The 55,805-nt window shown below is 58.7% G+C and carries 53 protein-coding genes and 6 pseudogenes (2 of these 59 cut by a window edge); 35 read left to right on the top strand and 24 right to left on the bottom strand.

The window, feature by feature from the left end; translation table 11 throughout:
• Nucleotides 1-589: pseudogene (locus tag ACSQ8R_RS23735) on the bottom strand (BCCT family transporter); its annotated part reaches 205 nt to the left of the window's first position; the annotation flags it as partial.
• A gap of 597 nt (nucleotides 590-1,186) precedes the next feature.
• Here ACSQ8R_RS23735 and ACSQ8R_RS23730 point away from each other — a divergent pair.
• A complete protein-coding gene (locus ACSQ8R_RS23730; protein WP_436257260.1) occupies nucleotides 1,187-2,983 on the top strand; it encodes a glycoside hydrolase family 15 protein in 1,797 nt (598 codons plus the stop codon).
• Nucleotides 2,984-3,984: 1,001 nt separating this feature from the next.
• Entirely contained in the window at nucleotides 3,985-5,751 is a 1,767-nt protein-coding gene (locus ACSQ8R_RS23725; protein ID WP_436255826.1) for a sensor domain-containing phosphodiesterase, read from the top strand.
• A gap of 114 nt (nucleotides 5,752-5,865) precedes the next feature.
• Here ACSQ8R_RS23725 and ACSQ8R_RS23720 read toward each other — a convergent pair whose 3' ends face one another.
• Together ACSQ8R_RS23720 and ACSQ8R_RS23715 are read right to left on the bottom strand one after the other, a co-directional pair.
• Nucleotides 5,866-6,045, bottom strand: a complete 180-nt coding sequence (locus ACSQ8R_RS23720) for a hypothetical protein (RefSeq protein ID WP_436255825.1) — start codon at nucleotides 6,043-6,045, stop codon at nucleotides 5,866-5,868.
• Nucleotides 6,046-6,268: 223 nt separating this feature from the next.
• Nucleotides 6,269-7,084 (bottom strand): SDR family NAD(P)-dependent oxidoreductase, encoded by an 816-nt coding sequence (locus tag ACSQ8R_RS23715; RefSeq protein ID WP_436255824.1) that lies wholly within the window; start codon nucleotides 7,082-7,084, stop codon nucleotides 6,269-6,271.
• A gap of 102 nt (nucleotides 7,085-7,186) precedes the next feature.
• On the opposite strand from ACSQ8R_RS23715, the gene ACSQ8R_RS23710 reads away from it, so the two are divergent.
• The 5 genes from ACSQ8R_RS23710 to ACSQ8R_RS23690 all read left to right on the top strand — a co-directional run bounded on the left by ACSQ8R_RS23710 (nucleotide 7,187) and on the right by ACSQ8R_RS23690 (nucleotide 13,660).
• Nucleotides 7,187-8,116, top strand: coding sequence for a LysR family transcriptional regulator (locus ACSQ8R_RS23710; protein WP_436255823.1), 930 nt, complete (start codon nucleotides 7,187-7,189; stop codon nucleotides 8,114-8,116).
• Nucleotides 8,117-8,385: 269 nt separating this feature from the next.
• Entirely contained in the window at nucleotides 8,386-10,101 is a 1,716-nt protein-coding gene (locus ACSQ8R_RS23705; RefSeq protein WP_436255822.1) for a putative bifunctional diguanylate cyclase/phosphodiesterase, read from the top strand.
• A 653-nt stretch (nucleotides 10,102-10,754) separates the two neighbouring features.
• Nucleotides 10,755-11,009, top strand: coding sequence for a hypothetical protein (locus ACSQ8R_RS23700; protein ID WP_436255821.1), 255 nt, complete (start codon nucleotides 10,755-10,757; stop codon nucleotides 11,007-11,009).
• A gap of 316 nt (nucleotides 11,010-11,325) precedes the next feature.
• Nucleotides 11,326-12,285: a PAS domain-containing protein gene (locus ACSQ8R_RS23695; protein WP_436255820.1), complete on the top strand. Its 960-nt coding sequence runs from the start codon at nucleotides 11,326-11,328 to the stop codon at nucleotides 12,283-12,285.
• Nucleotides 12,286-12,427: 142 nt separating this feature from the next.
• Complete coding sequence (locus ACSQ8R_RS23690; RefSeq protein WP_436255819.1) at nucleotides 12,428-13,660, top strand: vWA domain-containing protein; 1,233 nt, start codon at nucleotides 12,428-12,430, stop codon at nucleotides 13,658-13,660.
• 170 nt (nucleotides 13,661-13,830) lie between these two features.
• Here ACSQ8R_RS23690 and ACSQ8R_RS23685 read toward each other — a convergent pair whose 3' ends face one another.
• Nucleotides 13,831-14,022, bottom strand: coding sequence for a hypothetical protein (locus ACSQ8R_RS23685; protein WP_436255818.1), 192 nt, complete (start codon nucleotides 14,020-14,022; stop codon nucleotides 13,831-13,833).
• Between the two features lie 210 nt (nucleotides 14,023-14,232).
• On the opposite strand from ACSQ8R_RS23685, the gene ACSQ8R_RS23680 reads away from it, so the two are divergent.
• The 6 genes from ACSQ8R_RS23680 to ACSQ8R_RS23655 all read left to right on the top strand — a co-directional run bounded on the left by ACSQ8R_RS23680 (nucleotide 14,233) and on the right by ACSQ8R_RS23655 (nucleotide 22,168).
• Nucleotides 14,233-16,173, top strand: a complete 1,941-nt coding sequence (locus ACSQ8R_RS23680) for a methyl-accepting chemotaxis protein (protein WP_436255817.1) — start codon at nucleotides 14,233-14,235, stop codon at nucleotides 16,171-16,173.
• Between the two features lie 1,780 nt (nucleotides 16,174-17,953).
• On the top strand, nucleotides 17,954-18,541 hold the full coding sequence (locus ACSQ8R_RS23675) for a cyclodeaminase/cyclohydrolase family protein (protein ID WP_436255816.1): 588 nt from the start codon (nucleotides 17,954-17,956) through the stop codon (nucleotides 18,539-18,541).
• An 843-nt stretch (nucleotides 18,542-19,384) separates the two neighbouring features.
• Nucleotides 19,385-20,110, top strand: coding sequence for a Crp/Fnr family transcriptional regulator (locus ACSQ8R_RS23670; RefSeq protein WP_436255815.1), 726 nt, complete (start codon nucleotides 19,385-19,387; stop codon nucleotides 20,108-20,110).
• Nucleotides 20,111-20,152: 42 nt separating this feature from the next.
• Nucleotides 20,153-20,278, top strand: a complete 126-nt coding sequence (locus ACSQ8R_RS23665; RefSeq protein WP_436255814.1) for a hypothetical protein — start codon at nucleotides 20,153-20,155, stop codon at nucleotides 20,276-20,278.
• 431 nt (nucleotides 20,279-20,709) lie between these two features.
• Entirely contained in the window at nucleotides 20,710-21,885 is a 1,176-nt protein-coding gene (locus ACSQ8R_RS23660; protein ID WP_436255813.1) for a zinc-dependent alcohol dehydrogenase, read from the top strand.
• Between the two features lie 34 nt (nucleotides 21,886-21,919).
• Entirely contained in the window at nucleotides 21,920-22,168 is a 249-nt protein-coding gene (locus ACSQ8R_RS23655) for a hypothetical protein (RefSeq protein WP_436255812.1), read from the top strand.
• A gap of 662 nt (nucleotides 22,169-22,830) precedes the next feature.
• On the opposite strand, the gene ACSQ8R_RS23650 is transcribed toward ACSQ8R_RS23655, so the two are convergent.
• Nucleotides 22,831-23,001, bottom strand: coding sequence for a hypothetical protein (locus tag ACSQ8R_RS23650; RefSeq protein ID WP_436255811.1), 171 nt, complete (start codon nucleotides 22,999-23,001; stop codon nucleotides 22,831-22,833).
• Nucleotides 23,002-23,406: 405 nt separating this feature from the next.
• Between ACSQ8R_RS23650 and ACSQ8R_RS23645 the strand changes: the two genes are divergently transcribed.
• Nucleotides 23,407-23,802, top strand: a complete 396-nt coding sequence (locus tag ACSQ8R_RS23645) for a response regulator (protein ID WP_436255810.1) — start codon at nucleotides 23,407-23,409, stop codon at nucleotides 23,800-23,802.
• On the opposite strand, the gene ACSQ8R_RS23640 is transcribed toward ACSQ8R_RS23645, so the two are convergent.
• On the bottom strand, nucleotides 23,799-24,569 hold the full coding sequence (locus tag ACSQ8R_RS23640; protein WP_436255809.1) for a sigma-70 family RNA polymerase sigma factor: 771 nt from the start codon (nucleotides 24,567-24,569) through the stop codon (nucleotides 23,799-23,801). The two genes, ACSQ8R_RS23645 and ACSQ8R_RS23640, sit on opposite strands and share 4 nt — an antisense overlap.
• Nucleotides 24,570-25,591: 1,022 nt before the next feature.
• Here ACSQ8R_RS23640 and ACSQ8R_RS23635 point away from each other — a divergent pair.
• From ACSQ8R_RS23635 to ACSQ8R_RS23620, 4 genes are all read left to right on the top strand, one after another.
• Nucleotides 25,592-26,170: a nutrient deprivation-induced protein gene (locus ACSQ8R_RS23635; protein WP_436255808.1), complete on the top strand. Its 579-nt coding sequence runs from the start codon at nucleotides 25,592-25,594 to the stop codon at nucleotides 26,168-26,170.
• Nucleotides 26,163-26,579: a phage holin family protein gene (locus tag ACSQ8R_RS23630; protein ID WP_436255807.1), complete on the top strand. Its 417-nt coding sequence runs from the start codon at nucleotides 26,163-26,165 to the stop codon at nucleotides 26,577-26,579. Before ACSQ8R_RS23635 ends, ACSQ8R_RS23630 begins: the two co-directional genes overlap by 8 nt.
• Nucleotides 26,579-27,562, top strand: a complete 984-nt coding sequence (locus tag ACSQ8R_RS23625) for a DUF3618 domain-containing protein (protein ID WP_436255806.1) — start codon at nucleotides 26,579-26,581, stop codon at nucleotides 27,560-27,562. The genes ACSQ8R_RS23630 and ACSQ8R_RS23625 overlap by 1 nt, the downstream gene beginning before the upstream one ends.
• A 452-nt stretch (nucleotides 27,563-28,014) precedes the next feature.
• Entirely contained in the window at nucleotides 28,015-28,161 is a 147-nt protein-coding gene (locus ACSQ8R_RS23620; RefSeq protein ID WP_436255805.1) for a hypothetical protein, read from the top strand.
• Between the two features lie 102 nt (nucleotides 28,162-28,263).
• Here ACSQ8R_RS23620 and ACSQ8R_RS23615 read toward each other — a convergent pair whose 3' ends face one another.
• Complete coding sequence (locus ACSQ8R_RS23615) at nucleotides 28,264-29,091, bottom strand: manganese catalase family protein (protein WP_436255804.1); 828 nt, start codon at nucleotides 29,089-29,091, stop codon at nucleotides 28,264-28,266.
• A 147-nt stretch (nucleotides 29,092-29,238) separates the two neighbouring features.
• On the opposite strand from ACSQ8R_RS23615, the pseudogene ACSQ8R_RS23610 reads away from it, so the two are divergent.
• From ACSQ8R_RS23610 to ACSQ8R_RS23600, 3 genes and pseudogenes are all read left to right on the top strand, one after another.
• A pseudogene (locus tag ACSQ8R_RS23610) lies at nucleotides 29,239-30,100 on the top strand (MBL fold metallo-hydrolase).
• A gap of 44 nt (nucleotides 30,101-30,144) precedes the next feature.
• Nucleotides 30,145-30,420 carry a DUF2934 domain-containing protein gene (locus ACSQ8R_RS23605; protein ID WP_436255803.1) on the top strand — a complete coding sequence of 92 codons (276 nt, stop codon included), beginning with the start codon at nucleotides 30,145-30,147 and terminating at the stop codon, nucleotides 30,418-30,420.
• A 42-nt stretch (nucleotides 30,421-30,462) separates the two neighbouring features.
• Complete coding sequence (locus ACSQ8R_RS23600) at nucleotides 30,463-31,407, top strand: alpha/beta hydrolase (protein WP_436255802.1); 945 nt, start codon at nucleotides 30,463-30,465, stop codon at nucleotides 31,405-31,407.
• A 142-nt stretch (nucleotides 31,408-31,549) separates the two neighbouring features.
• Here the strand turns inward: ACSQ8R_RS23600 and ACSQ8R_RS23595 are convergent, their stop codons facing one another.
• Nucleotides 31,550-31,801 carry a DUF4142 domain-containing protein gene (locus ACSQ8R_RS23595; RefSeq protein WP_436255801.1) on the bottom strand — a complete coding sequence of 84 codons (252 nt, stop codon included), beginning with the start codon at nucleotides 31,799-31,801 and terminating at the stop codon, nucleotides 31,550-31,552.
• 557 nt (nucleotides 31,802-32,358) lie between these two features.
• Here ACSQ8R_RS23595 and ACSQ8R_RS23590 point away from each other — a divergent pair.
• The 6 genes from ACSQ8R_RS23590 (at nucleotide 32,359) to ACSQ8R_RS23565 (ending at nucleotide 36,534) form a co-directional block, all read left to right on the top strand.
• Nucleotides 32,359-33,225, top strand: coding sequence for an SDR family oxidoreductase (locus tag ACSQ8R_RS23590; RefSeq protein WP_436255800.1), 867 nt, complete (start codon nucleotides 32,359-32,361; stop codon nucleotides 33,223-33,225).
• A 109-nt stretch (nucleotides 33,226-33,334) separates the two neighbouring features.
• A complete protein-coding gene (locus tag ACSQ8R_RS23585; RefSeq protein ID WP_436255799.1) occupies nucleotides 33,335-33,571 on the top strand; it encodes a DUF6894 family protein in 237 nt (78 codons plus the stop codon).
• An 870-nt stretch (nucleotides 33,572-34,441) separates the two neighbouring features.
• The gene (locus ACSQ8R_RS23580; RefSeq protein ID WP_436257259.1) at nucleotides 34,442-34,636 is read left to right on the top strand and encodes a hypothetical protein; all 195 of its coding nucleotides are present in this window, start codon (nucleotides 34,442-34,444) and stop codon (nucleotides 34,634-34,636) included.
• A 1-nt stretch (nucleotide 34,637) separates the two neighbouring features.
• A complete protein-coding gene (locus tag ACSQ8R_RS23575; RefSeq protein ID WP_436255798.1) occupies nucleotides 34,638-34,853 on the top strand; it encodes a hypothetical protein in 216 nt (71 codons plus the stop codon).
• A 422-nt stretch (nucleotides 34,854-35,275) separates the two neighbouring features.
• Nucleotides 35,276-35,401, top strand: a complete 126-nt coding sequence (locus ACSQ8R_RS23570) for a hypothetical protein (protein WP_436255797.1) — start codon at nucleotides 35,276-35,278, stop codon at nucleotides 35,399-35,401.
• Nucleotides 35,402-35,793: 392 nt separating this feature from the next.
• A complete protein-coding gene (locus tag ACSQ8R_RS23565; protein ID WP_436255796.1) occupies nucleotides 35,794-36,534 on the top strand; it encodes a DUF2243 domain-containing protein in 741 nt (246 codons plus the stop codon).
• Between the two features lie 196 nt (nucleotides 36,535-36,730).
• On the opposite strand, the gene ACSQ8R_RS23560 is transcribed toward ACSQ8R_RS23565, so the two are convergent.
• A complete protein-coding gene (locus ACSQ8R_RS23560) occupies nucleotides 36,731-36,898 on the bottom strand; it encodes a hypothetical protein (RefSeq protein ID WP_436255795.1) in 168 nt (55 codons plus the stop codon).
• 228 nt (nucleotides 36,899-37,126) lie between these two features.
• Between ACSQ8R_RS23560 and ACSQ8R_RS23555 the strand changes: the two genes are divergently transcribed.
• Complete coding sequence (locus ACSQ8R_RS23555; RefSeq protein WP_436255794.1) at nucleotides 37,127-37,579, top strand: hypothetical protein; 453 nt, start codon at nucleotides 37,127-37,129, stop codon at nucleotides 37,577-37,579.
• Nucleotides 37,580-37,841: 262 nt separating this feature from the next.
• On the opposite strand, the gene ACSQ8R_RS23550 is transcribed toward ACSQ8R_RS23555, so the two are convergent.
• Nucleotides 37,842-39,017 carry a TRCF domain-containing protein gene (locus ACSQ8R_RS23550; RefSeq protein WP_436255793.1) on the bottom strand — a complete coding sequence of 392 codons (1,176 nt, stop codon included), beginning with the start codon at nucleotides 39,015-39,017 and terminating at the stop codon, nucleotides 37,842-37,844.
• 71 nt (nucleotides 39,018-39,088) lie between these two features.
• Here ACSQ8R_RS23550 and ACSQ8R_RS23545 point away from each other — a divergent pair.
• Nucleotides 39,089-39,389: pseudogene (locus ACSQ8R_RS23545) on the top strand (alkylphosphonate utilization protein).
• Nucleotides 39,390-39,418: 29 nt separating this feature from the next.
• Here the strand turns inward: ACSQ8R_RS23545 and ACSQ8R_RS23540 are convergent.
• From ACSQ8R_RS23540 to ACSQ8R_RS23515, 6 genes and pseudogenes are all read right to left on the bottom strand, one after another.
• Complete coding sequence (locus ACSQ8R_RS23540; protein ID WP_436255792.1) at nucleotides 39,419-39,661, bottom strand: hypothetical protein; 243 nt, start codon at nucleotides 39,659-39,661, stop codon at nucleotides 39,419-39,421.
• Between the two features lie 4 nt (nucleotides 39,662-39,665).
• Nucleotides 39,666-40,064, bottom strand: a complete 399-nt coding sequence (locus ACSQ8R_RS23535; RefSeq protein ID WP_436255791.1) for a hypothetical protein — start codon at nucleotides 40,062-40,064, stop codon at nucleotides 39,666-39,668.
• Entirely contained in the window at nucleotides 40,061-40,405 is a 345-nt protein-coding gene (locus ACSQ8R_RS23530; protein WP_436255790.1) for a hypothetical protein, read from the bottom strand. The genes ACSQ8R_RS23535 and ACSQ8R_RS23530 overlap by 4 nt, the downstream gene beginning before the upstream one ends.
• Nucleotides 40,402-41,289, bottom strand: coding sequence for a DUF7007 domain-containing protein (locus tag ACSQ8R_RS23525; RefSeq protein ID WP_436255789.1), 888 nt, complete (start codon nucleotides 41,287-41,289; stop codon nucleotides 40,402-40,404). The genes ACSQ8R_RS23530 and ACSQ8R_RS23525 overlap by 4 nt, the downstream gene beginning before the upstream one ends.
• Nucleotides 41,286-41,759, bottom strand: coding sequence for a hypothetical protein (locus ACSQ8R_RS23520; protein WP_436255788.1), 474 nt, complete (start codon nucleotides 41,757-41,759; stop codon nucleotides 41,286-41,288). The genes ACSQ8R_RS23525 and ACSQ8R_RS23520 overlap by 4 nt, the downstream gene beginning before the upstream one ends.
• A gap of 100 nt (nucleotides 41,760-41,859) precedes the next feature.
• Nucleotides 41,860-43,646 (bottom strand): annotated as a pseudogene (locus ACSQ8R_RS23515) (ParB N-terminal domain-containing protein).
• A 336-nt stretch (nucleotides 43,647-43,982) separates the two neighbouring features.
• On the opposite strand from ACSQ8R_RS23515, the gene ACSQ8R_RS23510 reads away from it, so the two are divergent.
• On the top strand, nucleotides 43,983-44,333 hold the full coding sequence (locus ACSQ8R_RS23510) for an antitoxin Xre/MbcA/ParS toxin-binding domain-containing protein (RefSeq protein WP_147181730.1): 351 nt from the start codon (nucleotides 43,983-43,985) through the stop codon (nucleotides 44,331-44,333).
• 7 nt (nucleotides 44,334-44,340) lie between these two features.
• The gene (locus ACSQ8R_RS23505) at nucleotides 44,341-44,838 is read left to right on the top strand and encodes an RES family NAD+ phosphorylase (RefSeq protein ID WP_436255787.1); all 498 of its coding nucleotides are present in this window, start codon (nucleotides 44,341-44,343) and stop codon (nucleotides 44,836-44,838) included.
• A 72-nt stretch (nucleotides 44,839-44,910) separates the two neighbouring features.
• Here the strand turns inward: ACSQ8R_RS23505 and ACSQ8R_RS23500 are convergent.
• Nucleotides 44,911-46,321: pseudogene (locus tag ACSQ8R_RS23500) on the bottom strand (helicase-related protein); the annotation flags it as partial.
• Between the two features lie 419 nt (nucleotides 46,322-46,740).
• A complete protein-coding gene (locus tag ACSQ8R_RS23495; RefSeq protein ID WP_436255786.1) occupies nucleotides 46,741-47,034 on the bottom strand; it encodes a hypothetical protein in 294 nt (97 codons plus the stop codon).
• A gap of 174 nt (nucleotides 47,035-47,208) precedes the next feature.
• Here ACSQ8R_RS23495 and ACSQ8R_RS23490 point away from each other — a divergent pair, with 174 nt between their 5' ends.
• Nucleotides 47,209-47,673 (top strand): hypothetical protein, encoded by a 465-nt coding sequence (locus ACSQ8R_RS23490; protein ID WP_436255785.1) that lies wholly within the window; start codon nucleotides 47,209-47,211, stop codon nucleotides 47,671-47,673.
• 188 nt (nucleotides 47,674-47,861) lie between these two features.
• The gene (locus tag ACSQ8R_RS23485) at nucleotides 47,862-48,449 is read left to right on the top strand and encodes a transglutaminase-like cysteine peptidase (protein ID WP_436255784.1); all 588 of its coding nucleotides are present in this window, start codon (nucleotides 47,862-47,864) and stop codon (nucleotides 48,447-48,449) included.
• A gap of 1,013 nt (nucleotides 48,450-49,462) precedes the next feature.
• Here ACSQ8R_RS23485 and ACSQ8R_RS23480 read toward each other — a convergent pair.
• Nucleotides 49,463-49,588 (bottom strand): hypothetical protein, encoded by a 126-nt coding sequence (locus ACSQ8R_RS23480; protein ID WP_436257340.1) that lies wholly within the window; start codon nucleotides 49,586-49,588, stop codon nucleotides 49,463-49,465.
• 22 nt (nucleotides 49,589-49,610) lie between these two features.
• Here ACSQ8R_RS23480 and ACSQ8R_RS23475 point away from each other — a divergent pair.
• Nucleotides 49,611-49,829, top strand: a pseudogene (locus tag ACSQ8R_RS23475) (LLM class F420-dependent oxidoreductase); the annotation flags it as partial.
• 32 nt (nucleotides 49,830-49,861) lie between these two features.
• On the opposite strand, the gene ACSQ8R_RS23470 reads toward ACSQ8R_RS23475, so the two are convergent.
• Nucleotides 49,862-50,827 carry a LysR family transcriptional regulator gene (locus tag ACSQ8R_RS23470; RefSeq protein ID WP_436255783.1) on the bottom strand — a complete coding sequence of 322 codons (966 nt, stop codon included), beginning with the start codon at nucleotides 50,825-50,827 and terminating at the stop codon, nucleotides 49,862-49,864.
• An 82-nt stretch (nucleotides 50,828-50,909) separates the two neighbouring features.
• Here ACSQ8R_RS23470 and ACSQ8R_RS23465 point away from each other — a divergent pair, with 82 nt between their 5' ends.
• Nucleotides 50,910-51,524, top strand: coding sequence for a cupin domain-containing protein (locus ACSQ8R_RS23465; RefSeq protein ID WP_436255782.1), 615 nt, complete (start codon nucleotides 50,910-50,912; stop codon nucleotides 51,522-51,524).
• Between the two features lie 611 nt (nucleotides 51,525-52,135).
• Here the strand turns inward: ACSQ8R_RS23465 and ACSQ8R_RS23460 are convergent.
• The 4 genes from ACSQ8R_RS23460 to ACSQ8R_RS23445 all read right to left on the bottom strand — a co-directional run.
• Entirely contained in the window at nucleotides 52,136-52,954 is an 819-nt protein-coding gene (locus tag ACSQ8R_RS23460) for an IS5 family transposase (protein WP_436255781.1), read from the bottom strand.
• Nucleotides 52,955-53,460: 506 nt separating this feature from the next.
• Nucleotides 53,461-54,498, bottom strand: coding sequence for a Gfo/Idh/MocA family protein (locus tag ACSQ8R_RS23455; protein WP_436255780.1), 1,038 nt, complete (start codon nucleotides 54,496-54,498; stop codon nucleotides 53,461-53,463).
• Nucleotides 54,495-55,403, bottom strand: a complete 909-nt coding sequence (locus ACSQ8R_RS23450; RefSeq protein ID WP_436257258.1) for an MDR/zinc-dependent alcohol dehydrogenase-like family protein — start codon at nucleotides 55,401-55,403, stop codon at nucleotides 54,495-54,497. Before ACSQ8R_RS23450 ends, ACSQ8R_RS23455 begins: the two co-directional genes overlap by 4 nt.
• Before the next feature lie 116 nt (nucleotides 55,404-55,519).
• A protein-coding gene (locus ACSQ8R_RS23445) for a UDP-glucose dehydrogenase family protein (RefSeq protein WP_436255779.1) crosses the window boundary here: on the bottom strand, nucleotides 55,520-55,805 show its 3' end. The gene runs 1,100 nt beyond the window's last position; only the last 286 of its 1,386 coding nucleotides appear in the window; its start codon lies off the right edge, out of view; it ends in the stop codon at nucleotides 55,520-55,522.

Genomic DNA, 55,805 nt, shown 5'->3' with positions numbered 1-55,805 from the left:
AGTTCAAGCCTGCATTGATCTGCAAAACCCCGAAGCCAAGGGAAGTCGCGATGCCGAAGAGCGTGCCGCAGATGGCGAAGATATCAACCAGGTGCCCGATCGGGCCGTTGATACGCTCCTTCAAAATGGGATAGAGACCCGAGCGGATGGTCAGCGGCAGGTTGTAGCGGTAGCCGAAATAGGCGAGCGACAGTCCGACGACGGAATAGATGGCCCAGGCGTGGATGCCCCAGTGAAAGAAGGTCACGCTCATCGCTTCCCGTTTTGCCGCGATCGAGAGGGGGGCGGCGGTTGGCGGGGCGGCGAAATGCGTCATCGGCTCGCCGACAGCGAAGTACATCAGCCCGATGCCCATGCCAGCAGCAAAGAGCATCGCGATCCAGGAGAGATAGGGGAACTCCGGCTGGCTATCATCCGGCCCGAGTTTCAGCTCGCCATATCGGCCAAAGGCAAGAATGAGGATGCCGAACAAGAAGACCCCAACAGCGAGCAGGTAGAACCAGCCGAAGGACGAGAGAATCCAGGACTGTAACGCGCCGAAAATCGCCTCGGCCTGCGCCGGAACAACGGCTCCGACAGCTACAAACATCAGGATGATCGCGACAGATCCGAAGAAGACGGGCGGATTGATTGTGAACTTGAAGATCAGCTTCCTTCCATCTTCCGGTCGTTGGGGACAGCTAGTCCGCTCCAGATCGGAACCTATTCTGCCTGTTGCCGGTCTCCAAGGGAGAGGAGGATGCAATCATGAATGATCAATATTCAGCGGAAGAACTCGCTGAGGAATACCAGATAAGCCACCACCAAGCCGTGAGGTATATCACGCGACTTGGTGCAAGATGAGATGAACTGGACAGTTTCCTTGCATCGTCCTCTGGAACACCCGTCCATCGAAAAGACGAAGTCGATCCGCCAGCAGTGGTGACTTTTGGATAGATGCGCCGCATTTGTCTTCATTGAGCCAAAGGTTTCAATGCGACCTCAGCCTCCTGCATCAGATCCATGGGCATGACCGGGATGATCCCAAGAACGGCAAGGTCGTTTACACGATAATGCGAGGTGGGTAGGATTCGGGTTGACTGACATCCTCCCTGCCTTAAATGCCCGATCGAGACGCTGCTGCATTTTATCCGCATCTGGTCTTTCCGAATTGATGGCATCGTCGTTCAAAAAGCGCGGTAGGATTTTGGCAGCACGGATCGAAGATTATGCGTTGATTGGGGACTGTGAAACGGCAGCTCTGGTCTCAAAAATGGGGTCGATCGATTGGCTATGCCTTCCCCGCTTCGATGCGCCGGCCTGTTTCGCGTCGCTTCTTGGAACGGAAGAAAACGGCCTATGGTCGATCGCCCCGAGCCAACCGGTTACCGGGGTAGGCCGCGCTTATATTGAAGACACGCTGGTGCTGGAAACGGAATTCTCTGTCGGAACCGGCAAGGCAGCAGTGATCGATTTCATGCCACCGCGCGACGGAACCAGCAATATTGTGCGCATCATCGAAGGCCGGAGCGGCAGCGTCGAGTTTGAGGTCGACCTCGTCATCCGCTTCGACTACGGCCGCAGCGTTCCGTGGGTCAGCCATGTCGCAACTGGCAGGCTGACCGCTGTCGCCGGGCCTCATCGCCTGACACTGGAGAGTCCAGTTGAACTGAAGGGGGAGGACTTTCACAGCAAAGCGACTGTCACTGTCTCGGAAGGGCAACGTCTGGCGTTCACTCTCACCCATAGCGCCTCTCACGAGCCGGTGCCTGTCGCTCGAGATCCGGAAGCGGCGCTGCAGCAGACGGTATTCTTCTGGCAAGATTTTGTCGGCCGCTGCCCACCGGTCAACAGCTACAGTGCGATCGTCAAGAGATCGCTGATCACTCTGAAAGCCATGACCTACATGCCGACCGGCGGCATTGTTGCCGCAGTAACCACCTCTCTGCCGGAAAAGATCGGCGGGCCGCGCAACTGGGACTATCGCTACTGTTGGCTGCGCGACGCCACGATGACGCTGATGGCCTTCATGAACCTTGGCTATTTCGACGAGGCGACGGCCTGGCGGGAATGGTTGATGCGGGCGATTGCCGGAACGCCGGAGCAGATGCAGATCATGTACGGCGTTGGCGGCGAACGCTCTCTCCCCGAATTCGAACTGGACTGGCTGGGAGGCTACGAAGGATCGCTGCCGGTGCGGATCGGTAATGCGGCGGCGGACCAGTTCCAGCTAGATGTCTATGGAGAGGTCGCCGATGCGCTGGCACAGGCGCGCAAGCATGGCTTGCCCGCCCATCCGCGCACCGATTCGATGGCCAGGGTTCTTCTGCCGTTTCTGGAAAAATCCTGGCGTGAGCCGGATGAAGGGATCTGGGAGGTCCGCGGTGGACGTGACCATTTCACCCATTCCAAGGTGATGGCGTGGGTGGCGTTCGACCGCACGGCGAGGCTTGCCGAAGATTCGGACGACACGGGTGCGGCCCTCCGATGGCGCGCAGTCGCTGATGAGATCCATGCCGATGTCTGCCGGAAGGCTTATAACGAGGAACTCGGCAGCTTCGTTCAGAGCTATGGCTCAAAGGTGCTGGATGCCAGCCTTCTTCAGCTCCCTCTTGTCGGCTTCCTGCCGCCGGACGACCGCCGCGTCATCTCGACTGTGGAGGCGATTGAGCGACGCCTGATGCGAGACGGCCTGCTGTTGCGCTACGAGACCGAAGTCATCGACGACGGCTTACCCTCAGGCGAAGGTGCCTTTCTTATCTGCAGCTTCTGGCTCTGTGACGCCTTGGTTCTGCTGGGACGGCACGCGGATGCAAAGCGGCTTTATGACAGATTATGCGACCTTTGCAACGACGTCGGACTGCTTTCGGAAGAATATGACCCGGTGGCGGGACGGATGCTTGGCAACTTTCCACAGGCCTTCAGCCATCTGGGGCTCATCGCGACGGCGCTCAATCTTGCCCGGCTGGAAGGCCCGGCGGGAGAGCGTTCCGATAAAAATTAGAGCTGATTTCGTCGCCCCTATCAGAACCCCGGCAAAGACAAGAACCACCCAGGAGACGATGCCGCTGTTCAAGCGTCCGCGGAGCCCCGGCAAGGGCAAGCACCCAAACGCTGATGTCGACCGGGCTTAATACACCCGCCCCCGTGCAATCGGAGCGCTGGAGGTGGAACAGGTGGCGTCGGGGCTCGTTGTATCTTCGAAGTCGGCGATTCAAGTGCCCTTGATGAGTTGGCTTCTCGTTGAGAGGGAAGGTCCGCTTCGGCGGGCCTTTCTTTTGGAACGATGGCAGGTGGAGGCTGGTTACAGCGGTTTTCCTGATGGAGACCCCACAAGTGTTATTTCCATATCCGCAAAAATGGCGCCCTTGAGGAAGATCCAGAAGAACTGAGTTCGCTATCCTCAACGAAGCTCAAGAGAGGCGTTGCGGCGGAACTCCGCCCGCTGGTAGGTGGACACCGGAATCTGGCGTTCAGGACACTGGGGCTTCCCGCGTTGCCGCCAATCCGGCACTCTCGCGCAAGGCCCGGAGCAGATCGTGCGGCTTGAAAGCCGGAACCCGAACTTGAATCGTCCGGCGGAGGCTCACGCCGAAGTGCCTTTGGCCTCGAAACGATCGATAGTCTTCGGCAAACACTTTTTCGTTCCGGGAACCGATCGAATACTGAAGCGCGTTCCGCTTTCCAACGTCCGTAGATTGGCTTCCTGGACCTTTGACAAATGCAGGAAGACGTCGGCGCGCGTCGGCCGCGCACCTCTGCGGCTTGCAGATGTTGTATTCAATCAGATCTCGGCGTCAATGGTTCCCTCGCGGTGACGCTAAACCTAAGTAATTATACTTATACGCGAGGTCAAGGCCCCGAAATTGAGACGAATGAGCCCGGGCGATTGATGCAATCTCAAATAATTTCCGATCTAATACTCTTATAACAGACTGTTTAACTTGGCCGTAATACGATAGCGCTAAGATCGGTATAACAACTGCCGGGCCAACGCTAATCATTATGACCTACGAAGAAATGCGCCTTGATGCGCTCACCAGCCTCAATCTTCTCAATACGCCGGCGAGCGAGAGCTTCGATCGCATCACGCGAATGGCCAGCCAGATCTTTCAGCTTCCCATTGCCGCCATCTCGCTTACCGATAGCGATCGACAGTGGTTCAAGTCGAAGGTCGGCGTTGAACACAACGCCATTCCAAGAAAGAAAGCGCCTTGCGGGCAGGTGGCAGACTCTTCCGAGTTTGTCGTTATCGAAGATTTTGCGCTCGATAGCCGTTACTGTGACAGCCTGCTCGGTGTAAGCGGCATACGCTTTTACGCAGGAGCCCCTCTGACCACGAGGGAGGGTTACTGCTTAGGTGCGCTATGCGTTCTGGGTACAGAGCCGAGAAAGATCACTGAGGCTGAAAGTGCCGCTCTTCAGGATCTCGCATCGATGGTAATGTCGCAAATTGAGCTGCAACACGCATTCGGTCGAATTGACCCAATCAGCGGGCTACCGAACCGTATCCAGTTCAGCGATGATCTGGCGGATCTGGCACGAGATACACCCGACGAGGAAAGGGTTGCAGTTGTACTTGATCTTGCGCAGCCGCATCAGATGGAACGACTATCGGCGGTTATGGGAGCAGCCGCTTGCGAGCAAGTCGTACAGGATGCTGCGCGTTCGCTGAGGGCCTTCCTGGGGAGAGACCTCCAAATTTATCATGTGTCCTCGGCGCAGTTCGCTTTCCTGGCCCCGCCCGGTCTCGGCGCGGCCGCCTATAGGAGCCCTCTCCTGAAGCTACTCGAAACGGAGCTTGTCGGAGCCGAGATCAAGTATGCAGTAACCCCAGTGTGCGCGATGACGGTGTTCAAACCAAAGGTGACGTCGCCAACCGACTGCCTGAGGGCGCTGTCAAGCGCGGCGCGGGAGACGCGGGCGGTCGAAGAAACTGTCGGTGTGTTTTCCGATCGTCATGATGTGGACTACCGCAGGAAGTTTCGTCTCCTGAACGATTTTGCGGCGGCTTTGAATGACAGGGAGCAACTTCGCGTCGTCCTGCAGCCGCGGGTCGATCTGGCATCCGGTGAGATCATCTCTGCCGAAGTGCTCCTCCGCTGGCGGCATCCTGAGCTCGGCGAGATATCGCCAGGGGAGTTTGTACCGGTCATTGAAAATTGCGCTCTTGCGTGGCCAATGACGAAATGGGTCCTCGCGACAGCCTGCAGCCAGCTTGGAAAGTGGCACCGGCAGGGCATCGTCCTGAAGCTGTCCGTCAACTTTGCTGCGAGCAACTTGAAGGAAGATATCGTCGGCGAGGTGCTGAATTGCCTTATTGCCAACGACCTCCCGCCCGAGGCCCTTGAGATCGAGTTGACTGAAACGTCAATGATGCAGAACAGCGTGCAGGTCCTCTCAAAGCTTGATCAATTGGTCGACAATGGCATCAGCCTGGCGATCGACGACTTCGGGACCGGCTATAGCAGCCTCTCCTATCTTCAGCGCCTTCCTGTCAGCGTAGTCAAGATCGACCGGTCCTTTATAATGGCTCTGAGCGAAGGCTCACGCGAGCAAAAGCTGGTGCATTCGATGATCAGGCTGTCCCATGAAATGGGATATCGCGTCGTTGCAGAAGGTATTGAAGTCCCTGAGGTCGCCGACCTGCTGCGCGTCATGGGATGCAACGAGGGGCAAGGCTATTTGTTCGCGCGACCGCTAGAGGTCGCCGCAGTAGAAGGGATTTTGGCCACCGGTCGGATCCCAGTATACTTGACCTCTGCTGCCTGATCGCGAAATGCTGGAATGATGCCCTGAAGGCCGCGGCGGTCGAACCGGATGGTAATCGCCAAGTGAGGTGGATTCCGCTGATCAAAAAAAAGGGTCAAGATCTCCTTGTTCTCTCTATCGAATGCCGAGAGCCGCCGCGCAGGCGCAGGCCGACCACACGCCTGTGATAATGACCAGCAGCCACGAATATAAAAACGGACCAAGATCGTAGCCTCCACCGCCGATTGATGGTCCGGATACCGTGTCGATCTGTGCGCCGATCAGTATGATTACCGGCATGGCGAGTGCCGACATCAGCAATAGCCCTGGTCTGGTGCGAGCCTGTTTATGTGAGGTCGGTGTCCTCGACCCGTCGGCTTAATAGCTGATCTAGCTACTTATCTTGGCTAACTTCAGATATGTGAGCGCAAGAGGGGGCGGAGACTATGTCTCACGGCCCAGGATTTTTCTTCGACAGCGGAGGGAGGAGAACCACGTCGATAAGTTGAGAGTACCAGACTATGGTTAACGAACCGTTTCAGACGTGCTCAACGGACTGCGCGATCTCTTGCCGCAATTGATCGACCTTCGTGGCGGCCCACTGGCGGGCATCGTCGCCGAAGATGAGCCGCGATGGCGTCTTGGCCTGGGAGACAAGCCCCACGATCTGCGCCGCGAGCAGCTTGGGATCGCCCGGCTGGTTGCCATTGGCAGCATCCACGAACGCGCGATACTGCGCGGACGCCTCGGCATAGTCCGGAATGTCGATGCTGCCGAAGCTCGCCGACTTGCCGTCCATAAAATCGGTACGCAGCATTCCCGGCTCGACCAGGAGAGAGCGGATGCCGAACGGCGCCAGCTCCTGCGCAAGGCCTTCCATCCATCCCTCAACGGCAAACTTCGACGCCGAGTAGACCGACCCACCGCCGCTGGAGACCAGCCCGCTCACCGATGAAATGGTGACAAGGAGGCCTGAACGACGCTCCCGCATGTGAGGAGCGACCGCGCGCGCGACGTTCATCGTGCCGAACAGGTTAACCTCGAACTGACGCCGCACTGCGGCGTCGGTGAAGGTCTCAAAGAAACCGAGTTCGGCGTAGCCTGCATTGTTGACGAGCACGTCGATCGCACCGAACCGTTTACAGGTCTTGGCGGCTACCGAGTGCGCGGCTTCTGCGTCGGTGATATCGAGCGCAATGGCGTGCAGGCGGTCGTGTTCGCTCCCGAAGGCATCGATCACCGCATCAGCGGAACGCGCCGTTGCCACAACCGTCTCGCCTGCATCGAGCGCCGCGCGCGCGATCTCTCGCCCAAGTCCCCGGCTCGCGCCCGTCACCAACCAAACCTTGCCCATCGCCTGCTCCTCATTCTTCCATTGTTGCCCTCTATGTAGCCATGCTAATTGATTGCGATAATGGCCTAATGAGTAATAGGCCCCATTAGCGGGGATCATGAATTGCGCCCGGATCAGTTCAGCGACCTCGCCGTCTTCGCGGCAATCGCCTCACACCGCAGCTTCACCCGTGCCGCAAAGCGGCTTGGAGTCACACAGTCGGCCCTGAGCCAGACGATGAAGCGGCTGGAAGGCCAGCTTGGGTTTGGCCTGCTTACCCGCACGACGCGCAGTGTCGCTCCGACGGCTGCAGGTGAGCGGCTGCTTGCCACCCTTTCGCCAGCACTGGCAGGGTTGGACAACGAGATCGAAGCGCTGTCTCACGCACCTGGAGCAGCGATCGGCACTATCCGGATCACCACGGGCAAGCACGCCGCCGACACGGTGCTCTGGCCGATGCTCCCGTCCTTCATGCGTCGCTACCCCGGCATTGAGGTGGAGGTGTGCGTAGAGGACGGCATGACCGACGTTGTGGCGGATCGCTACGATGCAGGCATCCGGCTCGGCGAGCGGTTGGAGAAGGACATGATCGCGATCGCGATAGGGCCTCCGGTTCGCGTCGCAGTGGTTGCCGCCGCAGGCTATCTGAAGGATCATCCGGCGCCGATTGAGCCTGCCGACCTCACGGAGCATCGCTGTGTCGCCTATCGTGACGCGCATGGCAACCTGTCTCCCTGGTCGTTCGAGCGCGGCGGGCATGCGATGACGGTCACTCCACGCCGTGGACCTGTATTTAACGATGCCGACCTGCTGGTGGCCGCCGCGCTTGAGGGTTTCGGCGTCCTCTACATCCTGGAGGACCTGGTGGCCGCGCCGATTGCAGACGGCCGCCTCATCCGTCTGCTGGAGCCGTGGTGCGAGCCATTTGCCGGCTACCACCTCTATTACCCAGATCGGAAGGGTACGACTGCTTTCGAATTGTTCAAGGAAGCGCTCAGAGAGAGCAGGCGGTCTCGAAGAATCGACCCCTCTCCGCCATCAAAGTCGTCATAGAGACAATGACGCGAGGCCATCAGTGTGCGTTTTTCCCGAATGGCAGCTTAAGACACTCGCGCGCTCTGAAAGGGCTGAGATAACTGAGGTGGTAAGACGGACTGACATAGCAGAAATCGAGTGAGGAGAAGAAGTCCCGCGTAAAAATGCAAGCCTTAAGTCTAATTTCACTGTTATTGCGGAGACTTACATTAGATACAGTCTATGGTTGGCAGATATTGTCACACCTAGTGAGATGAACGGACCGGGCCTTGCCGACGGACAAACCGATGAAAGTCAAAAGTGACCGGACCCTTGCATTGATAGCAGCCAAGTTTGCCGAGGCGACCCGGCTGTCGTTGATTTCCATCGACAATCGCGGCAACATCGAGTTCATCAACCCCGCCGCCTGCCTACTCTTTGGCTACACCCAGGCCGAAATGATCGGCCAGCCAATCACAATCATAATTCCGGAGCGAATGCGCGGCGCTCACACGGCCGGCCTTCAGAAGGCCGCCGAGGGGAACGCTCCCCATCTTGGCGGCAGGCCGGTCGAGGTCTTTGCACTCAAAAAGAATGGGGCAGAATTTCCGATTGAGATAACACTTTCAACTTGGCAAGGCCCTCGCGGGTTTTGCGCAGGTGCCGTGATTACCGATATCTCCGAGCGACGGAAACGGGAGGGACGGCTTCTGCGGATGGCGAGCCAGGACACGTTGACCGGGCTGCTCAACCGCCGCCAGTTCACGAGCCTTTTGTCCGACGCAATGACGGCTGGTCGACCTTTGTCGATCCTCCTCCTTGATCTGGACGGATTCAAGGAAGTCAACGACACGCACGGCCACGTGGTCGGCGACACGCTCCTTCAGGCCATCGGCGTGCGACTACCTTACATGCTAGCGGAGAGCGCCCACGTCGCCCGTATTGGCGGGGATGAATTCGCCATCCTGCTGAATGATACGGATGACCCGCTCAAGGCCCACGCTCAGGGCCAGGCAATCCAGGAGGGATTTCAAAAACCCTTCGAACTCGGAGGCCAGGTGCTGGAGGTCGGGACGAGTATTGGTATCGCGCTCGCTCCCGCACACGGACAAGAAGCAGATGAGCTTATCGCAAGCGCGGATTTCGCGCTGTACCGCGCAAAAGCCGATGGTGGCCATGGGATTCGCCTCTACGATCCCAGTATGCGCAGCGAGACTTCAGCCCGTCGGGCGCTCCGCGATGAGCTTCTCCAAGCTTTGCGCCAAGGAGAACTCGAGCTCTTCTTCCAGCCGCAGGTCCATCTCATTACCGGGAGGACCATCGGAGTCGAAGGCCTGCTTCGCTGGCATCACCCGCGCCGGGGCCTTTTGTCGCCCGCGGCCTTCCTGCCGGCACTGGATCAAAGCGCGCTTGCCTTGGAAATCGGCTGGTGGACGCTGGACGAGGCGACAAAGCGGGCCAGCGAATTGCAGCGGTCCGGCCACGATATCAGAGTGGGGGTCAACCTCTTCCCTGGTCAATTGCGGGCGCCGAACTTGATTCACAAGGTCGCCAATGCGCTGCAGCGGCATTCACTTCGGCCCGATCTTCTCGAACTTGAAGTGACGGAGACGATTGCTCTTGCCGATAATGATCGGTCGTATGAGGCCATGAAAGCTGTGCGTAAGATTGGCGTCGGAATTGCCTTTGATGACTTCGGGACTGGATACGCCTCGCTCAGCTCGCTCCAACGCTATCCCATCACAACATTGAAGATCGACCGCGGTTTCTTAGGCAACATCGACAGCCGCACCAGCGACGCGGCGATCACCAGAGCCCTGATTGGACTCGGGCATGATATGGGCCTGGAGACGATCGCGGAAGGGATCGAGACGAAGGAACAGGAAAAGTCCCTGATTGCGCTCGGATGTCCATGCGGACAGGGGTACCTGTATGGCAAGCCAATGCCATTCCCCAGTTTAGTTGAACAACTAGAGACAGAACGTTCGGCAATGTCCGGAGATCACGCAGTGTTGGCAGGATAGAAGCGGGTTTGCATACCGTCGCACTGCGCTCGCGTGCCGCTGCGGACCTTTCACCGAACTGCTAACGCGAGCCGTCTTTTTAAATTGGGCTCTACCTGTAGGCGAAGCCGCTGGTGCTCAGTCCGCTTCGATAGCTCGTGTTTGGGGAACCTCAGTTTCGCGCGGTCGAGCCGACCGCCAGGTTCGGTTGACGATGAACTACCCCTACTTGAATAGAATGCCATCTGTCGATTTGGCCGGGCACATACTAATGTGGACCGATGGATGATGCAAAACGAATCCTTGGATATTCCCTCATCGGCGGCGGTGAAGCTGGCGACATTATTCGACGAATGGACTGGGGAGCAACGCTTCTGGGACCTCTCCCTGACTGGCCAGTAGAGCTGAAGGCGAACGTCCAGACCATTTTGACGTCTCCGGTTCCCCATGGTGGTGCTCTGGGTCCTGAGGGCGTCCTTATCTACAACGACGTCTATGCGGAAATGTGGGGACCGCGCCACCCAGCTACTTTCGGTGGAACGCTACTCGAGGTCTAGCCCGAAGCCGCCGACTTTAACGCAATAGTGATTGCAGCCGGATTGAGTGGTGAATCGCTGAGCTTCCATTCCCAGGAGCTGGAGCTCTGGAGACATGACAGGGCTGAGCGGGTTTGGATGGACCTGGAGTACCTACCAATACGAGACGGCACCGGCGAGCCGATCGGCTCCTTGGCAATAGTCTTCGATATCACCCAGCGCGTGCTCGCCGCGCGCCGGCTTGCACAAAGTGAGGAACTATATCGGTTCCTCGACGATCTTGGTCAGGCTGTCGCCAGCCTGTATGATGCCGATGAAGTTCTCGCCGTGACGACGCGCATCGCCGCTGCACATCTGCGGCTTTCAAACTGCGCTTATGCCGATGGATCCTGATCAGGACGGCTCCACCGGCTGCGGCAGTTCCGACATTGCGCGCGGTGGACGACGTCGAATACCGGACGATCGGCAAGGAAGATGAGATTGTCCGCTGCGTCGCAGCCAAGGGGCGTGACGTATTTGAGGGCGACCGCTGTCTACGGGTCATCGGAACCGATCGACATTACCGAACGCAATAAGACCGAGCTCGCCTTACGCGACCTGAACGAGACGTTGGAAGCTCGGTAGCGGAGGGGCTCGCGGAACGCAAACTCCTGGCCGATGTCGTCGAAAACACGACAGCGATCATCTTTGTGGCAGATCGAAACTTCCGTTGGCTTGCTATGAACAAGGCGGCAAGCAAAGCTTTCGGACACGTCTACGGCGTACGCCCACTTGTCGGAGCGTCTATGCTGGATGTGCTCAATCATCTCCCGAGCATCGCGAGCATGTGCGGCGCACCTGGTCTCGCGCACTTGAGGGCGAAGAGTTCACGCTGCTGGAGGAATTCGGAGACGACTATTTCTCGACACGCTGGTTCGAACTCAATTTCAACGTGCTGAGAGGCGCTACGGGCCGTCAGATCGGCGCTTACCAGATCGTGTACGACGTCACCGAGCGCTTGGCCGAGCAGCGACGCCTAGCGGATGCCGAGGAACAGCTTCGACAAGCGCAGAAGGTCAAGGCGTTCGGTCAGCTGACTGGCGGTATCGCTGATGATTTCAATAACTTGCTGGCGCCCATCATTGGCTCTCTCGACATGTTGGTGCGTAGACAGATAGGAAACGACCGAGAGCGCAAGCTGATTGTCGACGCGTTACAGTCGGTCGACCGCGCCCGGACTCTTGTACAGCGGCTTCTGGCGTTCGCTCGGCGACAGCCGCTGCAGCCGACCGCGATCGACGTCAAGACGCTCGTAGCTGGCATGGGCGAATTGATCCGCAGTACGACAGGCCCACAGATCCAGGATGTCATGGAAGCTCCTGACGATCTGCCGGCTGCCCGTGCCGACCACAATCAGGTCGAAATGGCACTCCTTAACCTCAGCGTGAATGCGAGGAATCGGATGCCTATGGGTGGCACAATGCGGATCAGTGCGAGTTCTCGGGAAATCTTTGCCGGTGAACAGGGCAATCTGAAGCCCGGCCGCTACGTGACAATCTCGGTCGAGGGAACCGGCGAGGGCATGAGCAAGGAAACTATGGCGCGCGTTCACCGCGGTCTACGACGTGCAGATAATAATCCCCCTGTCATTCCCTGCGTCTTTGCCTGGCTTACCCCACCAAGGCTGTAGATGGACTGCAGCCGAGAGCACCGCCCCGTTTCGGCGCGGATCAGCCAGGTTCGCTAACATTGTAACAATTGCTTTAGGTCTTCATACACCCGCCAGAAGTATACTGAAAATATTCAAAAGGTTTAACCTGCGGGAGCCAATGATGAGGCAAGCACTTCTTGCGCGGTTCGCGAAGGACCGAGCCGGTAATTTCGGTATCATGGCGGCTGCAATCCTTCCCGTCCTGCTGGCGGTCGGCGGCGTCGCGGTCGATCTGACCAACGTGATGGAACAGAAGAACAAGCTGCAGGCGCTTGCCGACGGTGCCACACTCGCCGCTGCGGCCACCATGGCCGACAAGGGTACAATGACTGCTGCGGAAGCTCAGACGCTCGCAAAGAGCTTTGTACTTGGCCCCATGAAAGCGGACATCCGCAACTCTGGCCTCCCGACTGCCGAACAGGATGCAGCAATCGCCAAGCTTGAGCAGGATACCTCGGCGCTCGCAATCATATCGACGACCTCGAACACCGCCGCCAGCTATGAAGTCAGCATGAGGTCCGGCTATGATGTACCTCTGAGCGGATTGACGGCGCTGCTCGGCTTCACGACCATGCGTGTGGCCGTCGAAAGCAAGTCCGCCAGCGGCCGCGAAGGCAATGCGCTTTCCATGTATCTGGCGCTGGATGAGTCCGGCTCGATGGCTTGGGACACAACGACAGTCGATGCAGTCAACCCGACCAAGCAGGAAACCTACGACTGCAGCAACAACTGGAAGCCGAAAACCTGCACCAGGACCGTGACGAACTATTTGTCCAAGATGCTGTCGCTGAAGACCGCGGCCGCTGTGATGTTCGCAGAGCTCAAGAAAGCCGATCCCAACAGCGAACTCATCCGCGTCGGCGCCGACAGCTACGACGACAAGACCAAGGCCGAGCAGTCGATCCAATGGGGCACCGGCTCCGTCCAGACCTATGTCAACAACCTGCCTGCGGTTCCGGATGGCGGGACCGACGCCAGCGGCGCGATGACCAATGCCTACAACGCGCTGAAGGCCGCCAACACCACTGAAAAGACGGCGCACGACAGCAAGAAGAACACGACTTTCGAGCGTTTTATCGTGCTGATGACCGATGGCGAGATGACCGGCAACAGTTCGAGTTGGAACCAGACGCTCGATACCAAGGTGCGCACTCAGTGCCAGACGGCCAAGACCGACGGCATCAAGATCTACACGATTGCCTTCATGGCTCCGGCAAACGGCAAGAGCCTGCTCGAATACTGCTCAAGCGGCGCCGGGTATTACTACGAGCCGAACAATATGACGGCGCTTGTCGAGAGCTTCGGCGAGATCGCCCGTAAGGCAGCCAGGACCGGTACCCGCCTGACCAACTGACCTGCGACAGGCTGTCTAGCCTGGACAATCCAAGGAGGGCTGGAACCCCGTAGCCGTTGACGGCTACGGGGTTTTCATATTCAGCAGGAGCTTCCGCGGGCTCGGCGCCTCTCTTATTTCCGGTCGAACGTGGCTTCGCCGCCGCGACACGTCAACCTGCACTTCGCCATTTAGTTGTTCCGCATGCACAGCGACCCGGTGCAATTGACGTTCCGACCGAGAACCTCCAATGCGTTCCGACCACAGTCGTTGACCGATGTTGCTGGATCGAGCCAGGCAGCCTGGGCATCGCGTTCGAGGATGGCGAACTGCCGGTCCTGATAGGGCGCGGTATCGAGTCCGGGTTCCGTCGTCACCATCATGAACGCTTCGCCAACATCAGGCATGTCGCGCGGAAGGATCGAGCTCCTCGGTCTTTCCGCCGATGATAGCGGCCGACAGACTTCTCACTTCACGTATAGGTGTGAGTTATAAGCATGGAGAAATTGGTTTGAATCTTAATTTTGTTGTTTACCGCTTGCTAATATTGATCTTTGCAGGGCACTGGTGCCGCGATGAGATCGGGAGGTCAGATGAACAATATTTCGATTATTGGAAAGTTCTTTGCAATTATGGCTCTATTTGGAGTGTTTGCACTCGGCGCTGCCGGCTACGCTGGGATGCAGATAAAAGCGATTGATGCGAGCTACGGCAAATTGCTCGGCGGCGAGGCCGCAGCTTCCACATATATCGCCCGGGCAAACCGGGCTATGCAGAATTCGCGAGCGGCAATCGGTGACCTTCTCATGATGCGCTCCGCAGAGCAGAATGCGGCTGCAACTAGAGAATTAGAGGCCGCCACGAGATCCTTCGTTCAGTTCATGGACCAAGCGGCCGAAAGGATGCCAGCAAATGCCCAAATCCCTTCGTTGAAGGCCGAGGGATTAAAGATCCTTACAGAGAGTTGTGCACGCTCGGTAAAGCTCGCTAATACGGCGACGGCCACTGAGGAGGTTCTAGCATCGCAGTTGGTCTTTCTAAACGAATGCCAGCCGCAGTTCGTGATCATGTCGCCGAAGATGACCCAAGCCGTTACCGACATGGATAACCTGCGCGATGTTCGATCCGACGTTCTGACTGACAAGTCGAATTCGACTGCCCTGATCACCATTTTTGGCATGATCGTGGGCATGATCGTTGTCCTTTCGGTCGGGTTCGCCTCGATCCGTAAGTGGCTGGTTGCGCCTATCCGACGTCTTGCATCGATCATGGAACTATTGGCCAATGGAGACCTTTCTCCCCAAGTACTGGGTGCGGAACGGCGCGACGAAGTGGGCGCGATGGTAAAAGCCGTTGTCGTTTTCAAAGAGAATGGGCTGAGGGCGAAAGCTCTGGAAGACGAGGCGGTTCAGTCGCGTAACCTGAGCGAAACGGAGCGCCAGCGGGTAGCTGCAGCTGACCGAAAGCGGGCGGAAGAGATGGCCGCCGCGACCAATGGTCTTGCTGAAGGTCTTAAACAACTGTCGAGCGGCAATCTCGGGTTCGAACTCAATTCCCCGTTTGCGCCGGATTTTGAGGGGTTGCGTTCGGACTTTAACTCCGCCGTCGCCCGGCTCCGCGATACACTTGTGCAGGTCGCCAATTCCACGAGCGGTATCGATTCTGGGTCGCGAGAGCTGAGCATTAGCGCCAATGACCTGTCCAAGCGCACAGAACAGCAGGCTGCCGCGCTCGAAGAAACGGCAGCTGCGTTGGATCAGATCACAACAAATGTTTCTCAGTCTTCGCAGCGCACCGAGGAAGCCCGTACCGTTGCTAACGAGGCCCGGCAGGCTGCTGATCGCTCGGGGGACGTGGTGTCCAATGCCGTTGGCGCAATGCAGCGGATCGAGACTTCGTCCAGACAGATCTCCAACATTATCGGCGTAATCGACGAAATCGCGTTCCAGACTAACCTGCTTGCCTTGAATGCCGGCGTGGAGGCAGCCCGGGCAGGAGAGGCTGGCAAAGGTTTCGCAGTTGTCGCGCAGGAGGTCCGGGAACTCGCGCAACGTTCTGCGCAGGCCGCTAAGGAAATAAAAGAACTAATCCGTACGTCTGCGGCGGAAGTAGAAGGCGGTGTTAAGCTCGTTTCGGATACCGGTGACGCCTTGAAGGTGATCGGTAACTATGTGATCTCGATCAACGGCCAGCTGGATGCCATCGCCACCTCAGCCAAAGAACAGTCGATAGGGCTTGCGGAAGTGAACACCGCCGTCAACCAAATGGACCAGGTCACGCAACAGAATGCCGCCATGGTGGAAGAGGCAACGGCAGCTAGTTCCGCGCTTGCTTCTGAAGCCTCTAAGCTCAGAGAATTGGTGGCGATGTTTGACTTGAAGGGTTCTATTCGTTCACCCTTCACACCCGCGGTGGCTCAACCGGATCACAAACCTGTTCCGTCTGCTGCCCGACGGCTGATGGGCAGGGTGGCGACAGCTGTGGGCGGCCGTGCGAATGGAGCTGCCGCGTCCGCGGATTGGCAAGATTTCTGACCGATCCGGACTGATGGAACATTAGCAAGGTCGGCCATAGTTCGCTACTCGGAAAGGGCGCTCCTCGGCGCCCTTTCTTCTAAACAAAATAAACTCCACCTCCGGTGGAGGACTGGACAAGTTCTACATAGTGATTAGAGACCTCCGCGCCTGAACGCTAGTCTGGCCCAAACATCGAACTGTTGGGCAGGGATCGATGACTGCTGCGCTATGAACTGGCGCGGCAATGGGGCCGGGACAGCCGGTTCTTTCCCTGGCGCCAGGGCCTCGGTGCTTGGCGTTCGGCAACAAAGCGGGAATGGACGGCCCAGGGCGAGAGCCGGGCCAAGATTCTAAACGCCAGCAACAATCGGGGAGGACTTTGCTGCTGACCTAATATTAGAGAGCCGCGATTAACGAAATGCCGCGGACGTCAGATAGCTCTTACCGTCTGCGGCCGTTATCCGGAATTTCCGGACAACTGAGTTTTTCTTCAATTTCTTCAGAGCGATACAGGTTTTGAAGGTACTCACTAATCGTCTTTGTGCTGACCCTGACAAGGTCGGCCATCTGGCCTTTTGCAAGCATTCAACCGTCAAAAGATCGATTTGTCCACGGGTGGTTTAGAACTCGCAGACTACGACCTCGGAACCCTTTGTCATTTCCTCCGTTCAAAACCAGGATGCGCGCAAGCCGTCTTGGGAGGCTAACGCCGCGCACCGGGAGCCCTGCCCGGTCCCTAACTGGCAGGGCTTCTTTGTGGTCCCCACCCCTTCCAATTAGTCCCTTCAGAGCCCGCTCCAGGTCACGGGCATCCCGGCATAGCGGAACCATCGCAAAGTCAGATTGTTACTGGCCTAAGCATAATCGAGGTACGCAATCATGAATCATACTCCCGACAAGCCGGTTGGCAAAACCTCGGCTCCTGTCACGGAAAGCCGGATCGAGGCGAGGCAAGGCCGAAGCGGACGACCGGTTTTGGTCGTGTTAATATGTGGCCTGACGCTTGCGACAGTCGCTTGGGGAGCCGCTGAATGGTGGGGCGAGGCAACTGATGCGCCCACGGAGAACACTGCCACTCCTCCCGCCGGCAGCAACGTTCCAGCCGCGCAAAACCACACGCTGTCAAACAGTGCCACACCTGTAACGGGGGGCAATACCGCACCAACCGACCGAACCACACATCCGCAAAGCGGAACTGGCGGACCATCTCCGACGAATGCACCATCGGGGAGCACGACAAACACTCCTCGGCCATAACATCCCCAACAGAAGCCGGCGTCCCATGAGCTGGCAGAAGCCGACAGGGACGCTCAGAAGAAAAAACTTAGCTGGAGCTCACTCGTAAAGACTAGGCGGTCTTGCCGTATCTCGACGACGAGACGCCGGAGCGGCTCTACATTTAGATGGGCGGGTTCGACTCCGTTAGGCAGGCTCAGTAACGAGCTGTTAAGCGTACGCCTTCCTAAAGCTCTCGCACCCGGAACGGCGGTATACGAACGACGTTTGCCTCGGCAAGTCGGAGAGGCATATGGACGTTTGGTGTTTCTGGGGCGCTGCCGGGCTGCAGCTTTGGTTCGGTTTCTATCTCATTCGTAAAAACTTTCATGGCGGGAGGATGCATGCAGAGAAGATAGGATACGCCCGTACTCAAAGACCAGGCGATCAAGCGACTTCGCCGACTTGAGATTATTGAGAGGCTCCTGGATTTCGACTTAGCTTGTCAAAGTCAGTATGCCGATAAAATCGCAGTAGAGCGACAACGACCCACCGTCCGGATAGATGAACAGAGAGACCGTTCATGACGTTACAGCGGCTCGACCTTGAAACGATGCTCGCTGAAATCGGCCGGGCCGGGCCCATAATCAGCGGCAGCACCGCAGCACTGGTTGCCGCACAACTCGGCACCGCGATGGTCCGGATGGCTCTGGTGGTTTCGCATAGGCATGGCAGCGATACCGATATGTTGGTCGAGCGCCTCGACTCCATTCTCTCCGAGATCAAGAAGGCGGCCGAGAAAGACCGGGTTGCTTCGTCTGCTCTCATTGGTGCGTATCACGAGAGTTCTGACCAGGACGCTCGAAGGCTAGCGCTGATCAGGGCAACACGTGAGCCCCTCGCCGCCGCCCACTGTCTGACCGAACTCCTGGAACTGCTGACCGAGGCCTGCGAGGGCATCAACGAAATCGTGGCAAGTGACTTCTATGGCGGCGTGGAACTGATCAGCGGAGCGTTCCGCGCAGTTTTTATGGCCGTCGAAAGTAATCTGGACCACGATGCGGAGCAGCTGCGCACCCGCACCTCCTATAATCGGTCCAGTCTCGTTGCCCGGTTTGATGTGGCGATAGAATTCTTGCGGCGAAAAGGATCGTTATCGCGTGGGCCATAGTTCACGTAACCACCCTGTCGGCCCATGGAACGGGCACCCCCTTGATGTTGTTGCAGCATAATAAAATTGAGAGACACACATCATGGCTGGACCTAGTGATAAGTGGACGCAACCGGTCGAAGCAAACCTGAGTCGCGGAGGAAAGACAGCAGTGGCTGGCCTGTTCGGGGGCCTTGCGCGCTGACCGGCTCGTTGCCCCGTCAACAGAGCTTGACTTTCTTTAACACACGTAGCGCATGCCGTGGTGCGCTTGCTGGGCACACTGCCGCGAAGCGGGGTCATGTTGGTCTTGACCGAAGTCTCATCGACAAAGACGAGGCGGCCAGGGCTCTGGTGCATCGCTGGCTGGCAAACTTCACCACTCATCGCGCTCCTGGATTTTAGTCGAAGCGGTGGATGGTCTCTTGCGGAGCTGAGTTTTGCCGAAGTCCGTGGACACGTCTGCAAGGAGATTCTTGCCGGCATTTGCGGTGTCGCTGTGGGCAGCATCCGATTCTGTGACGTGTTGCGATCGGGAAATGACACCGCCATTCCCAGCAGTCTCGCTAGGCCCATGCTGAACAGCAATTCTGCCCCACGAATGAAGTCGCTGTGCTGAAGACCCATCTCATCTGCGAGGAAGCCGCAAAACTGACCAAACCTCATGACGCCATCCCTCCGCACACGATCCCGTAACCCCCGGAGAAAGCTTGCATTCTCGGCGAATACTTTCGAGGCTGCGAAAATCCACGCCCGTTACCTCGCTGATCTGCTTTCCGTAATGGCGTCTTCTTCTTCTGAACTTTTTTGCTCGTATTCGCGTTTTGAGGCCGTCATCGCAATTCGGCCACCAGAGGTTCCGCCTTGATTTCCGCGACCAGCTTGAACACTAAAAACTGTCTTCTGACGAAGCTGCCTCGAGAGGCTGTAGAGATCATTGAACCACTTCTTGCGCCGGTCATCTTGAAACAGAACGATGTGTTGTTCGAGGCCTTCCGGCCTATTGAGTACGTCTACTTCTTCGATGAGGGTCTTTCGTCCGAGATCGCAGTCAACAAGTCACAAAGGATCGAAGTCGGCTGTATCGGAGGCGAGGGTTTGTCAGGGCTGCCGGCGATTTTAGGAGTTGACCGAACCCCCCATCGAAGCTTCATGCAGGTCGGAGGCCGGGCGCTTCGGATCAAATCCTCGGACTTGCTCTCCGCAATGGAAAGAAGCGGGGCGTTGCGACAGCTTCTTCTGCGCTACGCGCACGTCTTCATGATCCAGGTCGCAGCCACGGCCCTTGCCAATGGGCGCTACCATGTCAACCAGCGGCTGGCACGTTGGCTGCTGATGTGCCACGATCGTCTCGGCGACCAGCTGCCTCTGACGCACGATTTTCTCGCCTTGATGCTCGGAGTGCGGCGGCCGAGCGTGACCGATGCTCTTCATATCCTCGAGGGAGAACATCTGATCCGTGCAGGCCGGAGCCTTATTTCGGTGAGAGATCGAAGTGGCCTTGAACTGGCTGCTGGCGAAGCCTACGGCATTCCAGAACGAGAGTACCGCCGACTGATCGGAAGCTGTGGTGGTGATTGTATCAACTGACCCCTGTGGGTTGGGTTAGCCAGTGTCCGCTTCGGAAGCCTCGTGAAGGATTGGAAGGACGGCAATGGCAACCCGAGCATGCCGGTGGTGGCGGCCGACCTGCCACCGATATCGACAATGGCGCTGCACAGGCTGAAAGCGCTGATTGAAAGCCAAGGGATGATCTGATGAATGTCGCCCTGTTGGTTCCTCAGGTCTGGAAAGTCGTTAAACCGACGACATTGAGCGATCTAGGCCCGCATGTACATGGTCACGGTGGCCGGCTCTGCGCTGGGGACAGCGTTTGGCTTCTTGCGGTGGGAGTGGCCCATCATGTTGGCTAACGCCGCGCGCTTCTGCCTGGCCGGCTTCGTTCTACTGATGAATATGCATACCTGATCGCCGGTCGAATGACGCCTGCTCCCATACGCTTTTCCCTTCCTGCTGATCTAATTGGATCCGATGGGAACTAGAAGGCACTCCGGAGGTTTGCCAAGGTATAACATGCACAGGGAATATGCGTCCCGTACCGACGCTGCTTCGGCATAGCGTACTAACTTTCACCACCCGTATCCGGGCAGAATGCACGGCTGTTTCGTAAATTCAATGAAGGGATCATCATGAAAGCTCTATGCTGGCACGGCAAAGGCGATATCCGCTGCGATAGCGTTCCGGAACCGACAATCGAAGACGGCCGCGATGTTATCATCAAGATGACAGCTTGCGCGATCTGCGGCTCCGACCTGCATCTCATGGATGGCTACATACCCTTCATGGAAAAAGGCGACATTCTCGGCCACGAGTTCATGGGCGAAGTGGTCGAGGTCGGTCGCGACAACAAAAAGCTGAAGGTCGGGGACCGGGTCGTCGTTCCGTTCACCATCTGCTGCGGCGAGTGCCAGCAGTGCCTCAAGGGCAACTGGTCGGTCTGCGAACGGACCAACCGCAATGCCGAGAATGCGACGAAAGCCTTCGGTTATTCCACGGCAGGGCTGTTCGGATATTCTCATCTGACCGGGGCCTATGCCGGCGGCCAGGCGGAGTATGTCCGTGTGCCTTACGCCGACGTCTCGCCGATCATCATTCCGAATGGCATGAGCGACGAACAAGCGCTATTCCTCGGCGATATTTTCCCGACAGGCTGGATGGCCGCTGCCAATTGCGAGATCGAACCGTCCGACATCGTAGCGATCTGGGGCTGTGGCCCGGTTGGTCAGTTCTGCATCAAGAGCGCCCTGATGCAGGGCGCGGCGCGCGTCATCGCGATAGACAATGTGCCAGAGCGCCTTGCGCTTGCTCAGCAGGCCGGTGCAGAAATCATCAATTTCGACGACGAGGACGCGACCATTCCTTACCGGATCAAGGAAATGACCGACGGTCACGGTGCGGACAAATGCATCGATGCGGTGGGCGCCGAGTCCCACGCCACCGCATCGTTCGATGCCATTGTCGATAAGGTGAAGGCCGCCACGCTTCTCGGCACCGACCGCCCACACGTCCTGCGCACCGCGATCATGGCCTGCCGGCCGGGCGGCATCGTATCCGTTCCCGGCGTCTATGGCGGCTTCCTCGACAAGGTCCCATTCGGCGCGGCGATGAACAAGGGATTGACGATCCGCACCGGCCAGACCCATGTCAACCGCTACTCGCTCGACCTCTTGCGCCGCATCGAGGAGGGGGAAATCGACCCAAGTTTCATCATTACCCACCGGGCAAAGCTCGAGGACGGACCTGCCCTCTACGAAACCTTCCGAGACAAGAAGGACAACTGCATCAAAGTCGTGCTGACGGCCTAAAACGATGGAGACGACGCCGAGCCTTTAAACAAGCATGTCGGGTTTCGAGTCTAAGTACGGCATCGAAGCCTTCCTCGATGTGATGGCCGGGATCATGCAGGATCGCCTCGGCGATCCCGGTTTCAACATCGAATCCTATGACGACGAACGCGGAGATCACGATGGAAAACCAGAGCAAAACGGTGGTGGTGATCACCGGAGCGTCGAGCGGTATGGGCAAGCGACCGCTGGGGCTTTCGCACGTGAGGGCAACTGGCCGGGTTTTGTTCGGCGCCTTCGCTGAGGCGCGGCCGTGGCTGCCCTTGTCGAAATTCTGCTTCCGGTTATCCGGAACAGGGGATCAGCTCATCGTGACATCCGCAAGCAGCTTACGGAGAAGTTCGGAGGTGTCACGTTTCACGCAAACGCGCCCGCCGAAAGCCTCTGGAAAGATGGCGGAGCAGCCGAGACAGACCAGATAATCGTTGTCGAGTCATGGCTGATGAAATCGATCGTGAATGTAGGCCGCCGTGACAAAATGGTTACGCAGATGTCGAATGGCGGCGGGTCGGATGTGTTTTCGCTGTGCAGGAGTAATTTGCACGCCAGGTCAAGAGACACTTAAATCAGAAGCCGAAAACCTCGACATCCCTGTCGGCGGCCAATTGGCCGACGTGGAGGCCGAGGCTGTGTCAGGGGTGTGCTGGGTAAGCTGACGTCCGACAGGCGCGCCCGGAGGCCCCCCCACGGCTCAATAATTGTGCCCGCCTCGAACCTGTTGCGATTAGGTGGCGGACATGCTCGTTCGCTCCAACCACGGCAGCGCTAGGTCGGTAAGTCGGATCCGTCCGACGTCGAACGCAATCCAGTCGGATGATTGGGGCGAGAAGAGCAACGGCCTGAGCCCCCAACCAGTTCCGGCACTCGCTCGATAGCAAGGCGAAAGTCGTTGACGCGGAAAAGATCTCATCCGCGACCAATCACGGAGAGGTTCTCAACCTCTACCGCCTGAGCCCCGTGGCGGTCCCACACGATCATCGGTGGGACAAGACCGAGCAGCCCCGCGAAATCGTGGTGGCGGCCAGAACCGCCGGCTTCGCCCGGATTGTCGCAGTTGGCCTCGAGCGCGATTTCCATGAAATCGATTCCACGTCGGCGAGGATATCACCATCCGTCACGCGAGCGTGTTTCGCGACGAAAAAGCCCATACGGTAATCCGAGATCGAGCGCGGCCGGACATCCATTTGTTCCCGTTGATTAAAGCCCCTCGCCAAAGAGCGCGCGACTCTGGCCGCAAACTCTGAACAAACGCTGCGAGGCGACTGTCCGCAAGCGGCCTCGCTGCGTGGTCCTCCACAGCCAGCCGGGGATCGACATTCGGTCGGACGGATCCGCCTCGCTCCTGCCGCTAGCCGACCGACACGACGCATTTATAAAGGCTGCAACAAGAACTTAATGTCGTTGCGAACTTCATACCCCACTTTTGGTTCTTACGGCTGAGGAAGCGCACGAGATTTGCACCTTGGCGGATATAGGTGATGAGTGGAAAGAACGAGTTACAGCGCGCGGTTCGACGGAAAACGGATCCTGATCGTCGAGGATGAATATTTCCTCGCTGATGAAACCCGCCAGAAGCTCGAGGACCTAGGCGCCACGGTGGTCGGTCCAACAGGAAGCATGCAGGAGGCACTTGACCTCATAGATCAGCAGCAAGTTGACGCGGCTATTCTAGATATTCAACTAGGCGAGGAATTAATCTTTCCAGTCGCCAACGAGCTGGAGGCGCGTGACATCAATTTCGTTTTCGCCACCGGCTACGACCCTGCGGACATTCCGATGAAATATACGGGGTTCGCACTGTGTGAAAAACTAACCGAACTCGAGAACATCGCCGCGGCGCTATTCGGCCTTGAGATCGACGTCGATCGGTTGCACTAATCGTCGTCCAACTGTCTGGCGAGGATCTGTCGGGCTCGGTTCACGCGGCTTTTCACCGTTCCAACCGCGCAACCACATTGCTCTGATGCCGCTTCATAGCTCATACCGTCGATGAAGATCAAAGTCAGCGCCTGTCTGTAACGCGGAGAAAGGCCGAGGATAGCTTTTCCCAGTTCGTGACCTCGTATCGCCCACTCTTGCTGCGCGCCCACGGACGGCCCCGCCGCGGCGTCCTCCCCGAGGCCAACATGTTCGCGTTTGCGGACTGCAAACCGGGTGCAGAAGCTGTTGCGCATGATCGTGAACATCCACGACCGCAAGCGCGTCCCTTTTTGAAACTTGTCAGCATTAGCCAACACCTTCGAGACGGTTTCCTGTACCAGGTCATCGACATCGCAGGGAGAATTATGAAATCGCCGAGCAAATTTATGGAGGGCCGGCAGTAAATCCACCACCTGTTTCTCGAAAGCGGTATCGCGTAACGAATGGTCCATCTTCACCCTCCTCAACAGATACCTTAAGAACAACTCTAAAGCTGAGGCGTTCCTGGCTGTACGGAACCGTACGCTGCTGGCGTGACGTCCTACGCGTGCGGAGCCCGACGGTTCAGCGTCATTGCGCGCAGGAGCGTTGACGCTCGCCGAGTAAGCGCTGATCGCCTTGACATACCCGGAAAGCTGCCAGACCTCTTCGATAGTCATCCTGTTCTTGAACGCCGGCATACCATGCGGGCGGCCATCCCTGATCGAGGCTGCGATCGACACCATGGAAGGTTCATCCGTCGAGAAAGGAAGGACCCTTGCCCCCTCGCCTTCTCCATGACATTCGTCTCACGAGGGGCACGGAAAGACACTCCCCTTGACGGAGAGATCGAATTGTCGGCGGACATCGCCGCCCACCAGGTGTCCGCAGTCCAGTGGGTACTGGGCGATGTGGGCGCGCTTCGGGTTTCGGCCCGGCGAAGGGCCTGTCAACGTCTCCTGCAGCCTGCCTTCTTCCTCGGATATGGGGCATTCCGCTGAACATCAGGCGGCTGGTTGCTTTCTCCTAAGGTTGCGGCTCGGCCTGAGAGCCCGGAGTTTTCGGGCATTGTGCCGGATGTACCGGGCATCGTCTTACATGCCTCGCTGCCGGTTAAGCTGTTGGTCACACCGGGATCGGCCGTGGGAACCTCGTCGGTTCCCAAAGTGGGCTGATTGCCGTGGGGTTGCTGAGGAGCGCCGTATTGCGATGGGGTCGCGACCGAAGGGGACTGAGCATATGTCGGCGCGGCGGAAGCGGCGAGGAGAATGTACGCGGTAAGCTTTGGACATCGGTGTGGGATCTCCCGAAAGCTATCGAAAACCGCGAACCGTCGAAGATGCCGAAAGTTCCCAGGCATACATGGCCTCTCAGCGCCGCAGCCCCATCGGACGACATTTCGCATTATGACGGGATCGTTAAGGAACTTACCCGTGCTTCGATGCTTGGCCGCTCTTCCGGAGGAACCATCCCCACAGCGAGCACGAAAATAACAGGCTGTCCCACATCTGCGCCGAACAGCAGGATGCCTACCTCCGGCGGTCCTCAATGCGATTCTGGAATGGTCCAATCATGTCGGCGTCACCTATGAGCATCGAGGAAGTCGCCCGATCGCTGGCGGCTGAAGCCAAAATGCTGCGAGAGCTCGGCGACATTCCCCAAGGCACCTGTTGATCACTCCGTAAGGGAACAATCCGGGCTCCTTCCGGTTCGTGGACAGGTGGCTGCAGCTACGCAGCCAGAGCAGCTTCACCTTGGGAGATTTTCCATGACCGAACGAGACCTCACTTCGGACCGAGGAGGCGCTACCGCCTCCGGTTATCCGCGCTTCCATGAAACCCCCGAAACGCCTAATCCCGATCAGACTTCTTCAACGCCTGCGAAATCCGCTACCGGGGAACTGGCGGGTAAGGTTACCGACGACATCGAGTCAATGAAGCAGACCGCCAAGGACCAACTCTCCGGCGCGGCCGAGAAGGCCAATGAAGTCGCCGTCGCTCAGAATAATGTCATCGCCTCCAAGCTGGGCGGCGTAGCGGCGGCAATGGAAAAAGTTGCCGCAGAACTGGAACAGGGCGATCAGCGGGACATCGGTCGCCTTACACGTACCGTCGGATCGAACATGCGTACCTTCTCGGACGACATCAAGGATCGAAGCCTGGGAGAGGTTGCGCAGATGGCGGAAGATTTCGGGCGCAAGCAGCCTTTGGCCTTCCTGGGCCTGGCCGCGATTGCCGGCCTTGCGGCAAGCCGCTTCCTGACGGCATCGGCTGATCGTCAAGCCTCCGCCTCATCGGCGTCCGATACAACCTCAAGCCCAATCGGGGAGGATCGCTTCAATGGCTAAGTCGCTCGATAGTCACTCTCTCCCGGAACTCGTGACAGGCCTGGTGACCGATATATCGAACCTGTTCCGCAAGGAGATCAATCTCGCCAAGACCGAAGCTTCGGAGAAGATGTCTCACGCTTTGACCGGCGTGGAAGCATTCGCCGCAGGGCTGGTCTTTGCGATCTGTGCGGTCGGGGTGCTGCTGGCGGCGCTCGTGAAGGGCCTGACCGCGTTCCTCGTCGCCCGTGGCATGCAGGAGCCGAACGCCGATGCGCTTTCATCGGTGGCGGTCGGCATCGTCGTGGCGCTGATCGCCTGGGGAATGATATCCCGGGGGCTCGCCACGCTCCGCGGCGAAAACCTGAAACTCGACCGCACGTCTGCATCCCTGCGGAGGGATGCTCAGATCATCAAGGAGAGAACATAATGGCCCACACATCGGAAAGCACGAAATCCGTCGAGATCGAACGCGAGATCGAAGCCGATCGCCGCCGGATCGAGGAAAAGATCGACGCGATCCAGAGCCGCATGTCGCCGGGCCAGATCGTTGATGAACTCCTAGCATACGCCAAGTCATCCGGCGGCGGCGAATATGCCGCCAACCTCGGCAGCGCCTTCAAGAACAACCCGATCCCGCTGGCCCTGATGGGCGTCAGCCTTGCCTGGCTGATGGCGGCGCCGAAGACAACCGTATCATCCTATGCCGATCGCAAGGACGATGTGGAATATCCGCTGGCTGTGGTGGACGGCAACATGCGCCGGACCGGGCCTGTTCAGGCGGATGGCGACAAGCATTATAGCCACTTCATCGACGGCGCCGGAAAACGCTTCAAGGCCTTGACGGACGAAACGGGAAGACGCGCCGGTCATTTCGTGGATGAGAGCGGCCAGACCTTCCGCGGCTTTGCCGACGCCTCGGGCCGGCAAATCCACGACATCCGCGACGAGGTGGGCAAGCTTCTGGATCAAGCATCGGGCTGGGCTTCCCACACGTGGCGGCAAGTCACCAGTTCCACCGGCAAGATCGGTGACAGCATTGTCGGCGCCAGCCGCAGCTCGCTGGACGCCGGCAGTCAGATCAACGAGACCATTCTGAAGCACTTCAAGGATCAGCCGCTCGTCGGCGGCGCGCTCGCCTTTGCGGTCGGAGCGGCGATCGGTGCCGCCCTGCCGCACACCCGTGCCGAGGACGAAGCGTTGGGCTCGGCCGCAGACGGCGTCAAGGATCGGCTGTCAACCGAGACCTCAAAGGCCATGGACAAGGCTGAAGCCCTGGCTTCGGATGTCTACGGCAAAGCAGCCTCAGTCGTCGTCGACGTCCATGACGTGGCACGCGAGCGCATCGCTGAAGAGGCGAACAATCTCCGAAATGGAGAAAGTCGGGTTCAGCCGGGCACCCGTTCCCATTGATGCAATGCGGGAAGCCACCTGCTCGCCAAGTGGCCTCCCGCAGCTGATCCGGGAGAACGACAGCATGTCTCCGGCAGACGAAGCGCCCGGGTCACGATTGGAGGGCCCCTATAGCCCTCACCAGCTGCTTCAAGTTTGTCGGCTTGCCAAGGTTTGAAGCACCCGCCGGAAGTTCGTCTCCCGCGAGTTCTTCCGCAGTGCTTGCGCTGGCGATGAGGTAGGGAACTTGAGTGGCTTTAGCCTCTTTGCAACGGGATCAACCCGCTCCCCTGCGACATTGACTTCGAGGAGGGCTGCGGCCGGTGGGAGCTCCTCAGTGAGATCGAGCGCATCGTCGACCGAGCCGACCGGATCGCAAGCCGTCGACAAGCCACAAAGGCGAAATCGTATATTTGGAACCAACAGGACGCCGACGCTGTTGGTGTCGTCTGCCTCTTTATTTGGAAAATGTCATGTCGGAAAGCGGAAATCAGGGACCGAATTGGTGGTTTGCATGGGTCGGGCGCCGCAACACCAATCTCGGCATGGGTCGGTTCCTCGCGGTTCCCGCGGTGTTCATCTTGGTATTCGGCACGATCATGTGGTCAATCTTCCTCTGACCATCCAAGAGAGCGAGACTCTGCTCCCATTTGGGCCTTGCTCCACGTAGCTAAATGAGGCTGCCACCGGGCAAACGGCCAAGTGCGGCGGCAGCCCCCCGCTTACATCTGCTCCCGTTGCGCGCCGCCTCCCGGCCTGGCCGGACCCAGCACCGGCTTCTGTCCCAAAGCGGACGTCATCGGCGTGGACACGAATTGGCCCTTTCCATCGACGGAAGCACCCTGCGACCAGCGGCCGGCGACGGGATCGCTGCCATCCACCTGGAAGCCGAGGAAGGCGTAGCTGAACTCCTGCTTTTCCTGCTCCTGCGGAAAGCTGTTCGGGATCGGAAACGCTCCGGCAGGACCGCCAAGCTCCTCAAGGGCCGCCATCCACTGGTTCTGATGCATCGTGTCGCGCGCGATCAGGAAGGACAGCATATCCTTCATGCCGGGGTCGTTTGTCATGTTGTAGAGGCGCACGGCGAGCACGCGGCCGGTGGACTCTGCCGCCACGTTCGCCGTCATGTCGGCGGCAATGTTGCCGCTCGCATAGATATGCGACATGTCGAACGGCACGCCGTCGGAATCGACCGGCATGGCCGAGAGCCCGGACGAAAGCAGGTTCTTAAGGTTGATCCCGCTCAGCACGGCGCCGCCGACAGGATCGGCCGAGATCTCCTCCTTAAGCGCGAGGGGCGCGCCTTCCAGGTTCATGGCAACCGCGGTCGCCAGCATCTCTATATGACCGAGCTCCTCGGCTGCCGTGTTCATCAGCAGGTCGCGAAATTTTGGATTTCCCCGCGCGCCGCAGGCCTGGAAGAAATACTGCATGGCGACGCGGATTTCGCCTTCAACGCCACCGATCGCCTGCTGAAGCGCCCTTGCGAACAGGGGATCGGGGGTTTCGACGCCAACCGGATACTGCAATTTACCGTCGGTATAGAACATGGAACTCTCCTTTTTGATGGGGAGCCGCACGAACAGTGGAAGACCACTGAAGTTTCGCCATCAGCCTTATTTTTTTAAACGGTACGAAATCGGACAGCATGGAACTTCCCACAGCGGACCTAGTTCGTTTCGCTCAAGGAGATTGGCATGACCCTTCAACTCTCGCTCGAAGAGCCCGATCTTGCCTCCACTACCGAAGCTGGATCGGGAACTATCGTCATCGCTCGGGATCTTCCCCATCTGCGCCTGACGATCGTCAACGTCGTTTTTTTGGGTGATCCGGTGAAGGCCAATGATTGGGTGTTGATCGACGCCATCGTCAAAGCAGCCGAACATCGTTTCGGGCGGGATGCCCGCCCCTCCTCGATTGTCATGAACCACGCCCATTTCGACCACGCCGGATCCGTGGAGGCGCTCGCGCGCCATTGGGACGTCCCGGTTTACGCCCACCTGCTCGAATCCCCCTATCTCAATGGGCAATTTGACCTATCTGCGGGCGAACGCCTTTGTCGGCGGCGGGGCGATGGCCCTTCTCTCGCAGTTGTTTCCGCGTTCGCCCGTGAACGTCGGCCCTTGGCTGAAAATGCTCCCGGCCGACCAGAGCGTGCCGGAGATGCCGGAGTGGAAATGACTGCACATAGCCGGCCACGCACCGGGACATGTTTCACTGTGGCGGGAAAGCGATCGCACGCTGATCGCCGGGGACGCGATCGTTACCACCGGCCAGGAATCCATCCACGAAGCCATCACCCAGAAGCCCGAAATGCACAGCCCGCCCCCTTACCTGACGCCGGATTGGGACGAGGCGGAACAGTCAGTCCGCCTTTTCGCCGAACTGGAACCAGATCTGGTGATCAGTGGACATGGACGCCCGATGAAGGGCGAACATATGCGGCAGCGCCTGCACGAACTAGCCGCAAACTTTCAAGCGATCGCGGTTCCCGACGGGCGGCCTTATGTGCTCAAGCCGGCCAAGCCCGGCAAAAGCGGCAATGACGCCTATCGATGAATTTGAGCCAATTATCGTGAAATTGAGAATTGAGGGAGTATCAAATGCAAGGACAAGACGATGCGGTCCGCCTGCGTGCCTACCAGATATGGGAAAGCGAGGGCCGGCCGGAGGGCCGTGATGGCGACCACTGGCGCCGGGCCGAGGAACAGCTTGGCGTCAACTCCTCATCTCTGGCACCGGCCGTTTTCTCAAGCTCAGACACCGCCGCCCAAGGGCTGGAAGCCGATCCGGAGGTTTTTCAGCAGCCGGAGGAGCATCCTGATATCGAAGTCAGCAGAACCGACGCGTTCACGTCGGTTCGCGAGAAGAACGTCTAAATCTCTGGTCTCCGCCCCGACACCTCACCGCCCGGCTGCGCCATGGAAATAAACCCGTTTTCCGTTTTTGAAGAGATCGACGTGCGAAGAGCACGGCGCCTCAACCGTGTCCTCGCATACCTGCCGCGCTATCACACCGGCAGGCGGCTAAATGCGAGGATGATCAATGGCGTTGTGGAGCTTGCTGGTATCTTGCTTCGCAGGCCGCGGCATCGCGATGTCACGATCGACACCGTCAAGATGTGGGCGGACGGTCGCGAAATACCCATCCGCATTCTTCGACCACAGAATCCGGTCGCAGCCCTCTACCTGCACTTTCACGGCGGAGCCTGGGTACTCGGCAATTCGCAGCTGGACGACGGCTGGAATGCAGAGATCGCAAAATCCGGCAACGTCGCCATTGCCAGCGGCGATTTCCATTTAGCCTTGGACGACGATCTCAAGCGCACGATCCGTGATGCCGTCGCTCTGACCGAATGGGCACTCGACCGTCTTGCGGAATTCGGAACCGACCGGCTGATTGTCGAGGGGGAGTCTTCGGGAGCCCAGCTTGCCGCATGCGCCCTGCTTCAGGTCGCAAAAACGCGGCGTTTGGATAACGTCGCCGGCTTTGTTTCGTTTTGCGGCGCCTTCGACATGACTGGGTCACCGAGCCTTTCGAACGCCCGGCACAGCCTGATTATCGACCCTGCCTCGGCCGTTCACAATCTCGACCGGCTGACTAGGCGTTCAGACGCGAAAACTCCCGAGATATCACCGATCTTCGCCGATTTGAGGGGCATGCCGCCGGCCCTCTTCATAGCCGGCGCGCTGGACCCCATTCTGGACGACAGCCGAAAGATCCATGATGTCTGGCAGCGTCAGACGAGGCATGCAGACCTGCTGGTCGTCCCTGAAGCCCCCCATGGTTTCGAGCGGCTGCCGACGCGGGTTGCAGCGAAAGCCAGAGATTTCATGTGCGGGTGGATCGACAAGCTTCCCGCATAGACGGCCCTGCAGCTTCATCTTGAATGTCATCTACCTCAACATCATCCGGAATTCTTGCCGGCCTTCTCTGTTCGGCCCCCCTACCGAAACCAGCAATCGCAACCGAAAGGTATTGAAAAGATGTGGTGATGATCGGAGCCGGCTATGTCGGCCTGACGGCAGGTGCGTGCTTCGCGTCAATGGGACGCAATGTGTGCTGCCTGCCCAAGGCCTTCAAATCTGGATTGTCGCCACCCTCCGCAGACCGCTTGAAGAGGTCCACGGCATCCTCGTGGGCATCGACCTGATCGTCGAAATACTCTTCTTTGAACTCGGCCGCATTGAGCTTCGTGTGGTTCGTCGGTTTCCTCCTTGAAGCTGTCCGGCAATACGGTGGCCGTGGTGCGTACCTCACCTCCGGCGCAGATGGGCTGCAGAACGATCTTGAATTCTGCCGTGCCCGACAATCCCTCGATCCGCCGGGCAAGTTCACACCACGGGAGCCGTCCCGCCTCACCGCTTTTTAAAGATTCGGTGACCCTGGCACTTCCGGTATCCGTAACGAACACCGTCTCAAGAACATTGCTGTTGTCCCGGTACCGCCGCCTCGATCCGGAACGGAGCGGTTGGCGTGACGGTAAAATGGCCGACCTCGGGTCATGAAGCCGGTTGAACTGCGGCACGGAATCCATGTAGGGGCGCACCACCAATCGATGTGACCGTCACCGCCGGCCAGCGCTACCGACCGGCCATCGCCCAGAGCCGCATAATGCTCCAGGGGTAAAAAACCGTCGGTTCTACGGCGTGTCCCGGAATGCAGCATCGGAGAAGCGCATTGTCGTCTCGTTTGAACGGATCTCAAAGCTTCGGGAAGGCGAGTTGTCCCGTCCAGTTGATAAATCAGACGGATCGGAGGGAACCAGGATCGCGCAGCGATGTTTGGCCGCTCGTCAAACAACATGGAGAACCGCTATGGCCGAGGACGTTCGCCGCCCGATACCGCCCTACCCCGAACAGCACCAGGATCCGCCCGGTAAGACGGAATCTATGCAGCCCATCCCGGATCATGGCGAGCAATCCTACAAGGGCGATGGTAAGTTGCAGGGCAAGGTCGCACTGATCACCGGGGCAGATTCCGGTATCGGAAAGGCGGTTGCGATCGCCTTTGCCCGCGAGGGCGCCGACATCGTGATCTCGTATCTGAGCGAGGACGACGATGCGCGGGACACCGCGCGGTGGGTTGAGGAAGCGGGTCGCAAGGCGATCGTGATCGCGGGGGACATCAAATCCGAAGACCACTGCCGGTCGCTCGTGCAGCGCACCATCGACCAGTTCGGCCGCATCGATATCCTTGTCAACAACGCAGCCTTCCAGCGGACCTACGCCGATATCGGCGACATTTCGGCCGAGGAATGGGACGAGACTTTCCGGACGAACATCTACGCGCCCTTCTACCTGTCCAAAGCTGCGGTCCCCCGCATGAAATCGGGCAGTGCCATCATCAACACGACCTCGATCCAGTCCCGCCAGCCATCGCCGCAGTTGCTGGCCTATGCCTCCACCAAGGGCGCCGTTTCGAACTTTACGGCGGGGCTTGCGGAAATGGTTGCGGAAAGGGGGATTCGGGTAAACGCGGTGGCGCCGGGACCCATCTGGACGCCGCTCATCCCCTCGACCATGCCGCCGGAAAAGGCTGCGAAGTTTGGCCAGCAGACATTGATCGGCCGGGCCGGCCAACCGGCCGAACTTGCGGGCGCTTATGTCTTGCTGGCCTCCGAGCTCGGAAGTTACATGACCGGCGCGGTCATCCCCGTTACCGGCGGAGAAATCATGATCTGACAAGTCCAAAGGCGGAAACTGCAGGAATTCGAAGATGCCGCATTGCCTCTGATCGACAGGTTCTAAAAGATTCGCACGCCTGACTGAACGTTCCAGAACAGGAGACGCTATGCCCCGATACTTCTTCCATATTCGGAATGGTACCCGGCTCGAAAAAGACCCCGACGGGACCGAATTTGACACCGTTGAACAAGCCCGTGACGACGCCATCAAAGCGGCTCGGGAAATTATCGCGCAACAGATTCTGCAGGGGGAGGTCGTCAAGGCCCAGCTTTTCGAAATTACCACAGAAGACGGAGAGATTGTCTCAACCGTGCCATTCAAAGCGGCGATGCGACTGGAATGAAGCTCGGGTAGGCGATGTGCTCGCCATCACGCAATCCCTGCCCGGCACCGGCATGACGTCTGCGTTACCCATGAACTGCGCCTCGCCCGTACGGTGGCTGATCCGCCGAAAATTACAATTATTGAGCGATGGCGTTAATGGCGAAGTCGCGCGCGTCGCCTGAATGTTAGGCGCTGCTAATAATTTGGCGGCGCGTTCTTGAAAACCCTGATCGGGATCGATATTTCAGCGGTACGATTGTTGGGGCCAAGGCCCTTTCGCGGCTGACATCGTCTCTTATGGAAGAACACGTTGAAGTGCCATCTCGCACGGGTGAACGTGTGCCTTCTCCTCACCTTCTCAATAATCCCTTGCGGGGGTTCTCCGCCCCATAGGGAGCTGTCCATGTGGATACGATGACCGTTCAAGAACCTATGCTTACGCCGTTCCAGGCAGAGCTCTTGTCTGCGCACAGGTTTCGTCAGAGGAAATATGCGTCCGCGGCCCGTCGAGCCGGCTCAGGGCGTGCGACGGAAAATTTCTGCACCATACTTGTTGGCTTGAACGGGCATCCTCGCAAGCAGTTAGGCGTCGCTAACTCCGCCGGGAAAGCCGGCATGGTCGTGTGTGATCGGGATAGTGGCTGCCCTGCTGGTCCCCTCGTCGAAGACCAATACCGACAAAGTGGTAGCGCGCGCGATAGATCGCCGCCGTCAGCCGGTACTCCTTCGTTTGCCATAGGGAAGCGCTAACCCGCTCAGCTCTCAAAAGTTTCGAGTTCTCCTGTTTTTCGGAAGAAGCAGATCAGTTGGTTTTAGTTGACCAGCTTCGGAAGGAACTCTCGGAGGTCTCAATTGTTGGAGCCCGTGAACAGGAGGATCCGAGATGGCAATGAACGCGCCAAAAGCCGGGGCAGCCGGTACGACTGACCAGTCACCACGTTGGGAAGGACCAGAAGAAACCCGTCCGCGCGGCTACCTGCCGGCGGTGGACAATCCCGATCAGGACCGAGACGCCATGGGAGAGAACAACGCGGACCCCTCCCGCGAAAAACCGAGCGACGCCGGGAAGACGAAAGGAGATTGATATGACGAATCCAGAAGCTGATGCAAAAGGGCAGTATGCGAAGTCTCAGGCGGATCCCAAAGCCACTGGTGTTGCCAGCGCCAAGCCGACTGCCATAACCGGTTCCGAGGACGCGACGGCGCATAAGACACCACCGGGAAAGAAACCGGTGAAGGAATGGGATGTGAACTACGATCCTTCGGACATGAATGAAGGTGGTTTCAGAGGATCCCGCTAAGGCTTCGTTTGTGCGGTCGCTGCTCTGCCGAGCCGTCGATCATCGCCCTGGCGTATTTGGTACGGGACCGCACGTCGAGGAAGTGGCAACGCGACAAGATACTTAGTCATCCACCAAGCAGAGAATGTCCCATGGCTATCGGAAACCGGGGGAAAACCTGTGGCGGTCATGCTTCTAGGTGTCGCGTATCAGCCCCCGTTTGCAACCCTGCTGTCGAAGCTGGCTGGCAACGGCGCAGGTCGTAAGGTCCCTGAACGATCTGGCGGCAGGCCCCTGGTTCGACGAGCAGACGTTGCCGGCGACAATCCCAAACTACCGGCCGCCGGAACATTCCCCATTGATTAGACCATGCGCGTTTTATTCACCTACGGGACTCTCAAGTTTCCGCTTCCTTCACTTCATGCACCTGCGGGGACAACTCGATGACGGACACGAACATCTGGCTACGATTTTCCGGCGGCTATGCGCTTGGCGCCTGCCATGGCGGCGTCTACCAAGCCTTTCACGAGCGGGACATCACCCCGACCCGATTGCCGGGGCGTCTATAGGTGGCGTCACCGGAGGGATTGTCGCTGGAATCCTCGTGACAAGGGTCAGCGGCGGCCATCCAGACCTCTCGATCATTCATGTCGTCTATCGGTAGCAAGAAGACGAAATCGGATTGGAGGCCTGCGACTATTCCCGCCACTCGATTCAATCTCGGTGAGAATGCGGTTAGTCCCTCGGGCTCGGCGTGATTCATGCCCTGCAGAACATACCGCCGACGAGGACCTGCGGCGATGTTTGGTCTTTCAGAAGGGGCGCTTCATTTCTTGGAGCCATGATTCGAGCCACTCTTAATTGAAACTCTTCGGGCGGTTCGATGTTCGAAATGCGTTTAGGAGCGGAACACGATGGCTGACATGGTGGCAGATCAAGGACTGGAGCTTGACGTCAGGCGTTGCGAGGGGCGGGCTTAGCGCTTGGATTTGGTCTTGGGGGCTTTTTCGACGGCATCTTGCTGCATCAGGTCCTGCAATGGCACCACCTTCTGAGCGGCCTCGATCTGGCTGGCCGGGATGTCCGGTTCCTGATCATGACGGACGGCCTCTTCCATGTCCTGATGTATGTCATCACCGGAGCTGGCCTATGGCTGCTTTGGCGCTCCCGATCAGGTTTATCAAAGCCGCAAGCTGGCTTGGGACTTCACGCGCATGCTCTAATCGGATTCGGGACTTGGCATATCATCGATGCTCTGCTTTCCCATTGGCTTCTGGGGTTGCATCGCATCCGTATGGACGTCGAAACACCGCTGATCTGGGACCTGGTATGGTTCGGTGTCTTTGGCCTGGCGCCGTTGTTAATCGGTTTGAAGATTCATCGAAAATCGGCATCGAACCGCATGATGAGCTCGCCGCTAGCCCTTATGCTTGCCGCCCTTATAGGCGGAGCGAGCGCGGCGACACCCGCGCCTCAAGGTAGGGCGATTATGGTGATGTTCCGCCCCGACATCGCGACGGCTGAAGCGATGGCGGCCGTCCAGAAGATGAATGCCGAACCTTTATGGACAGACGCGTCGGGGCAGGTCTGGGCGGTGGAACTGCCTCCTGATACCCTGCCAAACGCGTTCTATCGGTATGGGGCTCTCTTCGTCAGCAGCTCAATGCTTCCGGTTGGCTGCTTCAGGTGGGTTCAGGCATGATCCCTGTCCGTGCCAGCGGGACGAGCGGCTTGGAGACCTGATGTAAAGACCGGGGACGCCGTAGAGTCATGTTGGTCCACTTGCGATAACGATCCTGTCATGCTTCCGGCATCTGCTCGGCGTTTGCTGACGAAACATCGCTGCACGTCGGTACACAAGTCGAAGTCGGATCTTCCAAAGTCTGAAAATCGGGCGGTTACTTCGTGGTGCCATAAAGCGGCTTCCGGCTCACACGCGCAGCCTTCGCGGCCTCGATTTCTTCCATCGGCGTACGTGTCGTGTCCACGCTCTCCGCCACGCGCGCCGAGCCTTCGGCACCGAGCAGAGGCTTGTCGAGCTGATCGTCTTTCTTGGGTGCTGACATCTGAAAACTCCATGTCTTACCGAGCGGGGGGCGCTCTGTTCCCAAACAACGAGGCCAAAGGTCCCATAGCCATGGGGCAGTCGCGTACCCAACTTTCCACCCGCCTCATAGTTCCAGCCCTCTTCCGTAGACTTATGGTCGCTTTCAAGAGAAGCAAAATGGCGCGGCGCCGATTGGAACCAGCCGGCTCCCGCACAGTTAGCGGGTTGGTCAACGCAGGAGGAACCAATGGCCAACGTTACGCGGACCGGCGACATTGCTGAGCAGAACACCGGAACGAGTTCGAATACTTTCGGATCTTCCGTGGAAAGCAAAGCCCAAATTGAGGATGCCAAAAAACTCGCCTCGGCTACAACACCGGGAGAAACGCTGAACGTCTACCGACTTGTGGCGGTCGCCCCGCCCGACGATTTCCGCTGGGGCAAGGCGGACTTCCAAGGTGAGATCGTAGTCGCCGCGCGGACGGCTGGCGACGCGCGCATTGTTGCGGCCGGAGCCGAACTTGATTTCCTGGATACTGACGCATTGCCCGGCGAAGACGTGACGACCCGCCACGCAAGCGCCTTCCGAGACGAAAAAGCCTATTCCGTCGTCGAGATCGAAAGAGGCCGCACTGATCTCAGGCGAGGAGTCATCGCCGGTTATGTCTCCACCGACACCATCAAGCCGACGCAGCTCTGAGAAGCAGCTCCAGGAACGAGAGGAGAAATCTGAGGTCTCCGTCAGATGACGAAAAGAAAAATACGGATACTGTCCCACCAACCACGCCATTCGCCGCTGAAAACGTCTGCCGCAAATGCGGCGGCACCGGAAGTTGAATGGTTCACCTTGCTCCCGACTGCCACGGGTCGGGCAAGGTGGTTACGCTGTTGGCGACGCCGGCTGAACCGGCTTAACCTGATCTCCCTCCTATCGGAATGCCTCGGCGCATTCCGTTTCGGCTCTACCTCACCGCAAGCAATTTCTCGAAGAACAGGATTTGCTCAAGGCCGGTTTCGCCCGGATGCTCGAATATGACGCGGCCGTTACGCCGGACGGCGCTCGCTTTTTTCGACAAGGCTTTCGTCACCTTCACGGGCGTTTTCGATGTCAGGGTCAACGCCGAAGCCTTGGGGCCTGCATCGAGCCTGGCAATACCGAGCCGCCCTGCAGCGACCTGCAACCTTGTCAGGCGCAGCAGGGTCAGGACATCTCCGGGCAGGTCGCCGAACCGATCGTCGAACTCTTCTTCGAGATCATCGATTTCTCTTAAGGAAATTGCCCGCATCAACCTCGCATAGAGGTCGAGCCGCACGGCAGGATCGGCAACGTAGTCCTGCGGGATAATTCCTGTGAGGCCGAGGTTAACGGTGGCGCGTCGTGGATCTCCAGCCTCTCGTTTACCCAGAGCGGCAACGGCTCGCTCCAGCAATTTCTGATAGAGGCTGATCCCGACGACCCTCATGTGCCCGGTTTGATCTTCACCAGCAATGTCTCCTCCGCCTCGCAGGTCAAGATCGCGCATACTGATGACAAGTCCGGAGCCCAGCCGATCCCTCTCCACCAGACTGGAAAGCCGCAAGCGCGTCTCTTCGGATAGAGCAACCGCCTCTTCTGTCACGAGATAAGCGATGCCTTGAGCTCTTGCCCTGCCGACCCGCCCGCGCAACTGGTGCAACTGCGCCAGGCCGAACCTGTCGGCCCGCCAGATGAACATCGTGTTGGCGCGAGGCACGTCGAGACCGTTCTCAATGATATTGGTGGACAGAAGGATGTCGCCATCGCCATCGGCGAAGCTAACCATCGCCTCATCGATATCCGCCGCGGGCATCTTGCCATGCGTCGTTGTGACCTTCAATTCCGGAACGATCTTCGCCAGCGTCGCTTCGAGGCCGTCAATATCCTCGATCCTCGGCACGACAACGAAACTTTGTCCGCCGCGCCGAAACTCTCTCATCAGCGCGGTACGCATGGGGGCAGGATCGAATGCCGTAACCGACGTCCTTACCGGGCGGCGTTTCGAGGGCGCCGTTGTCAACAGACTGACATCCTGAATGCCGGCCATCGCGGACTGCAACGTGCGCGGAATCGGTGTCGCAGACATCGTTAGGATGTGCAGTGAGGATGCCAGCGCGCTCATCGCCCGCTTTTCCTTCAGGCCGAACCGGTGTTCCTTTCGGTCGCGACATGGCGCAATCAAGGGGAACGCCTATGAGCGACGGCAACGGCGACTATGTTTATGACGAGGCCAGCGGCGAATGGCGGCCTGCATCGGAAATTGCCGCGGAAAAGCGAAGGCCTTGGAAGTCCGCGACGCTTCCGGCAATGTTCTCGGCGATGGGGACTCCGTGGTGCTGATCAAGGATCTCAAGGTCAAGGGGCCGGCCAGACGCTGAAGCAGGGCACGGTCATCCGCTCGATCCGCCTGACCGACAATCCCGAAGAGATCGACTGCCGCGATGATGCGATCGAGGGTCTCGTCCTGCGCAGCGAGTTCGTGCACAAACGCTAGGACCGGCTGTTGGTTGGCGTGATGGATCCTCAACCGAAAATCCGCGTGGAATTGGCCGGTCGCTTTGACAAACGGTATCGATCAAGCCAGCCAGGCCCATGGGTATTGCGGAGCTTGGGCAGGATCTGCCCGGCGTCATCCGGCGCCTCCCCCATCCAGACATGGTTGAGGATACGCTTCCATGACCGGCCGTGCCGCGCGGCATATTCCCGCAATGCGGCTTCCTCCTGCTCGGTCAGCGGCGGAAGCATGTCGTGATGCTTGCCTCCCATTGGTTCAATCCCCCTTCATCGAAATGCCGGTGATGGCATCGGCTTCAGCCAGCGCGACCAGCACCTTCGGAAGCCAATTCTCGAAGTCATGCGGTGAGAGGCCCATCGGCTGCGCAGGCTCGCGCAGAAGAACGGCCAGCCTGTCGAACAGGTCGGCCTTGCGCTGGATGGTTTCACGGAATTCGTCCGGGATCATCCGCGCTGTGCCCTCAACGCTCCGATCGGCATTCTCCCAGACGCCGGTGACGAAGGTTTCTCCCGACGTGTCGATGTCAGACTCCTCGTCCTCCCAGCCGTCGTCGTCGATCGCGCACCGGCATGCGTCCTCAAGGCTTTCCGCCTCATAAACACGCTGGCGATAAATCGGCAGATGGTAGGTGGTTTCGATGACAAAGCGGGTCATGCCGCATTCCTCTCATTGATGTCAGGATGCGGTTCCAGCCTCGTCTCAAGAGAGGCGATCGCCGCATCCTGCCGGGCGAGCTTGCGCGACAGCGTTTCGATCTCGCCCCGGCGCTCGAATTCCAATGCCTGGAGATGAGACTGGAACAGCCGTTCGTCGGTGGGCGTCCAGCGTGACCCTGATCTCTTGTGTGTACGGCCGCTGGACTTCGCCTTCTGAGTAACCGTCACACGCTCAGCTCGGGCCGCAATCTGTCTCAGCACGAGATCGAGATGATGGCGCGTCTCGCGCCGCGATGCTTGCATACGGGACAGAAGAAGATCGGGACTGATCGTCGTCATGCCGTGCTCCTCCCCGCCCACGAGACAAAGCTGGATGGACCGTCATATGCGGCGTGGCGCGCTTCATCGATAGCGAAGCCGAAACGACCGACCTCGTATTCCATCGATGCGACGAGAAAGCGCCGTTCCTCGGCACGGGGATCGCGCTCGCCGCCACGTGTTGCGATGACCTCGGTCATGCCGGCATGATGATCGGAGCAGAGAGCGGAGATGACGATCCAGTCACCGGCATGCGCCGCTTCGAAGGACCGGCGGTCCCTCTCGTGGGACGCGCCCGGTGCCAGCACGTCGCCGGTGATCGCCTCCCATGCGTCAGGCTGCCAGTCCTTCAGGGTCTTTTCGGCGACACGCCGCTCGTATGTGGTGAACAACGCCGGAAAGGTGATCGTCACGGCTGCCCAGAAGCAATCCTCCTCGTAAAACCCATCGCTCGAACGCAGCATCGGATGAACCTTTGCGTTGCGATCGGTCGCGAGATGGAAACCGCCATGGCTGGCGGTGTGATGGAAGACCACACCATCCCCAAAGATAGTCGCACCTTGCGAAGCCCCCCAAGGCGTGCTGGTCGGAATGTGCCTGGTCTTGCGATCCAGCGCCTGCAGTTCGCGGCTGTGTTCGGCCTGCTCGGCCATACGGGCGCGGAAAGCCGTTTCGCCCTCCACCGCTCCATGATGCGAGTAAAAGTTGGCGCGGACCGTCTTGTCGAGCGGCTTCAGGAGCCGCCAGGCGCTGGCGACGAAATGGCCGACGCGCCCAGGGGTCATGGCAAAAACCAGATCGCCGATGCGGGCGACGAGAATCCCGTCCCCGCTGCGGCCATACTCCACCCCTGAATCATCAGGGTTGGAGTTTGTGACGGGTGGAAGCGAAGAGAGCGTGCTCATGCCACGGCCCTCCCTTCCACGACGTCGGCGGCGATCTCGTCTGCTGTCACTTCTTCCAGCACTGCCCTGGAATAACCATGTCGGGACAGCCATTCCTCCGCCGTCTGCCGGTTCGCCGCAAGGTGAACGAGATCGGCGGTGTCGCCGGGGCGATCGTACACACGATAGCTGCCGATGGCCGGGCGCTCGGCGATCGTGAAAGTCAGGCCGCTGTCGAGCGAAAATGTGCGGTAGACACGCACTGCAATCACGCCGCTGCCTCCGAAGTCGGCCTCGTGAGGTGTGATAGTGGCCGGAAGCGTGATCTTGCCGGAGGCACGCTCGTCCTTTTTGCGGATCAACCGGCCGCTGCTGTTGTTGGTTTTCCAGGCGGAAAGCTTCTTGCGGTGGCATTCGGGCGGACGCGGTGTGCCGTCCGACCATGATAAGATGGAACCGATAGGTGCGAGGAAAGCAGTGTTCGCGGACATGCGCGTTCTCCATAATCTTGAGGTGTTCTGAAAACGAAACCGCCGCCGATGCAGAACACCGGCGGCGGGAGATCATTCGGAATTGAGGATGTGACTGCGGCTATTCCGCCGCGACCCCATAAGCGTCGGTCTCATCAGCGTGATCGTCGTCATCAGAGGTGTCGGGAGCCTCCTCCCTCTCGAAACGATCGGCGACGTCATTTTCGTCAAGGTGCGGTTCGACCGCGCCGCCGTCTTCTTCCAGCTCTTCGATATCGCCGGTGGTGACATCATCCTCGGCTTCATCGTCCGCGGACGTCTCGGCGTGCTTCATCAGGTCCGCCACTTCGGCCAGATCGGGTGCGAAGAGTGCGGACGTATGGACGAAACGCTCCTCCTTAAAATGGTCGACCAGAGCGGAACGAGTTTCGCGGACCTTCTGCCGTGGAAGCACATTCGCCTCCTTCGCCGCCGCTTCCAGCGCCTGCCGCGAGAGGCACAACAGAAAGTCCTCCGAGCCCATGTTCGGCAGGAAGCCATCAGCGCCAACGGCGTCGCCTGCAATACGGGATACAACACCGCTGTTCGACATGCCGCGCCGGCAAGACAGGACGTCGATCAGCATGGAGCGTGCGGCAACCCGCAGCGTCTCCGTGTCGAAGGCGAGCTTTCCGTCTTCACCGATTAGCCGAGCTGCGTGGCGCTTGAACCGCTTCGGCCCGAATACCGGATCGCTGGCGCCGGAATCGATGCGGACGTTCAGGCCGGCAAAGGCAAGCAGGAGCAACGCCATCAGCATGTCGTCCTCGATCGGCGCACGGCCGAGCGCCTCGTGCAGCGCGTCGGTGCGGAAATCGCCGATCATGTCCTGGCCCTTCTGCGTGACGTCGGGCCGCTGCTTCGGCGCGTCGATGATGTCGTCGTCTTCCACATCCGCCGCGTCGTTGCTTGGGGCAATGCCGCCTTTGCCCTTGGCTTTCTTCTCATCCGGCATCCGGTAATGGACCGACTGAACCTTGCCGTCCCGGTCGAGATACATGCAACATGATCGGACTTCGACGGTTTACCGTAGACCCGCTCCGCCTTCTTCGGCAGTTCCGCCTGGCCCCAGTTATTGACTTCGACGATCGTGCCCTTCTTCGGCAGGTTCGATGTCATCCATTCCTGCTGGGCGCCAAGGAATGCTTCGACATTGGTCGTATAGCGGCTGTCCTGGTCGGCGGGAGCGAACAAGTCCTCGACCCACTCGATGCCGTAGGCTTGAGTGAGATCATCCCCGAAGCTCGCATCCCTGGCGAACATGCGGGTTTTGGAGAGCGCGCGGGCAATATTGTACCAGTCGGCTCGCTCGGACTTCTTCGGCTTGTTGGCCTTCCAGACCTCTTTCTGCTCGCCGAGCGAGGCTGCGGCAATGGTCCGCAACTGCTGCTCGTTCGGCATGTCGCCAAGCCCCATCTGATCGAGCATGGCCGGCAGCACGTTGGCAAGGAGCCTGAGCTTCCTGATCTGGCGGACGGGCAATGCCAGCGCCACGCCGATCGCTTCCTCGGTCCAGCCGAGTGCTACGAGGCGCTCGATGCCGCGCCATTGGTCGACAGGATTGAGCGGCTCACGGGCGATGTTCTCCACCATCGAGCGCATCGCGCCGTTGTCGTTGGCCGCTTCGACGACAAGAACGGTGATTTCTTCCAGTCCGGCCGCGATTGCTTGCTTCACGCGGCGATGTCCGGCCTGGATGATATAGCCATTACCGCCGTCGACTTCCGGGGAGATGACCGGCGGCTGGATGATGCCGACAGCCTTCACCGTTGCAAGCAGCAGCGCATCGGATTGTGGAGACGACTTCGAACGGCGCGCGTCGTCGGGGTTGTCCTTCAGCGCACGGGGATCGAGTTTGAGGATCTGCATGGGATCTGTTCCTTCCGGGATATCGGAACCGGCACCTCACCGGTCCTTCCTGCCTTCAGTTCTTTCCGAAGACATCTCCCGGACCGCAGGACGGGCACACCGGCGCAACTGCGCGCGAGCGGCCCTGACTGTCAGGGCGAGCGAGGCAAAGCCTTGCGAGAATGACGGGCAGGGTTGCGCAGGGGGCGGTTGAGCGGCAGCGGCGGCGGGAAGACCGATCTGCGAGCGGGGTTCTCTTTCTCCCCTCATTTTCTTTTTCTCGAAAAGCATTGAATGCCGCATTTATTGACGCTATATAGCGGCTATGCTAACGGCATTATGGAGATGGAGCCGATCATGGGTCTTGCCCAATATGCAGACGATGGACTGTTTGCGCCGCGTAAGATCGCGGATGCATTTCGCACGACCAGCGAAGAGATCGCCCGCACCGCGGGACTCGGAAAAGATGCGATCCAACGCAAGGACCGTATTCGCTCTGACAGAACGCAGCGGCGCCTGCGCGAGATGATCGAGATCGTCAACAAGGTCGAACCGCGCTTCGGCTCGGCGCTAATGGCCTATGCATGGTATCGCTCCGAGCCGCTGTCCGGCTTCTCCGGCCAGACCGCGATGCAGCTGGTCCGCAACGGCCGCGCCGACGAGGTGCTCGACTATATCGATGCGGTTGACGCCGGCGTCCACGCATAGCCCGCCGATGAACTATCAAGGAAAGCTCTACCGGGCGCTCAACCCGATTTACGCCCGCGAGCCTCTGTCCGGACGTGGCGCGGAACTCTATGGCGGCCGGTTCAACCCGAAAGGCATGCCGGCCCTCTATACGTCGCTGACAATCATGACGGCGCTGAAAGAAGCCAATCAGGTCGGCAATCTGCAACCGACGACGCTGGTCTCCTACAACGCCGATCTCGAGACTGTGTTTGACTGCCGGGACGACGCGGCCCTTCGGGCGCGAGGGATGGATGCGGCAGCGCTCGCTGATCCGACCTGGCGTGACCAGATGAAAGTTTCGGGGGAAGCGAGAACGCAAACCTTCGCACGCCAACTGGCTGCCGACGGCTGTTGCGGACTGCTCGTGAGGAGCTTTGCTCCCGGCGCCACGGATGATGATCTCAATCTCGTCCTCTGGACATGGGGCAGCGTGGCTCCCGGTCGGCTGATCCTGATCGATGACGAAGGCCGACTTTCCCGCTAATCTGACAGCACATCATCCGCCCGAACACGAAAAGCCGGCCGCATACGATCACGCGACCGGCCTAGCATAGCGTTAAGCCGCTTCCTTCTCCGCTCCGGCATCCTCTTGCGCAGACGCGGCCAGCGCTTCCTCGACCTCCCGGAGTTTCCTGCGCTTGTCGGCGAGCTCATCGGCGAAGGCGAAGGCGCCGCCCTGTCGGGATTGATAGGACACAAGCCTTCGCCGGTACTCTTCCAGACGGTGGCGATAACGTTCCGCTCCTCCTCCAACCCGTCGAGCGCATGTTCAAGACGGGAGATCGCCCCGAGCGGCGTGACGGTTACTGGCAATTCGATCTCATAGTCGGCGCCGGTGCGCTGGAGCAGCCACGACCGAACGTTTCGCCGGTATAGACGAGATCGAAGCCTCCGATGCTGGCGATGTGGACCTCGCCTTGTTGCTGTAGCTGAACCAGAGTGAGGATTTCCCTCATCAGCGCCCGACCAGCTTCCTTGCGCTCGGTATATGGCTTGCCCGTCATGGTCATGGCGAAGCTTTCGCCTGACGTCGGCAGCAGCCCCTCAATGTCCTGACCGATCTCGCCGATGCGTCGCTTGGCGGTCTCGATCTCACGCTCGGCATCGCGGATCTGCCGGCGCACCGCGAACAGATCGTCATCGTGGGCGATACGCAAACGCTCCAACCGGGCAATGTCGGCTTCGAGCCCTGCCTTCTGCATCAGCCGCTCGTCGCCACTGGCGATCGCCTTGGCCATCGCGAACTGGTTGGCGGCGCCCTCGCTGACGTCTTCCAGTCGCCGGATAGAGGTATCACCGGAGAGGGCGGCGGCGATGAACCGGGCCTTGCGCTCGTTGTTCTGCCACATTGAGGCGTCGAGCGAGCCTTCTGTGGCATAGGCGAAGATTTCGACCTCCTCATGCTGATTGCCCTGGCGGACGATCCGGCCCTCGCGCTGCTCGATCTGCGACGGAAGCCACGGGACGTCGAGATGGTGCAGCGCCTTGAGCCGAAGTTGGGCATTAACGCCAGTGCCCATGGTCTCCGACGAGCCGATCAGGAAGCGGACCTTGCCGGCGCGGACATCGCCGAACAGACGCTGCTTGGCCTCGGTCTTCTTATAGTCCTGCATGAAGGCAATCTCGGAGGCCGGCACGCCGAGCCGGATCAGTTCATCGCGGATGAAGCGATAGGCCGAGAAGCCGCGGGACTTTTCGACATTGATCGTGCCGAGATCGGAAAAGATCATCTGCGCGGCCCCAGGCAGATCAAAATCCTTGCCGTCCGGGCGCCGGTAGATGGCCTCGGCAGTCTCCTTCCAGATCCGGTGGGCATTCCGCACAAGCAGATTGAGCTTGTTATCTTCTTCGTTCCCGGCGCTCGGCATGACGAAGCGCAGATCGATCGCGGCGTGGCGCCCATCGGTGATGACGGAGAGAAGGATGTCGTCGCCTGGCTTGGCGGGCCCCTCGCGCTGCTCAATGGAGGAGCATGCAGTTGGAGTGCAGCTCTAACAGGAAGCGATAGCAATAACTCGTCGCAAAATAACAATGGCATTGATTCTCAAAATACACGCTCCGGAAGCTCCCCTCCATCGCTTCTAAAACCGCCAAAAGATGACCCCAGGGCGTGCGAGGCGGTTATGGAAACTGCCTTCGAATTAAGAAGCTTGATCCGCAAGGAGAAGAAGCTTGCTCCTTGTGATCTGAGTCGTCTTAATATCTCGGGCCGGATTGACAGGCTTAGCTCAGGGATCAGAGGCGCCAACTGCCCATCAAAAATGGCGCAAATCGACCTCGCCCTGAAAGGACGTGGGCAATCATGCGCTCGTCATAGTCTCCAAAATAGCGGACCTTCGGGTGGTGGCGTTAGGGGTTAACTTGTGCATAGAACAAATTCGACCGGCTAGCGGCCTGAAGATTCTCCTAGCCGCGAGAGGGCCGGCAGGGCACCCATCGCCCTCGTTCGGGAGCGGGGGAGAGTGCAGCCAAACCACTTTTGAATTCGCCCATGTATTGGCTCGATTGGCCCCAGCACCACCGCGAACCAGCCGTTCTCGGAATTCAAGATCTCGACCTGATGACACGCATAGGCTTTGGCGATCTCAATCGCTTCGCCGAGATCGGCCCGGCCCGCGAGCTCCACCCATTTGCATCCATCCGGGTGCAGGACTTTGGCAAAATCGATATCAAATGTCATCCCGAAGCAGCCCGAGAAAGATGGACAACATAATCGAGATATAGTCAAATCTGCTAGTTTGATTCATGCGGATCCGATAACGTCATCTATTGTCGGCGCGAATTGCAGGTCCACATTAGTTGTGGTGAGCCTACGCCGGACTGTCTGCATCTATTCAAATACTGAGGGGGAAGGATGACTCGGGCGATCTGCATCAGATGCGGCAATGAAAAACACGGTTGCTGGACTCCGTGCAATAAATGCCGGCAGCAACCATTTGGTATTTCTGAAGTGGCGTGGTCGCTCGTTCTATCCAATCACACCATGACGAATGAGGGCTTGGCCGAGATCGGCGCATTCATCTCAGAAAACAAGCGGCTCCCCCGCTTTAGTGAAGAGGTCGAAGCAGCTTTTCGACAGTGTGAGGAAACGGTCAAAAGCTCTGCGCGAGGATTGGTGAGAAAAGGACTGCTTCCGATAGAAGATGCCCCGGAGGCGGAAACGCCACTTGTCGAGAGCACGGCTAATATATCGCGGTCGCCTAAGGTCCGGGAAGCCATAGAGGATTTCTGTCTAAATCAAAGCCCGCCTGCGAGACCGGAAGCCGTCCTTGAATGGATCATTGAAGATTGGCTGGAAAGGGAAGGATACTTCGATTAATTTCTTCGGGACCCCTGGGATCAGCAAGACAGAACTCGCATTAGTTCTCGCTCTTTAACTGGCGCCATCAACTGGGCACTCGAGCTCATAGACGCGGAATTCGAAAGCATCCAAGTGGATCTGACAAGCGGCGGGAACATGCACAGGGCGAATGAGACTACGTTTCAGATGTTGAGGTTGTAACAACCATGCGGCGGATCTTCATAACCGCGAAAATGTGGTTTGCAGCGACATCGGTGGCCCTAGCCGACCAGGCTGGGCCCGCGATGCTGATCCATGGCGTGGCCAATCCTCCAAATGGACACTACGAACAATGCAAGCGCAGCCCTACCGAGTGCGGCGGCCCAATCACACCTATGGGTCCGCTGAAACTAACGCCCGCGGTAAAGGAAATGCTCGAGGATGTTAATCGCCGGGCGAACGCCCGGATTAAACCGAAGACGGATGTCGAACTCTATGGAGTTGAGGAATACTGGGCTTACCCGACGGGTGCCGGCGACGTAGAAGACGTTGCTCTTCTAAAACAACGGGAGCTGGCAGATAACGGCGTCCCGCTTTCCAACCTGCTCCTGGCGGTTGCAATTACGAAGGAAGGCGAAGGTACTGCGGTGCTCGTGGTGATAACCGACAAAGGCGACTTCATCCTAGACCAGCTGACCGATGAGGTGAAGCTTTGGCGTGATGTGCCTTACACCTTTCTGAAGCGGCAATCTGAAAGCGATTCTAGCCGCTGGGCCAAAGTAAGGGATGTTCGTGACTTTACCGGTAAGCCTTAAAAATGGCGAAGGGATCGCTGGGAGGGTCATCCATGCAATTCAACTTTAGGACGGCGTTCGCCGTCATCTCCGTACTCTTTCTCGCGCACGATAGCTATGCCGCCAATGTCTCTGCTGCGGGTTCATGGAGCGGATCTATCAGTTGCAGTTACGGATCCGGCTCTTTGCAAATTATAATCTCTGGATCGGGCACAGTATCGGGAAGCGTCACTAACGGGACGATATTTGAGGGTCGCGTGTCTGGAGGATCCGTGTCCTTCTCGACGCGGAATTGGATGGGCAACATTGCGCGGTTTTCGGGGAATATAGGTGGGAATAGCCTGAGTGGCACATACAAGCAGACCGCCAACTCGGAAGAATGCCGGTTTCAGGCTTCTAGGGTCGCAGGTCCTACTGTCTCACCAGAAAAGCCGATAAGACCGGCAAGAGAGCAGACACAAAACCGTCCTGCAAATCAGGCTAAGGACGATCCTAGGGCCTGCCGGGCGGTGATCGAGACTGCCGCAGAACTAGAACAGTTATTGCGAAAGGACAAAGAATTTGGCCCTTGTGACTTAGGCCGCAGAACGGTCTCGGAAAGGATTAATAGGCTTAGCTCAAGCATAAGGGGCGCCAACTGCCCTTCGAAGATGATCGAAATCGATCGCGCACTGAAGGGTCGGGGCATGACCTGCCAGCAATACTACCACATGAAAAATGCGCCGTCAGGCGACGGCGGCGTTCGCGGATAAGAGTTGCTCGAATGGGGTCAGAACAAGATGGGGTCGTCTAATCGCACGGAGTTTTTCAAGCGTTTTTGTCAAAGATCTGCCCCGCCGGAACTGAGCCAGTGCCGGTGAGCGAAGGATGCAGGGGCCGACATCTAGGGTTCGCCACATGCCATGCATGCCGGTTGAGGTTATAACCATCGATAAGTAGCGATTATCGATGGTAGATTGAGAGAGGCTGCTAACCCGCCTTGTCGGATGTCCTAATTCGGCGGATTCCACACATTCCGGAAATTTCGAGCGTTTTCACCCCAGTTCGGCGCCGCTGTCGGGCATGAACATGGTCTGGTGCACGAAAGCCGCGTCGCCGACCACGTAGGTGATCGAGGCGAGCGTATGAACTGTGCGGTGACCGCTGCCTTCCGCTTGCATGACGACTTCATGCGGGCGGGCGATGCTAATTGGCTACCACGCCTCGCACGAACAATTCGCCCCAAGCCAGCTCCTTGATTACGTTCAGGCGGCTGAACGCGCAGGTTTCCAAGCTATTATGACATCTGATCACCTGGCGCCTTGGAGCGAGCGACAGAGAAGTTCCGGCAACAACTGGGCTTGGCTCGGCGCCGCAATGGTGAATATCAACTTGCCGTTCGGGAGCCTCGCGATACCGGGGGCTGGTGGTGCATTCCGTGGTCTCTTCAAACGTCATGGAAGCTGATTGAGTCCCCCTTTCTCCTTAACCAACCCTTTGATCGCATCCATCACTGCTCTGACCCGCGGCACGTGGCGCAGCCGCTCATGCGTCACTAACCAGATTTCCGCTGCAGGCGGCACCGGAGGGCGGAAGCATTGAACAAGATGGGGATCGCTTGCCGCGATAAACTCCGAGTAAAATCCGATGCCGAGCCCGTTGCGCACGCTGGCGAAGACAGCGGGAATACTATTTTGTCGCAACAACACCGTCTCCGGGGGGAAATGCTGACTTGCCCATTCAAAAATAGGGCGGCTCCGCACATGGGTGTCGATGCCGACCAGAGCGTGGGCCGATAATTCCTCCGGGCTTTTCGGCACGCCATTGCGCTCGGCATAGCTGCGCGAGCAGTAGAGACTCCAATAATCCTCCACCATTTTAAGCCCCACTAGCCCGGCCTCCGTCGGCGCCGGTGCCGCCCGCAACGCGACGTCGGCCTCCCCGTTGGAAAGGTCCCGCAACAGGTTGCTGGTGTCCACCTCCAGCCGCACGCCCGGATGCACCTGCTTCAGCCGCATCGTCAGGTCCGTCAGCAGCAGATTGGACAGCACCTCATTGGTGGTGAACCGAACCGTACCTGAAATCTCGCGAGAAAGACTCCCGACCGCGTTGGAAAAGGCGTCCACCGCCTGGCGCACCGCCTCTGCAGGTGCGATCAATGCCGCCCCCGCCTCCGTCAGCACATAACCAGTGCGCCGCTTGTCGAACAGTTGGATGCAGAGATCTGCCTCGAGCGCAGCGATCCGGCGGGACACGGTGCTCTGGCTGACCTTCAGTGCCTTGGAGGCCGAGAGCGTCGATCCAGTCTCGGCAACCGATAGCAGAAAACGCAGATCATCGACATTCATCAGTTCCGTCACGTTATGCAAATCCGGTGAAGACAGCGGCAAAAACGGTGTTTGAAGCAGAAACGCTGACAATCTACACGGCTTTCATTGCCCGCGAAACGAGTTTGCGGGCCAAAACACGCCATATCAGTTTCCGAATGCAAGGAGAAACGCCATGCGCGAAGCGCTTGTGCCTGCCTATACCCGTATCGTCAACCATTTCAACAGCGAGACCTTTGTCTTCACCCACCCCCATGAAGGAGGGATATCCAGCCGCATGGATGTCGTGCTTGGCAAGGGTGGCTCCGGTGGCGGCAATGCAGTCGCCCATATTCATCCTGGCACCGACGAGATCTTCACCGTCAACAGCGGTTGCGTCATGGTGATGATCGACGGCAAGGAATATTTCGCGGCCGAGGGCCAGTCGATCACAGTGCCGAAGGGCGCCAGCCATTTCTTCCGAAACGCATTTGACGGCGACACCCACCTGACGGTAACCTTCGTCACTGCCCAGCAGCACCTGCGGTTCTTCCTGAACATCGCCCGCTGGACCTCGGAATACCCGAGCTATTTCAAGCCGGACGGTTCGGTGAAGCTGCTGCCAATCGCCCTCGGGCTCAACGCCTTCCCGGACCACCTGTATATCTCCGGTCCGCCGGTCTGGGTGCAGAAGGCTCTCTACGCAACGCTGGCGCCTATCGCTCGCCTGATGGGCTACCGCCTGGCCATCAGGCCGGCCAGCAGGGCCGAACGGCGGGCCATCGAGAACGAACAGGCGTTTGCCGAATGACGTCGGCGGCCGGAAATTTGTTCTTATCTCTCGTGAAAGGAACCGACGCTTTGTACAACTTCCGCGGTCGATGAATTGACCCTGCCGGAGCAATCTGCCCGGCAAGAGCAAACGTTCTGCGGAAGCACAATCCTGGACATGCAAGGATTGCCGAGATACCGGTTGGGTGATGAGGCTCATCCATTAAAGCGCTTGGACTGGACACGCCGATGCTCGTGCGGTGCGGCGGGCATCCCGTCCCCCGCGATGCACCCAGATTTGACAAGGCGCCGGCCTCCTCAAATATCACTACGCGTTACCGGTAAGAAGCCAACTAAGGACGGGCTCGGACAGTGACTGCCTAGTTTATCTCGCTGTCAGATGCGGACAGCATCAACCAATCACAGTCATGATGTGCTTTCCAGGCTCCTGAAACGCGGCTCGCTATGCGCCGCAACACTTTGCGAGCGACACCGAGGAAAGTGTGGGGAGTCTCGCGATCAGGTTTAGTAGTTCTTGCCGCGAGATCATCTAAAATCTTCGCCAATCTTCCCGCCAGCTCACCAGCCTTGAGGTCGCGCGGCCGTGGACGAGCCCGCCGAAGTTCCTCGGCCGTCTGCTTTAGAGTCCATTCAAGAAAGCGGATATCGAGCAAGTCTTCTGGTCATGAGCTTGATCATTGCGGTTTGGATGAAGGCGAGGCTTGTGGCCGCGAAACGTTCGAAATCCTTAGCCATTCGGCGGTTTATGCCGAGCCACGCCAGCGTCCGCTCGACAATCCATCGCTTTGGCAACACCTGAAAGCCGACCTGATTGCGTTTGACGATTTCCATCGGTCGCGGACTGGCCTCTTCGACTGTCGGGCCCTGATAGCCACCATCGCCGCAGATTTTCTCGATAAAGGGAAAGCGGTTGGCGAGCCTGTCGAAAACAAGTGCCGCTCCGTCGCGATCCTGAATACCTGCCGAGTGGATCTCGGCTTTCAGGAGCATGCTCAGGGTATCGACCAGAATGTGCCGCTTGCGACCCTTTATCTTTTTGCCCGCGTCGTAGCCGATATCAAGTTGGGCGTCCGGGCCAGTCTTCACTGACTGGCTATCGATGATAGCAAATGATGGTTGCTCTTCGCGTCCCTCAAGCTGCCGCGTTCGGCAGTAGAGCGCGTCATGGATACGACGCCACGTCCCGTCCCGGCAGAACCGCTTGAAATAATGATAGACCGTGCTCTTCGGCGGAAAATCATGCGGCAGCAATGCCCATTGGCAACCCGACTGCAGCAGATAGAAAATCCCGTCCATTACCGCCCGAAGCGACGTCTTGCGCCTGCGGCCCAGTCGGGGCTGCCTTGGCAGGAAACGCTCGATCAGGCTCCACTCACGGTCAGTCAGATCGCTTGCGTAGCGCATGCGGCTTCTGTCATGGTGACGCCGGGTGAAGGGTGTCCAGGCCATTTGATCTCTCCGTATTTGTCGCAAAATACAAAGAATCTGATTGCCGCCCTTCACTCAACCCCGCGCCATCATCGCCATTCTTGGACAGACACTAAGGGCGGCAATATCGGTCGCAATCGTGGGGGGGTATGGCGGCGGGAAAGACCGCAAGGTGCTCAATGACGCGTTGAGGCTTGCTTCCTCATCTCGGTGATCCGGCTGATCTCGTCTCGAATGAGTGTGAGCGATCGCCGGCCAATTCCAGGTATCTCCAACAACTGCTCGTCAGAGAGAGCGGCAACTACACTCATTCTCTTGATGCCGCTTTGTCTCAGCACGCGGACAACCCACTGTGGCAGACTGCTCCTGAGTACCAGATCGGTCAGTCGTGCCGGCGGCTCTTTTTCCCAATGAAACCGTCGCTTCGGCATATGCGCCTCGTTGTCGTTCGCCGCTCTAGAAACTGAGATCAAGGCCGACAGTTCCGCAGTTTCAAGACGGCGGCCTCATTTTCTCTCCACCGGCGTTCACGGTCGATATGCACCGGTATAAATCCGGTCGATAACTTCGGCGACACGAACCAGGTGTTCGGCCTCCGGATCGAAGCCCCGGTTCCTGACAAGCTGCCGCGCCCAGGCAGTTGCCGCGCGTCCGCCCCATTCGTCCGGTTGATCCGCAAGCTGCTCCGTAACGGTCCCGGAGAAGCGTTGGGCGGCAAAATCGTAAAATGACCCCCCGACGTTACGCATAGCCGCTCCGCCAGTGGTGCCATAGAAGCTCGCATCGATGATACAGTCTTGCCCGGCGTTCAAACGCCAGGAGCACGCCAGCCGAACGACAGCACCGGTCGCAAGAAGGAGTGTCGCCACTGCATAGTCCTCAACCTCTTCGGGCGCGCTGGACAACGGCCGTCCTTGCGCCAACAGGTTGCTCGTGACGCTGATTACCTCAGGGAAATTAAGCGCCCAAAGAGCTAGATCAATCAAATGTACGCCAAGATCGATGACACATCCGCCACCGGAGAGCTTCTTGTCGTAGAACCATGGCTTGTCCGGTCCGTACGCATTGTGGAACGTCACGTCGATAGCGCTCACCTGACCTAGATGCTGCGCCTGTAGCAACGCCTTGATCCGTCGCATCGCTTCGGTATGCCGATAGGACAGGTCTACCCCGATAAGGCGGTCTGCCGTTCTGGCCGCCTCGACCACTGCTTCAACCTCCCGCGCCGTGCGGCCTAATGGCTTCTGACAAAAAACCGCGACCCCCGCATTGAGCGCTCGAATACTTTGTTCTGCATGTTGGGCGCTAGGCGTGGCTATAACGACACCATCCAGGTCAAGTGCTAGCAGCTCATCCAGATCGGAAAGCAGCTTGGCCTGCGGCGCCGCCTTGGTTGCCGCTTCCACCATTTCAGGAGAGGGATCGGCAATTGCAGCGACTTCCACGAGTCCAGTGGCGACCATGGCCTCCATCCGATGGCGGCCAATCCAGCCAACTCCCAGAAAACCGACGCGTGCCGGTCGGGCGATTGGCTCCACTTGATCCTGTTTTACGATACTATTCATCGGCTGACCACCAGTGCCTTGATAAAATTGTCGGGGCGGTCACGTGTGTCGTTTAGGGCCTGGTCGAGCTGAGCCAGAGGATAGCGGTGCGTGTAGAGCGAAGAGGGATCGAGACGCCCTTCAACCACGGCGTCGATTGCGGCGCGGATGCCCTGAATATAGATGGCGGGATCGCGCTCATGAGCGTTGACGACGTCGAGGCCGCGCCAATTCCAAAGCTGCATGTTGACCTGTCGCGGACCCTCCTGATGGTAGCCAGCAATGATAAGGCGGCCGCGTTCCATGGTGAGTTCCGCTGCTAAATCCAGCGGCCATTGCTGACCTACCGCCTCGATTACCCGGTCGCAGAAGCGCCCATCCGTGAGGGTTTTGACTTCTTCGATAATGCGCCAGTGATCGTCCATCACAATCGTTTTGGCCGCGCCCATGCGCCTGGCTGCTTTGAGCGACTCCTCACGCCGGGAGATAGCGATGATATGGGCTCCCGCCTTGGCGGAGAGTTGGGTCAGCAGTGCGCCGAGAAAGCCAATCCCGATGATAGCCACGGTATGTCCTGCACGGATGTCTGAGCGTTTGAAGATGTTCATCGCGCAGCCGAGTGGTTCCCCGGGGAAGGGTTTATCGTCCAACGCCCGGGGAAGTGGCACGACCATGTCCGCCGGAGCAAAATCGTGGCTCGCATATGCATGGTAGCTTAAGACAGCAACACGGTCGCCGATTTTCAAACCGTTGACCCCTGCGCCCAACGCATCGATCCGTCCCCACCCCTCGTGGCCAAGCCCGCCCGGCTTCGTTGGAAACTGCATCCAGTCCGGCCCTGCCCAAGGCGTCAAGTTCGAGGCGCAGACGCCGCATCCCTCGAGGCGCACCCGCAATTGCCCAGCCTCCGGTTCTTCGAGAGCCATGTTTCGAAGTTGTATTTCGCCTGCTTTTGGAATGACAACGGCAGAAAGCTGCCCAGCAGCTAGCTGGTTGGACAAATCCATTCGTTACCTCCTAGTAAGAACTTTGAATTGATCGGTTAACGGGGAGATGCAGCGACTTCGATCAAGGCCGGACCGCCGCCGCCCCGCACATTGACTTGCGTTTTTTCGGCTCTGCCTATTGCACGGCCAAGGCTATGATGAACAAGGCCGTGGCGGGTTGCGTCTTCCGGCATGAAGAGGTTCCGGAAGTCAAAGAGGTGGTGGCCATCCATTAGCTCTGCAACCCGGGACAAGTTCATCCGGCGATAGTCATCCCATTCGGTTAAGACGACCACTGCATCGACCCCATTAACCGCTGCGTAAAGTTCGTCGTGCCATTCA

It is taken from the genome of Neorhizobium sp. LjRoot104, from assembly GCF_964253725.1.
In the GTDB taxonomy this organism is placed as follows: Bacteria; Pseudomonadota; Alphaproteobacteria; order Rhizobiales; family Rhizobiaceae; genus Neorhizobium.
This window is presented reverse-complemented; position numbering and strand designations above follow the sequence as displayed.

Coding starts and splice junctions, on each gene's coding strand:
- ACSQ8R_RS23510 (WP_147181730.1), top strand. CDS start 43,983: ATGGGTCTTGCCCAATATGCAGACGATGGACTGTTTGCGCCGCGTAAG.
- ACSQ8R_RS23705 (WP_436255822.1), top strand. CDS start 8,386: ATGAAAGTCAAAAGTGACCGGACCCTTGCATTGATAGCAGCCAAGTTT.
- ACSQ8R_RS23650 (WP_436255811.1), bottom strand. CDS start 23,001: ATGGAAATCGCGCTCGAGGCCAACTGCGACAATCCGGGCGAAGCCGGC.
- ACSQ8R_RS23460 (WP_436255781.1), bottom strand. CDS start 52,954: ATGGCCTGGACACCCTTCACCCGGCGTCACCATGACAGAAGCCGCATG.
- ACSQ8R_RS23690 (WP_436255819.1), top strand. CDS start 12,428: ATGAGGCAAGCACTTCTTGCGCGGTTCGCGAAGGACCGAGCCGGTAAT.
- ACSQ8R_RS23675 (WP_436255816.1), top strand. CDS start 17,954: ATGACGTTACAGCGGCTCGACCTTGAAACGATGCTCGCTGAAATCGGC.
- ACSQ8R_RS23465 (WP_436255782.1), top strand. CDS start 50,910: ATGCGCGAAGCGCTTGTGCCTGCCTATACCCGTATCGTCAACCATTTC.
- ACSQ8R_RS23485 (WP_436255784.1), top strand. CDS start 47,862: ATGCGGCGGATCTTCATAACCGCGAAAATGTGGTTTGCAGCGACATCG.
- ACSQ8R_RS23555 (WP_436255794.1), top strand. CDS start 37,127: ATGGCCAACGTTACGCGGACCGGCGACATTGCTGAGCAGAACACCGGA.
- ACSQ8R_RS23570 (WP_436255797.1), top strand. CDS start 35,276: ATGACGGACACGAACATCTGGCTACGATTTTCCGGCGGCTATGCGCTT.
- ACSQ8R_RS23490 (WP_436255785.1), top strand. CDS start 47,209: ATGACTCGGGCGATCTGCATCAGATGCGGCAATGAAAAACACGGTTGC.
- ACSQ8R_RS23655 (WP_436255812.1), top strand. CDS start 21,920: ATGTCGGGTTTCGAGTCTAAGTACGGCATCGAAGCCTTCCTCGATGTG.
- ACSQ8R_RS23560 (WP_436255795.1), bottom strand. CDS start 36,898: ATGTCAGCACCCAAGAAAGACGATCAGCTCGACAAGCCTCTGCTCGGT.
- ACSQ8R_RS23680 (WP_436255817.1), top strand. CDS start 14,233: ATGAACAATATTTCGATTATTGGAAAGTTCTTTGCAATTATGGCTCTA.
- ACSQ8R_RS23495 (WP_436255786.1), bottom strand. CDS start 47,034: ATGACATTTGATATCGATTTTGCCAAAGTCCTGCACCCGGATGGATGC.
- ACSQ8R_RS23580 (WP_436257259.1), top strand. CDS start 34,442: ATGAACGCGCCAAAAGCCGGGGCAGCCGGTACGACTGACCAGTCACCA.
- ACSQ8R_RS23590 (WP_436255800.1), top strand. CDS start 32,359: ATGGCCGAGGACGTTCGCCGCCCGATACCGCCCTACCCCGAACAGCAC.
- ACSQ8R_RS23660 (WP_436255813.1), top strand. CDS start 20,710: ATGAAAGCTCTATGCTGGCACGGCAAAGGCGATATCCGCTGCGATAGC.
- ACSQ8R_RS23625 (WP_436255806.1), top strand. CDS start 26,579: ATGGCCCACACATCGGAAAGCACGAAATCCGTCGAGATCGAACGCGAG.
- ACSQ8R_RS23700 (WP_436255821.1), top strand. CDS start 10,755: ATGGACCTGGAGTACCTACCAATACGAGACGGCACCGGCGAGCCGATC.
- ACSQ8R_RS23605 (WP_436255803.1), top strand. CDS start 30,145: ATGCAAGGACAAGACGATGCGGTCCGCCTGCGTGCCTACCAGATATGG.
- ACSQ8R_RS23540 (WP_436255792.1), bottom strand. CDS start 39,661: ATGGGAGGCAAGCATCACGACATGCTTCCGCCGCTGACCGAGCAGGAG.
- ACSQ8R_RS23525 (WP_436255789.1), bottom strand. CDS start 41,289: ATGAGCACGCTCTCTTCGCTTCCACCCGTCACAAACTCCAACCCTGAT.
- ACSQ8R_RS23450 (WP_436257258.1), bottom strand. CDS start 55,403: ATGGCTCTCGAAGAACCGGAGGCTGGGCAATTGCGGGTGCGCCTCGAG.
- ACSQ8R_RS23575 (WP_436255798.1), top strand. CDS start 34,638: ATGACGAATCCAGAAGCTGATGCAAAAGGGCAGTATGCGAAGTCTCAG.
- ACSQ8R_RS23725 (WP_436255826.1), top strand. CDS start 3,985: ATGACCTACGAAGAAATGCGCCTTGATGCGCTCACCAGCCTCAATCTT.
- ACSQ8R_RS23615 (WP_436255804.1), bottom strand. CDS start 29,091: ATGTTCTATACCGACGGTAAATTGCAGTATCCGGTTGGCGTCGAAACC.
- ACSQ8R_RS23685 (WP_436255818.1), bottom strand. CDS start 14,022: ATGATGGTGACGACGGAACCCGGACTCGATACCGCGCCCTATCAGGAC.
- ACSQ8R_RS23585 (WP_436255799.1), top strand. CDS start 33,335: ATGCCCCGATACTTCTTCCATATTCGGAATGGTACCCGGCTCGAAAAA.
- ACSQ8R_RS23505 (WP_436255787.1), top strand. CDS start 44,341: ATGAACTATCAAGGAAAGCTCTACCGGGCGCTCAACCCGATTTACGCC.
- ACSQ8R_RS23640 (WP_436255809.1), bottom strand. CDS start 24,569: ATGGTGTCGATCGCAGCCTCGATCAGGGATGGCCGCCCGCATGGTATG.
- ACSQ8R_RS23520 (WP_436255788.1), bottom strand. CDS start 41,759: ATGTCCGCGAACACTGCTTTCCTCGCACCTATCGGTTCCATCTTATCA.
- ACSQ8R_RS23600 (WP_436255802.1), top strand. CDS start 30,463: ATGGAAATAAACCCGTTTTCCGTTTTTGAAGAGATCGACGTGCGAAGA.
- ACSQ8R_RS23635 (WP_436255808.1), top strand. CDS start 25,592: ATGACCGAACGAGACCTCACTTCGGACCGAGGAGGCGCTACCGCCTCC.
- ACSQ8R_RS23620 (WP_436255805.1), top strand. CDS start 28,015: ATGTCGGAAAGCGGAAATCAGGGACCGAATTGGTGGTTTGCATGGGTC.
- ACSQ8R_RS23550 (WP_436255793.1), bottom strand. CDS start 39,017: ATGAGCGCGCTGGCATCCTCACTGCACATCCTAACGATGTCTGCGACA.
- ACSQ8R_RS23630 (WP_436255807.1), top strand. CDS start 26,163: ATGGCTAAGTCGCTCGATAGTCACTCTCTCCCGGAACTCGTGACAGGC.
- ACSQ8R_RS23715 (WP_436255824.1), bottom strand. CDS start 7,084: ATGGGCAAGGTTTGGTTGGTGACGGGCGCGAGCCGGGGACTTGGGCGA.
- ACSQ8R_RS23530 (WP_436255790.1), bottom strand. CDS start 40,405: ATGACGACGATCAGTCCCGATCTTCTTCTGTCCCGTATGCAAGCATCG.
- ACSQ8R_RS23535 (WP_436255791.1), bottom strand. CDS start 40,064: ATGACCCGCTTTGTCATCGAAACCACCTACCATCTGCCGATTTATCGC.
- ACSQ8R_RS23455 (WP_436255780.1), bottom strand. CDS start 54,498: ATGAATAGTATCGTAAAACAGGATCAAGTGGAGCCAATCGCCCGACCG.
- ACSQ8R_RS23480 (WP_436257340.1), bottom strand. CDS start 49,588: ATGCAAGCGGAAGGCAGCGGTCACCGCACAGTTCATACGCTCGCCTCG.
- ACSQ8R_RS23720 (WP_436255825.1), bottom strand. CDS start 6,045: ATGTCGGCACTCGCCATGCCGGTAATCATACTGATCGGCGCACAGATC.